This is a genomic window from Mycolicibacterium houstonense, assembly GCF_900078665.2.
Lineage (GTDB): Bacteria > Actinomycetota > Actinomycetes > Mycobacteriales > Mycobacteriaceae > Mycobacterium > Mycobacterium houstonense.
In genome coordinates, this window is sequence record NZ_LT546207.1 from 2,036,117 (window position 1) to 2,086,078 (window position 49,962).

50 protein-coding genes and 2 tRNA genes (1 of these 52 running past the window's edge) are annotated in these 49,962 nt (G+C 66.8%); 31 read left to right on the forward strand and 21 right to left on the reverse strand.

The features are described 5' to 3' along the window. Both BN4332_RS10225 and BN4332_RS10230 read left to right on the forward strand, forming a co-directional pair. A protein-coding gene (locus BN4332_RS10225) for an AraC family transcriptional regulator (RefSeq protein WP_066898327.1) crosses the window boundary here: on the forward strand, positions 1 to 482 show its 3' portion. It extends 433 nt beyond the left edge of the window; only the last 482 of its 915 coding nucleotides appear in the window; its start codon lies beyond the left edge, outside the window; its stop codon occupies positions 480 to 482. Positions 483 to 522: 40 nt separating this feature from the next. After that, complete coding sequence (locus BN4332_RS10230; protein ID WP_066898328.1) at positions 523 to 1,032, forward strand: nitroreductase family deazaflavin-dependent oxidoreductase; 510 nt, start codon at positions 523 to 525, stop codon at positions 1,030 to 1,032. Between the two features lie 8 nt (positions 1,033 to 1,040). Here BN4332_RS10230 and BN4332_RS10235 read toward each other — a convergent pair whose 3' ends face one another. From BN4332_RS10235 to BN4332_RS10250, 4 genes are all read right to left on the reverse strand, one after another. Then, entirely contained in the window at positions 1,041 to 1,856 is an 816-nt protein-coding gene (locus tag BN4332_RS10235; RefSeq protein WP_036449034.1) for an ATP-binding cassette domain-containing protein, read from the reverse strand. Positions 1,857 to 1,860: 4 nt separating this feature from the next. Further along, on the reverse strand, positions 1,861 to 2,919 hold the full coding sequence (locus BN4332_RS10240) for an ABC transporter permease (RefSeq protein ID WP_066898329.1): 1,059 nt from the start codon (positions 2,917 to 2,919) through the stop codon (positions 1,861 to 1,863). Between the two features lie 2 nt (positions 2,920 to 2,921). Further along, complete coding sequence (locus BN4332_RS10245) at positions 2,922 to 3,908, reverse strand: substrate-binding domain-containing protein (protein ID WP_066898330.1); 987 nt, start codon at positions 3,906 to 3,908, stop codon at positions 2,922 to 2,924. 216 nt (positions 3,909 to 4,124) lie between these two features. Next, positions 4,125 to 4,862: a GntR family transcriptional regulator gene (locus BN4332_RS10250; RefSeq protein WP_066898331.1), complete on the reverse strand. Its 738-nt coding sequence runs from the start codon at positions 4,860 to 4,862 to the stop codon at positions 4,125 to 4,127. A 205-nt stretch (positions 4,863 to 5,067) separates the two neighbouring features. Between BN4332_RS10250 and iolC the strand changes: the two genes are divergently transcribed. From iolC to BN4332_RS10285, 7 genes are read left to right on the forward strand one after another with little or no spacing between them, the layout of a single operon-like run. Then, entirely contained in the window at positions 5,068 to 6,045 is a 978-nt protein-coding gene (iolC, locus tag BN4332_RS10255) for a 5-dehydro-2-deoxygluconokinase (RefSeq protein ID WP_066898332.1), read from the forward strand. Beyond that, positions 6,038 to 6,922: a Cgl0159 family (beta/alpha)8-fold protein gene (locus BN4332_RS10260; protein ID WP_066898333.1), complete on the forward strand. Its 885-nt coding sequence runs from the start codon at positions 6,038 to 6,040 to the stop codon at positions 6,920 to 6,922. The genes iolC and BN4332_RS10260 overlap by 8 nt, the downstream gene beginning before the upstream one ends. 2 nt (positions 6,923 to 6,924) lie before the next feature. Beyond that, positions 6,925 to 7,800, forward strand: coding sequence for a 5-deoxy-glucuronate isomerase (gene iolB / locus BN4332_RS10265; RefSeq protein ID WP_066898334.1), 876 nt, complete (start codon positions 6,925 to 6,927; stop codon positions 7,798 to 7,800). Between the two features lie 3 nt (positions 7,801 to 7,803). Further along, positions 7,804 to 9,765, forward strand: a complete 1,962-nt coding sequence (gene iolD / locus BN4332_RS10270) for a 3D-(3,5/4)-trihydroxycyclohexane-1,2-dione acylhydrolase (decyclizing) (protein ID WP_066898335.1) — start codon at positions 7,804 to 7,806, stop codon at positions 9,763 to 9,765. 12 nt (positions 9,766 to 9,777) lie between these two features. Next, positions 9,778 to 10,683, forward strand: coding sequence for a sugar phosphate isomerase/epimerase family protein (locus tag BN4332_RS10275; protein WP_066898336.1), 906 nt, complete (start codon positions 9,778 to 9,780; stop codon positions 10,681 to 10,683). An 8-nt stretch (positions 10,684 to 10,691) separates the two neighbouring features. Continuing rightward, a complete protein-coding gene (locus tag BN4332_RS10280) occupies positions 10,692 to 11,741 on the forward strand; it encodes a Gfo/Idh/MocA family protein (protein WP_066898337.1) in 1,050 nt (349 codons plus the stop codon). Positions 11,742 to 11,743: 2 nt separating this feature from the next. Further along, on the forward strand, positions 11,744 to 12,619 hold the full coding sequence (locus BN4332_RS10285; RefSeq protein ID WP_066898338.1) for a sugar phosphate isomerase/epimerase family protein: 876 nt from the start codon (positions 11,744 to 11,746) through the stop codon (positions 12,617 to 12,619). Between the two features lie 48 nt (positions 12,620 to 12,667). On the opposite strand, the gene BN4332_RS10290 is transcribed toward BN4332_RS10285, so the two are convergent. After that, positions 12,668 to 13,609, reverse strand: a complete 942-nt coding sequence (locus BN4332_RS10290) for a LysR family transcriptional regulator (RefSeq protein WP_066898339.1) — start codon at positions 13,607 to 13,609, stop codon at positions 12,668 to 12,670. Between the two features lie 119 nt (positions 13,610 to 13,728). On the opposite strand from BN4332_RS10290, the gene BN4332_RS10295 reads away from it, so the two are divergent. Together BN4332_RS10295 and fdhD are read left to right on the forward strand one after the other, a co-directional pair. Further along, positions 13,729 to 16,035, forward strand: coding sequence for an FdhF/YdeP family oxidoreductase (locus BN4332_RS10295; protein WP_066898340.1), 2,307 nt, complete (start codon positions 13,729 to 13,731; stop codon positions 16,033 to 16,035). Beyond that, positions 16,035 to 16,859 (forward strand): formate dehydrogenase accessory sulfurtransferase FdhD, encoded by an 825-nt coding sequence (gene fdhD, locus BN4332_RS10300; RefSeq protein WP_066898341.1) that lies wholly within the window; start codon positions 16,035 to 16,037, stop codon positions 16,857 to 16,859. Before BN4332_RS10295 ends, fdhD begins: the two co-directional genes overlap by 1 nt. A gap of 85 nt (positions 16,860 to 16,944) precedes the next feature. Here fdhD and clpX read toward each other — a convergent pair whose 3' ends face one another. Beyond that, entirely contained in the window at positions 16,945 to 18,225 is a 1,281-nt protein-coding gene (gene clpX / locus BN4332_RS10305) for an ATP-dependent Clp protease ATP-binding subunit ClpX (protein ID WP_066898342.1), read from the reverse strand. 505 nt (positions 18,226 to 18,730) lie between these two features. On the opposite strand from clpX, the gene BN4332_RS10310 reads away from it, so the two are divergent. Then, entirely contained in the window at positions 18,731 to 19,396 is a 666-nt protein-coding gene (locus BN4332_RS10310; RefSeq protein WP_066898378.1) for a nitroreductase, read from the forward strand. Between the two features lie 80 nt (positions 19,397 to 19,476). Beyond that, positions 19,477 to 22,260, forward strand: coding sequence for a helix-turn-helix transcriptional regulator (locus tag BN4332_RS10315; protein WP_066898343.1), 2,784 nt, complete (start codon positions 19,477 to 19,479; stop codon positions 22,258 to 22,260). A 70-nt stretch (positions 22,261 to 22,330) separates the two neighbouring features. On the opposite strand, the gene clpP2 is transcribed toward BN4332_RS10315, so the two are convergent. The 4 genes from clpP2 to BN4332_RS10335 form a co-directional block, all read right to left on the reverse strand. Beyond that, complete coding sequence (gene clpP2, locus BN4332_RS10320; protein ID WP_066898344.1) at positions 22,331 to 22,978, reverse strand: ATP-dependent CLP protease proteolytic subunit ClpP2; 648 nt, start codon at positions 22,976 to 22,978, stop codon at positions 22,331 to 22,333. Further along, positions 22,975 to 23,577 (reverse strand): ATP-dependent Clp protease proteolytic subunit, encoded by a 603-nt coding sequence (locus tag BN4332_RS10325; protein WP_066898345.1) that lies wholly within the window; start codon positions 23,575 to 23,577, stop codon positions 22,975 to 22,977. The genes clpP2 and BN4332_RS10325 overlap by 4 nt, the downstream gene beginning before the upstream one ends. Before the next feature lie 113 nt (positions 23,578 to 23,690). Next, entirely contained in the window at positions 23,691 to 25,097 is a 1,407-nt protein-coding gene (gene tig, locus BN4332_RS10330) for a trigger factor (RefSeq protein WP_066898346.1), read from the reverse strand. A gap of 42 nt (positions 25,098 to 25,139) precedes the next feature. Further along, positions 25,140 to 25,213 (reverse strand) — tRNA-Pro (locus BN4332_RS10335). A gap of 126 nt (positions 25,214 to 25,339) precedes the next feature. Between BN4332_RS10335 and BN4332_RS10340 the strand changes: the two genes are divergently transcribed. The 6 genes from BN4332_RS10340 to BN4332_RS10365 all read left to right on the forward strand — a co-directional run bounded on the left by BN4332_RS10340 (position 25,340) and on the right by BN4332_RS10365 (position 29,457). Beyond that, positions 25,340 to 25,413, forward strand: a tRNA-Gly gene (locus BN4332_RS10340). A 106-nt stretch (positions 25,414 to 25,519) separates the two neighbouring features. Then, positions 25,520 to 26,038, forward strand: coding sequence for an MmpS family transport accessory protein (locus BN4332_RS10345; protein WP_066898347.1), 519 nt, complete (start codon positions 25,520 to 25,522; stop codon positions 26,036 to 26,038). A 4-nt stretch (positions 26,039 to 26,042) separates the two neighbouring features. Next, entirely contained in the window at positions 26,043 to 26,663 is a 621-nt protein-coding gene (locus BN4332_RS10350) for a maleylpyruvate isomerase family mycothiol-dependent enzyme (RefSeq protein WP_066898348.1), read from the forward strand. Positions 26,664 to 26,720: 57 nt separating this feature from the next. Continuing rightward, positions 26,721 to 27,224 (forward strand): hypothetical protein, encoded by a 504-nt coding sequence (locus BN4332_RS10355; protein ID WP_066898349.1) that lies wholly within the window; start codon positions 26,721 to 26,723, stop codon positions 27,222 to 27,224. A 178-nt stretch (positions 27,225 to 27,402) separates the two neighbouring features. Beyond that, positions 27,403 to 28,590: a serine hydrolase domain-containing protein gene (locus BN4332_RS10360; protein ID WP_066898379.1), complete on the forward strand. Its 1,188-nt coding sequence runs from the start codon at positions 27,403 to 27,405 to the stop codon at positions 28,588 to 28,590. A gap of 51 nt (positions 28,591 to 28,641) precedes the next feature. After that, entirely contained in the window at positions 28,642 to 29,457 is an 816-nt protein-coding gene (locus BN4332_RS10365) for a DUF1542 domain-containing protein (protein WP_066898350.1), read from the forward strand. Between the two features lie 6 nt (positions 29,458 to 29,463). On the opposite strand, the gene BN4332_RS10370 is transcribed toward BN4332_RS10365, so the two are convergent. Genes BN4332_RS10370 through BN4332_RS10380 form a run of 3 tightly spaced genes read right to left on the reverse strand, consistent with a single transcriptional unit; the run spans position 29,464 to position 31,325 of the window. Then, entirely contained in the window at positions 29,464 to 30,258 is a 795-nt protein-coding gene (locus BN4332_RS10370; RefSeq protein WP_066898351.1) for an Fpg/Nei family DNA glycosylase, read from the reverse strand. Positions 30,259 to 30,261: 3 nt separating this feature from the next. Continuing rightward, positions 30,262 to 30,741 (reverse strand): ribose-5-phosphate isomerase, encoded by a 480-nt coding sequence (locus tag BN4332_RS10375; protein WP_003879932.1) that lies wholly within the window; start codon positions 30,739 to 30,741, stop codon positions 30,262 to 30,264. A gap of 29 nt (positions 30,742 to 30,770) precedes the next feature. Next, positions 30,771 to 31,325: a TetR/AcrR family transcriptional regulator gene (locus BN4332_RS10380; protein WP_066898352.1), complete on the reverse strand. Its 555-nt coding sequence runs from the start codon at positions 31,323 to 31,325 to the stop codon at positions 30,771 to 30,773. An 81-nt stretch (positions 31,326 to 31,406) separates the two neighbouring features. Here BN4332_RS10380 and BN4332_RS10385 point away from each other — a divergent pair, with 81 nt between their 5' ends. After that, complete coding sequence (locus BN4332_RS10385; RefSeq protein WP_066898380.1) at positions 31,407 to 32,333, forward strand: aldo/keto reductase; 927 nt, start codon at positions 31,407 to 31,409, stop codon at positions 32,331 to 32,333. Here the strand turns inward: BN4332_RS10385 and BN4332_RS10390 are convergent. Genes BN4332_RS10390 through BN4332_RS10405 form a run of 4 tightly spaced genes read right to left on the reverse strand, consistent with a single transcriptional unit; the run spans position 32,286 to position 35,811 of the window. After that, on the reverse strand, positions 32,286 to 33,245 hold the full coding sequence (locus BN4332_RS10390) for an isopenicillin N synthase family dioxygenase (protein WP_066898353.1): 960 nt from the start codon (positions 33,243 to 33,245) through the stop codon (positions 32,286 to 32,288). The genes BN4332_RS10385 and BN4332_RS10390 overlap by 48 nt on opposite strands. Beyond that, positions 33,242 to 33,682, reverse strand: coding sequence for a nucleoside deaminase (locus BN4332_RS10395; RefSeq protein ID WP_066898354.1), 441 nt, complete (start codon positions 33,680 to 33,682; stop codon positions 33,242 to 33,244). The genes BN4332_RS10390 and BN4332_RS10395 overlap by 4 nt, the downstream gene beginning before the upstream one ends. Then, complete coding sequence (locus BN4332_RS10400; protein WP_066898355.1) at positions 33,679 to 35,073, reverse strand: purine-cytosine permease family protein; 1,395 nt, start codon at positions 35,071 to 35,073, stop codon at positions 33,679 to 33,681. Before BN4332_RS10400 ends, BN4332_RS10395 begins: the two co-directional genes overlap by 4 nt. A 60-nt stretch (positions 35,074 to 35,133) precedes the next feature. After that, positions 35,134 to 35,811, reverse strand: a complete 678-nt coding sequence (locus BN4332_RS10405) for a GntR family transcriptional regulator (RefSeq protein ID WP_066898356.1) — start codon at positions 35,809 to 35,811, stop codon at positions 35,134 to 35,136. Positions 35,812 to 36,014: 203 nt separating this feature from the next. On the opposite strand from BN4332_RS10405, the gene BN4332_RS10410 reads away from it, so the two are divergent. Genes BN4332_RS10410 through BN4332_RS10435 form a run of 6 tightly spaced genes read left to right on the forward strand, consistent with a single transcriptional unit; the run spans position 36,015 to position 41,726 of the window. Next, positions 36,015 to 36,830 (forward strand): transporter substrate-binding domain-containing protein, encoded by an 816-nt coding sequence (locus tag BN4332_RS10410; RefSeq protein ID WP_066898357.1) that lies wholly within the window; start codon positions 36,015 to 36,017, stop codon positions 36,828 to 36,830. A gap of 33 nt (positions 36,831 to 36,863) precedes the next feature. After that, positions 36,864 to 37,526 carry an amino acid ABC transporter permease gene (locus BN4332_RS10415; RefSeq protein WP_066898358.1) on the forward strand — a complete coding sequence of 221 codons (663 nt, stop codon included), beginning with the start codon at positions 36,864 to 36,866 and terminating at the stop codon, positions 37,524 to 37,526. After that, positions 37,526 to 38,233, forward strand: a complete 708-nt coding sequence (locus tag BN4332_RS10420) for an amino acid ABC transporter permease (RefSeq protein WP_066898381.1) — start codon at positions 37,526 to 37,528, stop codon at positions 38,231 to 38,233. Before BN4332_RS10415 ends, BN4332_RS10420 begins: the two co-directional genes overlap by 1 nt. Continuing rightward, a complete protein-coding gene (locus tag BN4332_RS10425; RefSeq protein WP_066898359.1) occupies positions 38,230 to 38,958 on the forward strand; it encodes an amino acid ABC transporter ATP-binding protein in 729 nt (242 codons plus the stop codon). Before BN4332_RS10420 ends, BN4332_RS10425 begins: the two co-directional genes overlap by 4 nt. Position 38,959: 1 nt before the next feature. Continuing rightward, complete coding sequence (locus BN4332_RS10430; protein ID WP_066898360.1) at positions 38,960 to 40,549, forward strand: N-acyl-D-amino-acid deacylase family protein; 1,590 nt, start codon at positions 38,960 to 38,962, stop codon at positions 40,547 to 40,549. Positions 40,550 to 40,589: 40 nt separating this feature from the next. Beyond that, entirely contained in the window at positions 40,590 to 41,726 is a 1,137-nt protein-coding gene (locus tag BN4332_RS10435; protein WP_066898361.1) for a mandelate racemase/muconate lactonizing enzyme family protein, read from the forward strand. A gap of 96 nt (positions 41,727 to 41,822) precedes the next feature. On the opposite strand, the gene BN4332_RS10440 is transcribed toward BN4332_RS10435, so the two are convergent. Further along, entirely contained in the window at positions 41,823 to 42,431 is a 609-nt protein-coding gene (locus BN4332_RS10440) for a mycothiol-dependent nitroreductase Rv2466c family protein (protein WP_066898362.1), read from the reverse strand. A 283-nt stretch (positions 42,432 to 42,714) separates the two neighbouring features. Between BN4332_RS10440 and BN4332_RS10445 the strand changes: the two genes are divergently transcribed. From BN4332_RS10445 to BN4332_RS10455, 3 genes are all read left to right on the forward strand, one after another. Further along, on the forward strand, positions 42,715 to 43,119 hold the full coding sequence (locus BN4332_RS10445) for a DUF732 domain-containing protein (RefSeq protein ID WP_066898363.1): 405 nt from the start codon (positions 42,715 to 42,717) through the stop codon (positions 43,117 to 43,119). A 38-nt stretch (positions 43,120 to 43,157) separates the two neighbouring features. Beyond that, the gene (pepN, locus tag BN4332_RS10450; protein ID WP_066898364.1) at positions 43,158 to 45,752 is read left to right on the forward strand and encodes an aminopeptidase N; all 2,595 of its coding nucleotides are present in this window, start codon (positions 43,158 to 43,160) and stop codon (positions 45,750 to 45,752) included. A 114-nt stretch (positions 45,753 to 45,866) separates the two neighbouring features. After that, entirely contained in the window at positions 45,867 to 46,208 is a 342-nt protein-coding gene (locus BN4332_RS10455; protein ID WP_066898365.1) for an HNH endonuclease, read from the forward strand. Between the two features lie 99 nt (positions 46,209 to 46,307). On the opposite strand, the gene BN4332_RS10460 is transcribed toward BN4332_RS10455, so the two are convergent. Genes BN4332_RS10460 through BN4332_RS10470 form a run of 3 tightly spaced genes read right to left on the reverse strand, consistent with a single transcriptional unit; the run spans position 46,308 to position 47,714 of the window. Next, on the reverse strand, positions 46,308 to 46,790 hold the full coding sequence (locus tag BN4332_RS10460; protein WP_066898366.1) for a DUF5130 domain-containing protein: 483 nt from the start codon (positions 46,788 to 46,790) through the stop codon (positions 46,308 to 46,310). Next, positions 46,777 to 47,010 (reverse strand): aa3-type cytochrome oxidase subunit CtaJ, encoded by a 234-nt coding sequence (gene ctaJ, locus BN4332_RS10465; RefSeq protein WP_074133030.1) that lies wholly within the window; start codon positions 47,008 to 47,010, stop codon positions 46,777 to 46,779. The genes BN4332_RS10460 and ctaJ overlap by 14 nt, the downstream gene beginning before the upstream one ends. A 59-nt stretch (positions 47,011 to 47,069) precedes the next feature. Next, positions 47,070 to 47,714 carry an HNH endonuclease gene (locus BN4332_RS10470; protein WP_066898368.1) on the reverse strand — a complete coding sequence of 215 codons (645 nt, stop codon included), beginning with the start codon at positions 47,712 to 47,714 and terminating at the stop codon, positions 47,070 to 47,072. A 144-nt stretch (positions 47,715 to 47,858) separates the two neighbouring features. On the opposite strand from BN4332_RS10470, the gene BN4332_RS10475 reads away from it, so the two are divergent. Both BN4332_RS10475 and BN4332_RS10480 read left to right on the forward strand, forming a co-directional pair. Further along, positions 47,859 to 48,263 carry a globin gene (locus tag BN4332_RS10475; RefSeq protein ID WP_066898369.1) on the forward strand — a complete coding sequence of 135 codons (405 nt, stop codon included), beginning with the start codon at positions 47,859 to 47,861 and terminating at the stop codon, positions 48,261 to 48,263. Position 48,264: 1 nt separating this feature from the next. Next, a complete protein-coding gene (locus BN4332_RS10480; protein WP_066898370.1) occupies positions 48,265 to 49,815 on the forward strand; it encodes a glycoside hydrolase family 13 protein in 1,551 nt (516 codons plus the stop codon). Positions 49,816 to 49,962 lie beyond the last annotated feature (147 nt).

Consider the following 49,962-nt stretch of genomic DNA (forward strand, 5'->3'; position numbering starts at 1 on the left):
TGCGCCTGCTCGAGTGTCCCGCGGATGCCCCGGTACTCGCACCGCTGATCGAACAGGAGATCCTGTGGCGAGTGCTGACCGGCAGGCATGGCGCCACAGTGCGTCAGATCGCTTTGGCCGACAGCCATCTGTCCCACATCAACCGGGCGATCGCCTGGATGCGGGACAACTTCGCCGAGCCTGTCCGGGTGGAGGAACTCGCCAAGATGTCCGGCATGAGCGTGTCTGCTTTTCACCGGCAGTTCCGTGCGGTGACTGCCATGAGTCCCTTGCAGTTCCAGAAGCGAATCCAGTTGCAGCAAGCCCGATCCCTGCTTCTGGCCGATTTCGGTGACGTGGCCGGGATCGGCCACCGGGTGGGCTATGACAGCCCCTCTCAGTTCAACCGCGAATACCGCCGGATGTTCGGTGCACCTCCGGGCCAGGACGCAGCGCGGATGCGCACTGCCGGGCCATCGGAAGAACAGAAGCGCTTGCTGTGATTCCGTCGCGCCACCCGGCCGGCCCGCGCACAATGGCGGGATGTCCGCGGCATCCTTCCCACACGCCAAATGGGGGCGTGACGACATCTCGCCGTTGTTCAAGCCGGTGTTCGCGTTCGCCGCATCCCCGTTCGGTTCGAAGGTGATCCGCGCGATCGTTCCGTTCGACGAACGCGTGGTCAGCCGCACCAAGGGCCGTTTCTCGTTGTTCGGCCCGTTGTCGATGCCCGAACTGCTCTTGACTACCACCGGTCGGAAATCCGGCCTGCCGCGCACCTCCGTGCTCAGCTACGTCCACGAAGGCGACCGCCTCCTGGTGATGGGTAGCAACTTCGGCCAGCAGCATCATCCGTCGTGGTCGACCAATCTGGTGACCGAACCGCAGGCCTCGATATCGATGGCCGGGCAAGACATCCCGGTTACAGCAACGTTGCTCACGGACGGCGAGCGGGACGCGGCTCTACAGCGGTTTCTCGCCTACCCGATGTACCGGGCCTACCAGACCCGCACCGACCGCGACCTGCGGGTGTTCGCACTGACGCGCAGATAGTGCAGTGGTCAGCGGCGGAGTTCGTGGCTCAAGGCCTCGAGTTCGTTACCACCGGCCATCTCCTGGGTCAGGGTTTCCAGCGAGATCTCGTCGTAGGTGCAGTCCAGCTTCTGCCGTCCACGGTTCAGCAGCACGAAGTGGTCACCCACCATGTGCGCGTGGTGCGGGTTGTGAGTGATGAAGATGACGCCGAACCCCTGTTCCTTGGCAGCGGTGATGTAACGCAGCACCATTCCGGACTGCTTGACGCCGAGAGCCGCAGTCGGCTCGTCGAGGATCAGCACCCGGGCCCCGAAGAAGATCGCCCGCGCGATCGCCACACACTGACGCTGGCCACCTGACAGCGAGCCGATCGGCGCGTCGACATCGGGCAGGTCGATACCCATCTTGTGCAGCTCGGAGATGGTGGTCGCGCGCATCGCGGAAATATCCAGCGACGGCAGGATACCCTTCTTGCGCAACTCGTTTCCGAGAAAGAAGTTGCGCCACACGGGCATCAGCGAGACCACCGCGAGGTCCTGGTACACCGTCGCGATTCCGGCCTTGAGCGAGTCCTTGGGCGAGTCGAACACGGTGGGCGTGCCGTCGATCAGCAACTCCCCTTCCGTGGGTTTGTGCAGACCCGCGATGATCTTGATCAACGTGGACTTGCCCGCACCGTTGTCGCCGAGCACGCCCGTCACCTCACCGGCACCCACTCGCAGGTTGATGTCCTTGAGCGCGATGATGTTTCCGTAGCTCTTGCCGACGTGTTTGAGTTCGACGAGCGGCACCGCGCCGCCCGACGGGGTCTCCGCGATCGGGGCTTCAGCAGTTGTGCTCATCTACTTACCTTTTCGCTGCGTAGTTACGGACGACGTTGTTGGCGATCACCGCGAACAGCAGCATCCCGCCGAGGAAGAACTTGAACCAGTCCGGGTTCCACCCGGCGTAGACGATGCCCTGGTTGGTCATGCCGAAGATGAAGGCACCGATCAGGGTTCCGATCGCGGTGCCGTAGCCACCGGTGAGCAGGCATCCGCCGACCACCGCGGCGATGATGTAGAAGAACTCGTTGCCGATTCCCTGGCCGGACTGCACGGTGTTGAACGCGAACAGCAGGTGCATGCCGACGAACCAGGCGCAGAAGCTGACCACCATGAACAGGCCGATCTTCACCTTCATCACCGGAACACCGACGGCGCGGGCGCTGTCCTGGTTACCTCCTACGGCGAAGATCCAGTTGCCGATCTTGGTCTTGAACAGCACGTAGGTGGCGATGACGACGAACAGGATCCACCACAACACGGTGACGCGCACCGACACCCCGAGGATGTTGAACGACGAGGCGAATACTGCTCGGCCGGAATCGAATCCCTCCATGTCCGACACGCTCGGGGTGGCGACCTGGCCGGACAGCAGCTTGGTGACCGCGAGATTGATGCCGGCCAGCATAAAGAAGGTGCTCAGTGTGATGAGGAACGACGGGATCTTGGTCTTCATCACCATGTAGCCGTTGAAGAAGCCGACGGCCAGCGCCATCACCAGCGCGAGGGCGGCGCCCGTCCACAGATTCAGGTGCAGGTTGTACGACAACATCGAGGCGGACAGCGATGCGGTGGTGACGGCAACGCCTGAGGACAGGTCGAACTCACCGCCGATCATCAGCACGCCCACCCCGACGGCCATGATGCCGATTGTCGAACTGGCATAGAGCACGGTGGCCAGGGCTTCCGGGGTCCGGAAGGGCGGGGCGACGATCAGGAACAGTACGAAGATGCCGATCGCACCGATCGCCGCACCCATCTCTGGGCGAATCAGCAAGCGCTGCAGCTTGTTCTGTTCCTTGACCCGCTCGTCGCGGATGACCTTGTGTGTTTCGAGATTGAGGTCTGCCTGGGTACTCATGTCTAGCGCGTCCCGTTCTTCGCGTACTCGGCGACCGAGTCGATGTTCGTCTTGTCGATGAACGACGGACCGGTCAGTGTCGGCTGATTGCCGCCAATGACGTTGCCGTTGTTGAGGTAGAGCCACAGTGAGTCGACGGCGAGGTAGCCCTGCAGGAACGGTTGCTGGTCGACGGCCCATTGGACGTCACCGTTCTTGATCGCGTCGACCAGCGCGGCATTGGTGTCGAACGTGCCGACCTTGGCCGAGCTGCCGGAGTTGCGGACCGACTGCACCGCGGTCGGCGCGAACGGCGCACCGAGCGTCACCACATAGTCGATTGACCGGTCCTGCTGCAGCTTGGCGGTGATGGTCGACTCGACCGACGGCATGTCCTTGCCGTTGACGTTGAGCGTCTCGGTCGCCGGGAAGGTGTTCTTGACGCCGGCACAGCGGGCCTCCAGGTCGACGTGGCCTTGTTCCTGGATCACGCACAGGACCTTCTTGGCGCCTTCTTCGGTGAGCCGCCGGCCGGCTTCCTGTCCGGCGATGTAGCCGTCCTGACCGAAGTATTCCTTGACGCCGATTTTTTGCCAGGCATCGAGACCGGCGTTGAACGCGACCGTGGGAATGCCTTTGCCCGTGGCGTTTTCGATGGCGGCCTTCATGGCGTCCGGTTTGGCCAGCGTCACCGCGATTCCCTGCACGCCGCTGTCCACGGCTGTCTGGACCAGGTTGGCCTGATTGGGCGCCTCGGGGTCGGAGGAGTAGCGCAGCTCGATGTTGTCCTTCTTCGCCGCCGTCTCGGCGCCCTTGCGGACCAGGTCCCAGAAGGAGTCACCCGGCACCTCGTGGGTGATCATCGCGATGGTGGCCCGGGGGGTGTCGACGGTTCCGCCGCCCGTTCCGCCACCGTTGCCGCGCGGCTTTCCACCGGTGCTGGAGCACGCCGCGGCGCCCATCACCAGCACACCCGCCGCAGCTATCACCGCGAGCCGACTGAACCTCATTGTTTCTCCTTGCCATCGACGTCGCCGCGGTGCTTATGCGTCTGACTGACAAGCGACACGGCCTCGCAGTCGATGTAATACCGCTCACATTCGAAAGTCAAGACTTTGTTCGGACATTAGGACCGCATATCAAACGCAAGCACGGCACCGGAGGACCGGTGCCGCGGGGCGAAGAGGTGACGAAAGACTCAGGGAGAGAACCAGTTCAGCGATTCCCTAGCGATCCACGAGGGTGGTGTCGAAGTAGTAGCGCGAGGCGCGGTACACGTGACTTCCGTACTCCACGATGCGTCCCGAATCGTCGAATGCCGTCCGTTCCATCACCAGCAGCGGAGCCTTGGGCTTCTCGTCGAGCAGCCGCGCCTCGTCCCGACTGGCCGCCCTGGCCCCGATCCGCTGCCGGGCCAGCCTGATGTGGACACCCCGTGAACGAAGGGACCGGTACAGACCCGACTGTGCCAACTGCTCCTCGTCGGGCGCGAGTGCGGCGGGCAGGTAGTTGGTCATCACGGCCAACGGCTGGCCGTTCGACGTACGCAGCCGGCGCATGGTCGCAACCTCGCTGCCGGTCGGGAGGTTCAGCCATCCGGCGATCTCGTCGGACGCCGGCCCGATCGAGTACTCGAGCACCTTCGTGGCCGGTTCCTGACCCGCGCGGGCCAGATCGTCATACAAACTGGTCAGCTCGACGGGGCGGTGCACTGGGGTCTGGACCACCTGCGTGCCGACGCCGCGCTTGCGAACCAGCAGACCCTTGTCGACGAGTTCCTGGATGGCGCGCCGGGTGGTCGGCCGAGACAGGTTGAGCCGGCTGGCCAGAGCGAGCTCGTTCTCGAACCGGTCCCCCGGCTTGAGCTGTCCGTCCAGGATCGCCTTCTCGAAAACCTGGGCGACCTGGAAGTACAGCGGCACCGGGCTCGAACGGTCGAGCTCGACGGACAGCGTCGGGGTCACTCTCGCTCCGATCCTCGTGTGGTCCACGCCCGGTTTGCGCGGGGCGGATTCTCAGCGTACCTGCCTAATGACTGAAAGTAAGAATGTCCGAACAAAGTCTTGACACGAGACCGTGACGGAGAGCACTCTCGACAGCGAGAGCGCAGCACTCGCCACCGCTCGAATTCATGCCTACTCGCATACGCACCGCATACGGGAGTCAACCGTGACAGATACCGCCAACAAGGAATTCGATGTCCTTGCCATCGGGCGCAGCGGAGTCGACGTCTATCCCCTGCAGATCGGAGTTGGCCTGGAGGAGGTCACGTCGTTCGGCAAGTTCCTGGGCGGCAGCGCCGCGAATGTCGCGGTCGCAGCAGCGCGTCTGGGCAATCGCAGCGCACTGATCTCAGGGGTCGGGGAAGACCCGTTCGGCCGGTATGTGCGCAACGAACTCGCCGCCCTCGGCGTCGACAACCGCTTCGTCACCACCCACGGCGAGTTCCCCACACCGGTGACGTTCTGCGAGATCTTCCCGCCCGACGATTTCCCGCTGTACTTCTACCGCAAGCCGTCGGCGCCCGATCTGCAGATCCGCGCCGACGAGATCGACGCCGAAGCCGTCCGCAGCGCCCGGTTGTATTGGTCGACGGTCACCGGATTGTCCGAGGAGCCCAGCCGCGCAGCGCATTTTGCCGCCTGGCAGGTCCGGGGGCGAGCACCGCTGACCGTCCTCGATCTCGACTACCGGCCGATGTTCTGGGAGACCCCGGCCGCGGCCACCGAACAGGTTCAGCGCGCACTTCAGCACGTCACCGTGGCAGTGGGCAACCGCGAGGAATGTGAGATCGCGGTCGGTGAGACCAACCCGCACAAGGCTGCCGACGCCCTGCTCGACCTCGGCGTGGAGCTGGCGATCGTCAAACAAGGACCGCGCGGCGTGCTGGGCAAGACCAAGCAGAGTGCAGTCACCGTACCGCCCAACGAAGTCGATGTGGTGAACGGCCTCGGTGCTGGAGATGCCTTCGGCGGCAGCCTCATTCACGGTCTTTTGCACAACTGGCCGCTGGAGAAGACCTTGCGCTACGCCAATGCCGCCGGGGCCATCGTCGCCTCCAGGCTCGAATGCTCGACCGCGATGCCGACCGCCGCGGAGGTGGCCGCCCTCGCCGACCAAACCGCCGTGGAGGCCGTCAATGTCTAGACCCACCGTGTGCACGGACTACGCCGCCATCACCGAACTCCGGGCGTCCGAGCCCGGCACGATCGCCGCGGCCTGGCAGCACCGCACCACCCGGCCCACCGTGCGGGGTGACGGCAAGCTCATGATCGTCGCGGCCGATCATCCGGCCCGCGGCGCGCTCGCCGTCGGATCCCGGCCCACCGCCATGAACAGCCGCACCGACCTGCTCGACCGACTGTGCACGGCCCTCGCCGACCCCGGGGTCGACGGCGTGCTGGCCACCGCCGACATTCTCGACGACCTGCTGCTGCTCGGCGCGCTGGAGGACAAGGTGGTGTTCTCCTCCTTCAACCGAGGCGGGCTGGCCGGGTCGTCCTTCGAACTCGACGACCGGATGACGGGCGCCACCGCGGCATCGACGGCCGCGGCCCGCATGAATGGCGGAAAGATGTTGTGCCGCATCGACCTCGACGATCCCGGGACGGTGTCCACGCTGGCGTCGTGTGCCCAGGCGGTCGACGCGCTCGCCGCACACGGCCTGATCGCCATGCTGGAGCCCTTCATGTCCAGCCGGGTCGACGGCAAGGTCCGCAACGACCTGTCCCCCGACGCGGTGATCAAGTCGGTACACATCAGCCAGGGTCTGGGGTCGACCTCGGCATACACCTGGATGAAGCTTCCGGTTGTCGACGAGATGGATCGGGTGATGGAGTCGACCACCATGCCCACGCTGCTGCTGGGCGGTGACCCGACCGATCCCGACGCCGCGTTCGCATCCTGGGAGAAAGCGTTGGCCCTGCCCTCGGTACGGGGCCTGATCGTGGGACGCACTCTGTTGTACCCGCCCGACGACGACGTCCGCTCAGCGGTGGCGACCGCGGTGAAGTTGGTGAGGTGACGATGCACTCCAAGTGGTATATCCCGGCCCGCAGCGCCGAACTGCCGTTCACCGTCGAGGTCACCCCGGAATCCGCCGGATGGGCTGAATCCTCGTTGCGGGTACTGGAATTGGATGACAGCCAGTCAGCGGAACTGCACACCGGCCACACCGAGGTCATGATCATTCCGCTGACCGGTGGCGGCACCGTCGAGTGCGGCGCGGAAACCTTTGAACTGTCCCCGCGGTCCTCGGTGTTCGACGGCCCCGCGGACATGGTCTATCTCGGCATCGGACAGGAATACCGGCTCTCCGGTGCGGGCCGCTTCGCGATCTGCGGGGCCCGCGCATCGCGGTCATTTCCGAACCGACGGCGCGCCGCCGCCGACGTCCCCGTCGAACTTCGCGGTGCCGGCAATTGCAGCCGCCAGGTCCACAACTTCGGTACCGCCACCACGTTCGAGGCCGACTCGCTGATCGCGTGCGAGGTCATCACCCCGGGCGGCAACTGGTCGAGCTATCCGGCGCACAAACATGACGAGAACACCGAGGTGGAGACTCAGCTGGAAGAGATCTACTACTTCGAGATCGCCGACAGCCCCGCCGGCACAACGGGATTCGGGTATCACCGGGTCTATGGCACTCCGGAGCGCCCGATCGAGGTGCTGGAGGAAGTCCGCACCGGCGACGTCGTGCTGGTGCCACACGGCTATCACGGTCCGTCGATCGCGGCACCGGGCCACCACATGTATTACCTCAACGTCATGGCCGGGTCCGGCCCCGACCGGGCCTGGCTGATCTGTGACGACCCGAACCACACCTGGCTGCGGAACAGCTGGGAGCACCAGGAAATCGATTCCCGGCTGCCGTTCGGCACCGGCCCACGCGAAGGAGCCTGATCCGTGGTATCCACCGCACCCAAGTCGACCGGGAAACTGGCCGACGCCGAAAGCACCGTGCGACTCACCGTGGCCCAGGCCACCATTCGCTTCCTGGCCAATCAGTACGTGGAGCGCGACGGGATTCGGTCCAAGTTCTTCGCCGGCTGCTTCGGCATCTTCGGCCACGGCAACGTGGCCGGGCTGGGCCAGGCGCTGCTGCAAGATGAGCTCGAAGCGGCGGAGTCAGGCCGGGAGCCGGGACTCAAGTACGTACTGGGTCGCAACGAGCAGGCCATGGTGCACAGCGCGGCCGCCTATGCCCGGCAGAAGGACCGGCTGCAGACGTGGGCGGTGACCGCCAGCGTCGGCCCCGGCTCCACGAACATGCTCACCGGGGCCGCACTGGCCACCATCAACCGGTTACCCGTGCTGCTGCTCCCCGCCGATACGTTTGCCACCCGGGTCAGTTCGCCGGTGTTGCAGGAACTCGAGCTGCCGTCTTCGGGTGATGTGACGGTCAACGACGCGTTCAAACCGCTGTCCCGCTACTTCGACCGGGTCTGGCGCCCCGAGCAACTCCCCGCCGCCTTGCTGGGAGCCATGCGCGTGCTCACCGATCCCGTCGAAACCGGGGCCGCGACCGTGTCGATCCCGCAGGACGTGCAGGCCGAGGCCCACGACTGGCCGGAATCGCTGTTCGCCGAACGCACCTGGCACGTGGCCCGCCCGTTGCCCGAGCGCTCGGTGACCGCGCGTGCCGCCGAGATCATCGCCTCGGCCCGCAAGCCGCTGATCATCGCCGGCGGCGGGGTGCACTACTCCGGTGCCGAAGAAGCTCTGGCCGCGCTGGCGTCCGGTACTGGGATTCCGGTCGCGGAGAGCCAGGCCGGCAAGGGCTCGCTGCGCTACGACCACCCCCAGTCGGTCGGAGCGATCGGTTCCACCGGCACCACGGCGGCCAACGCGCTGGCGTCGGAAGCCGACGTCGTCATCGGAATCGGCACCCGTTACAGCGATTTCACCTCCGCATCGCGGACCGCGTTCAACAACCCCGAGGTCCGGTTCGTCAACATCAACGTGGCCTCGCTGGACGCAGTGAAGCAGGGCGGGGTCAGCCTAGTCGCCGATGCCCGTGAGGCCCTCCAGGCGCTGAGCACCGCGCTGAACGGCTACCGGGTCAGCGACGAATACCGTTCGCGGGTCACCGAACTGGCCGCAGAGTGGGAGGACACCGTCACAGAGGCCTACAAGATCTACGCCACCTCCGACGACGGTGCGGCGTTGAACCAGAACCAGGTGATCGGCCTGGTCAACACCTTGTCGGAACCCCGAGACGTGGTGGTGTGCGCGGCAGGCTCCATGCCCGGCGATCTGCACAAGATGTGGCGCACCCGCGACCGCAAGGGCTACCACGTCGAGTACGGCTACTCCTGCATGGGATACGAGATCGCCGGCGGGATCGGCGTGAAGATGGCCGATCCGGACCGCGACGTGTTCGTCATGGTCGGCGACGGCTCCTACTTGATGATGGCGACCGAGCTGGTGACCGCCGTGCAGGAGGGCGTCAAGGTCATCCCGGTGCTGGTGCAGAACCACGGATTCGCCTCCATCGGCGGGCTTTCCGAGTCGCTGGGCTCGCAGCGGTTCGGCACAGCCTACCGCTATCGCACCGCCGACGGGCGGCTCGACGGCGACACGCTGCCCGTGGACCTGGCCGCCAATGCCGCCAGCCTGGGCGCCGACGTCATCAAGGTCACCACGGCCGCGGAGTTCACCGACGCGGTCAAGGCGGCCAAGGTCGCTGACCGCACCACTGTGATCCACGTCGAAACCGATCCACTGATCTACGCCCCCGACAGCCAGTCCTGGTGGGACGTCCCGGTGTCGGAGGTCTCCACGTTGGAGTCCACCCAGAGCGCGTACGAACGCTATGCGGACTGGAAGAAAGTTCAACGCCCCCTTGTCAACCCGTCAGATCGTTGAAGGAAGCCCGCAGTGAGCAAGATTCTCGTCGGTTCCGCTCCCGACTCCTGGGGCGTGTGGTTTCCCGACGATCCGAACCAGACGCCCTATACCCGTTTCCTCGACGAGGTGGCCGAATCCGGTTACGAATGGATCGAATTGGGTCCGTTCGGTTACCTGCCCACCGATCCGCAGCGGCTCTCCGACGAACTGGTCCAACGCAACCTGAAGCTGTCCGCCGGAACCGTCTTCGAACACCTGCATCAGGACGACTCGTGGGATGCAGTGTGGACGCAGATAGAGGATGTCGCCAAGCTGACCGCCGCCGTCGGCGGTAAGCACGTCGTGGTGATTCCGGAGATGTGGCGCGATCCGGCCACCGGCGCGGTACTGGAAGACCGCAACCTCACGACTGAACAGTGGCGCAAGAAGACGCAGGGCATGAACGAGCTCGGTAAGGCCATGTTCGAAAAGTACGGTGTACGTGCGCAATACCACCCGCACGCCGACAGCCACGTCGACACCGAGGAGAACGTGTATCGCTTCCTCGACGGTACCGACGGCGAATACGTCAACCTGTGCCTGGACACTGGGCACATCAGCTACTGCGGCGGCGACAACATCGCCATCATCCGCCGGGCCCCCGAGCGCATCGGCTACCTGCACCTCAAGCAGGTCGACCCCGAGGTACGGGCCAAGGTAGAGGCCGAGGACCTCCCCTTCGGCGAGGCGGTCAAGCTGGGCGCGATGACCGAACCGCCGCTGGGCATTCCGGAGATGCCGCCGTTGCTCGCCGAGATCGACAAGCTCGGCATCGACGTGTTCGCGATCGTCGAACAGGACATGTACCCCTGCGAGGTCGACGCTCCCCTGCCCATCGCCAAGCGCACCCGGCACTACCTGGGGTCGTGCGGCATCCCTTCCGTCCGTTTCAACTAGGAGCACCCATGCCCAATTCAACAGCGACGGACGACCTTCGCATCGCCGTCCTCGGCGTCGGCATCATGGGCGCCGACCACGTCGCGCGCCTGACCAGCCGGATCTCCGGCGCGCGAGTCGTCGTGGTGAACGACTTTCTCGCCGAGAAAGCCGAGAAGATCGCTGCGAACATCCCGGGCTGCCGGTCCGTCACCGATCCGCTCGACGCCATCGCCGATCCTGAAGTCGATGCCGTCGTGCTCGCGACACCAGGGCCGACGCACGACAAGCAACTGCTGGCCTGTCTGGAGCACGGCAAACCAGTGCTCTGCGAAAAGCCGTTGACCACCGACGTCGAGTCGTCCCTCGAGGTGGTCAAGCGTGAGGCGGAGCTCGGAAAGCGGCTCATCCAGGTCGGTTTCATGCGCCGGTTCGACGAGGAGTACATGCAGCTGAAGGCCCTGCTCGACGCCGGCGAGTTCGGCCGCGCCCTGGTGCTGCACTGCGTACACCGCAACCCGGCCGTGCCCCCGAGCTTCGACAGCTCCATGATCGTCAAGGATTCCCTGGTCCACGAGGTGGACGTGACCCGGTTCCTGTTCGACGAGGAGATCGCCTCGATCCAGATTCTGAAGCCGGCGGTCAATCCCGGTGCCCCCGACGGCATTCAGGACCCACAGATCGCCGTCATGCGCACCGTCTCCGGCAAGCACGTGGACGTCGAACTGTTCGTCACCACCGGAGTGGCCTATGAGGTGCGCACCGAACTGGTGGGTGAAAAGGGTTCGGCATTCATCGGACTCGATGTCGGGCTGATCCGCAAAGGCGCCTCGGGAACTTGGGGTGGCACCATTACGCCCGGGTTCCGGGAGCGGTTCGGACGGGCCTATGACATCGAGTTCCAGCGCTGGGTCGACGCGGTTCAGCGCGGCAGCTCGACCGGAGATTACACAGATGGCCCCACGGCATGGGACGGCTACGCCGCGGCGGCGGTGTGCGCGGCCGGTGTCGAGGCATTGGAGACCGGCCTTCCGGTCGCGGTGGACATGGTGGCGCGCGAGTCGATCCCGGGGGCGTAGCGATGAAGATCGCCCTGGATCCCACCCCGTTCCACCATGACTACGAGTTGCTCGAATTCCCGCGCCTGGTGGCCGATCTCGGCTACGAGCACCTGCAGCTCACCCCGCACCGTGACTTCATCCCGTTCTTCAACCATCCGCGCGCCGACGACGCACTGGTGACCGCGTTTCGCAAGGCGTGTGCCGATGCCGGGGTGGGGATCGCCTCGGTCCTGCCGGTGCTGCGCTGGTCCAGCCCGGACCCCGACGCCCGCGAGGCCGCGGTGCGTAACTGGAAGCGCGTCATCCAGATCACCGTCGACCTCGGCGTCAACGTGATCAACACCGAGTTCTCCGGCCGTCCTGAGAAGGCCGAGGAGTCCGAGCGGGCGTTCTTCCGGTCGATGGAGGAACTGCTGCCGATCATCGAGCGGGAAGGCATCGACGTCCGGATCGATCCGCACCCAGACGATTTCGTCGAGGACGGACTGGAGGCACTGCGCATCATCCGCGGGGTGAACTCGCCCAACATCGGCATGGTTTTCGTCGCATGCCACGCCTTCCATATGGGCGGCAACGTGGCCGAGATCATGCGCGCCGCCGGTGACAAGCTGCGCCTGGTTCACGTTGCCGACACCATGGACCACCACGGCAGCCATGGACTGCGCTACATCACCAACCCGCCGGGCAACCCGGTGCGGGTGCACCAGCACCTGAAAATCGGTGACGGCGATATCGATTGGGACGTATTCTTCGGCGGCCTGGCCGAAATCGGCTTCTACGACCGCGCCGACACGGTCATGGTGTCCTCGGTGTTCGCCGAGGACGAGAATGCCCACGAGGTGTCGCGGTATCAGCTGAAGACGATGACCGACTACGTCACGAAGTACCGCCGATGATCTCCTCTCGCCTTCTCGGTACTGCGGGCCGGTCAGGTTCCGGGCCGGTCAGGTTCCCTGCCCCGCTGAGGCCCACCAGCCATCGATGCGGCTACCGAGATCGAGATCGGCGGCCACCTCGGCGAGCGCGGCCGCCACGATGGACGCGGGCGACCGGTCGAGCATCACAAGACCGATCGCGGGCCGGGGACCGTGCTGGACCATCGGCCGTGCCACGAATCCCGCCGGCAGACCAAGTTGCGGCAGCCAGGCTGTCGACGCGATGGTCGCGCGGCCGGAGTGGGTGAGGTGGGCGTAGAGCGCGTCGACCGAATCCGCCTCCACCACGGGCCGATACTGCACCCCCTCGACCGCCATGTTGGCGTCGAGGATGCGCCGGTTGCGCATCGTGGTCGTCAGCACGCACAGCTCCAGCGCCGCCGCGTCCGACCAGCTCACCTCGGCGGCAGTCGCCCAACGGTCATCGGCCGGCGCCACCAGCACATAGCGCTCCCGGTACAACTCGACCGACCGCGTCCCGGGCGGAGCCTCGTCATCGAGGTACGTCAGTCCGGCGTCGATCTCGAAATCGGCCAGTTTCCTGGCGATCTCGCGCGACGACAGCGCCTCGATCCGCACCGACGCCGCCGGGTTGCGGCGAAGGAACTCGGTCGTGAGGAACGGACTGGCGGGCACCGCCGTGGGTATCGCGCCGAGACGCGCGGTGACGGTCAGCCGGCCCCGCATGCGTTCGAGGTCTGCGAGCATCTCATCGCGTTCGGCGGTGATCCGCTGCGCCCAGGTCACGACCCGGCGCCCTTCCTCGGTGAAGCCCTCGAAGCGCTGGCCCCGCTGCACGATCACGATGCCCAGATCGCGCTCCAGCCGACGGATGGCCACCGACAGGGTCGGCTGACTCACATGACACCGCGCGGCCGCCCGCGCGAAATGCCGCTCGGCGGCGAGCGCCAGCAGGTAGTCCAGGTGTTGTAGCTGCACATCGCTTGCCATTGGTCCTCGGACGGTCGTCGACAGTTGATAGAAATTCTCTATCACTGCATGTGAAATGGCGAATATCGAGCTCATCGGCTGTACCGGGACGAACGCGCCGAAGGGCTAGATTGGGGAACATGAGCAGCGCCGAGGATGTCCTTGCCGATTACGACGACCACGATGTAGTCACCTCGGGCGCCAAGCAGGAAGCCGCCGGGGTCAAGGCCGTCGTGGTGTCGATGCAGCGCGCGTTCGAGCAGATGGGGCCGTTACGCACGGCAGCCGCACTCACCCGGCTCAACCAACGGCACGGCTTCGACTGCCCCGGGTGCGCCTGGCCAGAGGAGCACGGCGGCCGCAAACTCGCCGAGTTCTGCGAGAACGGCGCCAAGGCGGTCGCCGAAGAAGCCACCAAACGCGTGGTGACACCGGACTTCTTCGCCCGCCACAGCATCGCCGAACTCGACACCAAACCGGAGTACTGGTTGTCCCAGCAGGGCCGGCTGACCCACCCGATGGTTCTCGCACCCGGCGACACCCACTACCGGCCCATCGAATGGGATGACGCCTACCGCTTGATCGCCGACCACCTCAACGCACTGGCCTCCCCCGACGAAGCGTTGTTCTACACCTCGGGGCGCACCAGCAACGAGGCGGCGTTCCTCTATCAGCTGATGGTCCGCAGCTTCGGCACCAACAACCTGCCGGACTGCTCGAACATGTGCCACGAATCCTCTGGCACCGCGCTCACCGAGTCGATCGGCATCGGCAAGGGTTCGGTCACCGTCGAGGACGTCACCGAGGCCGACCTCATCCTCATCGCCGGACAGAATCCGGGCACCAACCACCCACGCATGCTGTCGGTGCTGGAGAAGGCGAAGGCCAACGGCGCCAAGATCGTCGCGATCAATCCGCTGCCCGAAGCCGGGCTGATCCGGTTCAAGGATCCGCAGAAGGTGCGCGGTGTGATCGGGGACGGCATCTCGATCGCCGACGAGTTCGTGCAGATCCGCATCGGCGGGGACATGGCGTTGTTCGCCGGGCTCGGCCGGCTGCTCCTGGAGGCCGAAAGCCGTTCCCCGGGCACTGTCGTCGACCACGACTTCATCGCCGCCCACTGCGCGGGCTACGACGAGTACGTCGCCCAGACCCGCGATGTCGACCTCGATGTCGTGACCGAGGCCAGCGGGGTCGACCGGGGTCAGCTGCAGCGGGTCGCCGACATGCTCGCGGCCTCCCAGCGCACGGTGATCTGCTGGGCGATGGGGCTGACCCAACAGCGGCACGCGGTGGCCACCATCGGCGAGGCGACGAATCTGCTGTTGCTTCGCGGCATGATCGGCAAGCCGGGCGCCGGAGTCTGCCCGGTGCGCGGCCATTCCAATGTCCAGGGCGACCGGACCATGGGCATCTGGGAGAAGATGCCCGAGAAGTTCCTCGATGCACTGGACGCCCGGTTCGGCATCGTCAGCCCACGCAAGCACGGCTTCGACACCGTCGACGCCATCCGTGCCATGCGCGATGGCCGGGCCAGTGTGTTCATCGGAATGGGCGGCAACTTCGTCTCGGCCACGCCCGACACCGAGGTCACTGAGGCAGCGTTGCGCAGTTGCGCTCTGACCGTTCAGATTTCGACAAAGCTCAACCGCAGTCACCTGGTGCACGGGAAGACCGCGCTGATCCTGCCCACCCTCGGCCGCACCGACCGCGACATCGTGAACGGCCACAAACAGCAGGTGTCGGTGGAGGATTCGATGTCGATGGTGCACCTGTCGCGAGGCAGCCTGCACCCGCCCAGCGATCAGCTGCGCAGCGAGGTGGGCATCGTCTGCGAGCTCGCCCGCACCCTGCTGGGCCCGGATCATCCGGTGCCGTGGGAGGAATTCGCCGCCGATTACGACACCGTGCGGGACGCGATCGCCGCGGTGGTGCCCGGCTGCACCGACTACAACACCAAGGTGCGTCAGCCCGACGGGTTCCAGCTGCCCCACCCGCCGCGAGATTCCCGCGAATTCCCCACCCACACCGGCAAAGCCAACTTCGCGGTGAACCCACTGGAGTGGGTGCCGGTGCCCGAGGGACGGCTGGTGCTGCAGACCTTGCGCAGCCACGACCAGTACAACACCACGATCTACGGCCTGGACGACCGCTATCGCGGCGTCAAGGGCGGGCGCCGCGTGGTATTCGTCAACCCCGCCGACATCGAGCGGTTGGGATTCCGGCCCGATGACCGCGTCGACCTGATCTCGGAGTTCGACGGCCAGGAGCGCCGCGCCGACGACTTCCTGCTGGTGCCGTACTCGACACCGGTCGGCAACGCCGCCGCCTACTACCCGGAAACCAATCCGCTGGTGCCGTTGGACCACACCGCGGCGAAGTCCAACACCCCGGTGTCCAAGGCCGTCGTGATCCGGTTGCAGCGCCGCGAGCCGGGGGTGACGTAGTGGGCCGGGTCACCGCCCGCCGCCGCGCCCATCACCTCACCGGCGCGACGGCCGAGGCCCGCCCGGAAACCCTGGTGGTCGAGGAGCCACTGGAGATCCGGGTCGACGGCACCCCCATCACGGTCACGATGCGCACCCCGGGCGCCGATGTCGAACTGGCCCAAGGATTTCTGCTCACCGAAGGTCTGATCGCGCAGCGTGACGACGTGGTGACGGTGCGGTACTGTCGCGGCGCCGACGAGGACGGGGTCAACACCTACAACGTGCTCGACGTGACCTTGGCGCCTCACGTGCCGAAGCCCGAGGTGGACGTGACGCGCAACTTCTACACCACCTCGTCGTGCGGAGTGTGTGGCAAGGCATCGCTGGAGGCGGTGCGGCTCAGCAGCAGACATTGTCCCGGCGATGACCCGGCGACGGTGTCCGCATCGGTGCTCTCGGCGATGCCGACGCAACTGCGCGACGCCCAGAAGGTCTTCGCCAGCACCGGCGGGCTGCACGCGGCGGCGCTGTTCACCGTCGACGGGACCATGCTCGTCGTTCGCGAGGACATCGGCAGGCACAACGCGGTGGACAAGGTGATCGGCTGGGCTCTGGAAAGCAACCGGGTTCCGCTGGCCGCCACGGTGCTGCTGGTCAGCGGCCGTGCCTCGTTCGAGCTCACCCAGAAGGCCGTGATGGCAGGTATCCCGATCCTGGCCGCGGTCTCGGCTCCCTCGTCCCTGGCCGTCGATCTGGCCAGCCAGTCCGGGCTGACGCTGGTCGCCTTCCTGCGTGGCGAGTCGATGAACGTCTACACCCGGCCGGACCGCGTGACGCGCTGAGAACTCGTCGAAAATGCGCTGAGGGTCGTGATCCGGTGGGGATCACGACCCTCAGTGCAATCTCGGTGTCGAGCCGGCGTAGGACCTACGCGCTCTTGTCGCGGCGCTCAGACCGCGACGGCTTGCGCGGCACGATGGTCGGCAGCACGTTGTCCTGCACGGTCTCCTTGGTGACGACCACCTTGGCGACGTCGTCGCGGCTCGGGATGTCGTACATCACCGGCAGCAGGACTTCCTCCATGATGGCGCGCAGACCGCGGGCACCGGTGCCACGATGGATGGCCTGATCGGCGATCGCCTCCAGCGCCTCATCGGTGAACTCCAGCTCGACGCCGTCCATCTCGAACAGCCGGACGTACTGCTTCACCAGGGCGTTCTTCGGCTCCGACAGGATCTTGACCAGGGATTCCTTGTCCAGGTTGGTCACCGAGGCCACCACCGGCAGACGGCCGATGAACTCGGGGATCAGGCCGAACTTGATCAGGTCCTCGGGCATCACCTCGGCGAAGTGGTCCTGAGTGTCGATCTCGGCCTTGGACCGCACCTCGGCACCGAAGCCCAGACCGCGCTTGCCGACCCGGTCGGAGACGATCTTCTCCAGACCGGCGAATGCGCCCGCCACGATGAACAGCACGTTGGTGGTGTCGATCTGGATGAACTCCTGGTGCGGGTGCTTACGGCCGCCCTGCGGCGGAACCGACGCCTGGGTGCCTTCCAGGATCTTCAGCAGGGCCTGCTGCACGCCCTCACCGGACACGTCGCGGGTGATCGACGGGTTCTCGCTCTTGCGGGCGATCTTGTCGACCTCGTCGATGTAGATGATGCCGGTCTCGGCGCGCTTGACGTCGTAGTCGGCCGCCTGAATCAGCTTGAGCAGAATGTTCTCGACGTCCTCGCCCACATAACCGGCCTCGGTGAGTGCTGTGGCATCGGCGATGGCGAACGGGACGTTGAGCATCTTGGCCAGGGTCTGGGCCAGGTAGGTCTTACCGCAGCCGGTCGGGCCCAGCATCAGGATGTTCGACTTGGTCAGCTCGACCGGCTCTGAGCGCGAATCGCGGGACTTCTCCCCCGCCTGGATCCGCTTGTAGTGGTTGTAGACCGCCACGGCCAGTGTCCGCTTCGCGGTGTCCTGGCCGATGACGTAGCCCTCGAGGAACTCGCGGATCTCCGCGGGTTTGGGCAGCTCGTCGAGCTTGACGTCGTCAGCGTCGGCGAGTTCCTCCTCGATGATCTCGTTGCACAGGTCGATGCACTCGTCGCAGATGTACACGCCGGGACCGGCGATGAGCTTTTTGACCTGCTTCTGACTCTTGCCGCAGAACGAGCACTTCAGCAGGTCACCGCCGTCTCCGATGCGCGCCATGTGGGGGGGTCCTACTTCCTTCGCGGTCGGTCGCTTACGCCTCTTGCTAGGTCACCTCGGGCGTTAACCCGACGCTACCCGTTCGTTCCGTCGCGGTGCGACCGATAGGGCCGAATCGCTCCGGTGGTATTTGTTCCGTGTGCAGGAGAACATATCGCTCCTGGTGGCTTGCCACCCGTCGGCACGCTGACTGTGTCCTTGGCGTGTCGTCGGTGTCGTCGGACGAAAATCCCGGAACGGTCCAGCGACAGCCTGGCACTCGCTCCGATCCACGATAGCGCGCCGTGCCGCGACGACGCCCTCAGCGCTGAGCGAAACTACTCCTACGCTGGGCGAACATCCCACGGCACCGGGCTGCCGCGACAAGGTCGACCAACCGCTCATCGACCGCACGACCAGCAACAACCCGCCGGCACCGGCCAAACCACGTACTTCCAAGGGTGTGTTCGTCCTCGCGGGCCGCAAGGCTGAGGTGGACGTGCTTCGGCCGGACAAGGAGATGAATGTGGACGTGTATGAGGCTGTCACCAGCAGGCGGGCGGTTCGCGGATTCACCGATCAGCCCGTTCCCAGAGAGACCCTGGAGCGGGTGTTGTCCGCTGCGCGGTGGGCCCCGTCCGGGTCCAACATCCAGCCGTGGAACATCGTCGTGATGACGGGCGCACCGCTGGCGCAGCTCAAGAAACTCGCCGTCGAGCGCGTCGCGGCCGGCGATCCGTGGGACGAACCGGAGTACGTGATGTATCCGCCCGACCTGAAATCGCCCTACGGCGACCGACGATCGGCGTTCGGAACAGAGCGATACAGCGCGCTCGGCATCGCCCGCGAGGACTGGGAGGCCCGGCAGCGGGCTGCCATCGCCAATTGGGATTGCTTCGGCGCGCGGACGGCGCTGTTCTGCTACATCGACCGCGACCTGGGCCTGCCCCAGTGGTCAGATCTCGGGATGTACCTGCAGACCGTCATGCTGCTGCTCCGGGCCGAGGGTCTGCACAGCTGCCCGCAGATGTCGTGGGCGAAGGTGCACAAGACGGTGGCGGGGTTTGTCGCGCCCCCGAAGCACCTCGTGCTGTTCTGCGGAATGTCCATCGGCTACGAGGACGTGTCCGTGGACTACATCCGTACCGGTCGGGCGCCGCTCGCCGAGACCGTCACGTTCATCGACGGCTGATACCCGATCCGGAATCACCGGCCTCCGCGGGTCGCGGAGCGGCGGTAGGGTTCCCTGCAGAACAGACGCGGCGGAGCCCTATGAGTCAAGGTCGGGAACAACGTCTACACGGTCGGGCCGGCGAATGCGAGGCGCTTCGAAGCCTGGTCTCGACCGTCCGATCGGGTCACTGCCGAATCTTGACGCTCCGCGGCGAGGCGGGGGTCGGCAAGACCGCGCTGCTGGAATGCCTGTCCGAGCTGGCTTCCGGGTTTCGCCGTGTCGAGGTGGCCGGCGTCCAGTCCGAGATGGAGCTGGCCTACGCGGGCCTGCAGCAGTTGTGCGCGCCGCTGATGAGCCATGTCGACGAGTTGCCGGAACCGCAGCGTCAGGCGCTGACCGTGGCCTTCGGGCTTGGTGTCGGGCCCGCGCCCGACCGCTTCCTGGTCGGGTTGGCCGTGCTCAGCCTGATCGGCGCCGCCGTTCATGACCGACCCCTGCTCTGCGTGATCGACGATGCACAATGGCTGGACCAGGTGTCGATCCAGACCCTGGGGTTCGTCGCTCGCCGGCTGCTGGCCGAGCCGGTCGCCATGGTGTTCGCGGTGCGAGAACCGCCGCAAGTCCTCAACGGTCTGCCCGAACTGCACCTCACGGGTCTGTCCGACTACGACGCGCGGGAACTGCTCGAATCGGTGATGACGGGCGGAATCGATCCGCTGGTACGCGACCGCATCGTGGCCGAGACGCGCGGAATTCCGCTCGCCATCCTGCAAGTGCCTCAAAACGTCTCCGCCGCGGAGCTGGCCGGCGGCATCTGGATCTCGGGCAAACGCTCATCGACCGCGGCGATCGAGGACGACTTCATCCGGCGCATCCACGCCCTCCCCGAACCAACCCAGCGGTTGTTGCTGCTCGCGGCGGCCGAACCGCTGGGTGACGTCGCGCTGTTCCTGCGTGCGGCGGCGAGGCTGGACCTGCCCGTCGACGCCCTGGCCCCGGCCGAGTCCGCGGGTGTGATCGAGATCGGTGCCCGCATGCGGTTTCACCATCCGCTGATGCGCTCGGCGGCCTATCGCGCAGCCGATCTGAACGACCGCAGGGCGAGTCACCGGGCGCTGGCAGGCGCCACTGATCCGGAGTCCGATCCCGATCGCCGCGCGTGGCATGCCGCCAACGCCGCGACGGGCCCCGACGACACCGTCGCCGCGCAGCTCGAAGCATCGGCGAGCCGGGCCCAGCGCCGGGGCGGAATAGCCGCTGCAGCCGCATTTCTCGGGCGCGCAACGGTTTTGACGTCGGACCCTGCCGTCCGCGGAGCTCGCGCGCTGGCCGCCGCGCAGGCCAAACGGGACGCGGCGGCGTCGACTGAGGCCGACGACTTGCTGGCCATCGCCGAGCTGGCACCGCTGTCCCCGTTGCAACGGGCAGAGGCAACGCGTCTTCGAGCCCAGATGGACTTCGTCCGCAGTCGCAGCGGCGCTGGTTCAGCCGCGCCGCTGGCCGACGCCGCGGCGAAGTTGCTCAGCGCCGCAAGGGAACTGGATAACCTCGACGACACGCAGACCGGGGAGGCATACATGGAGGCCCTGGCCGCCGCCATGTACGCCGGTCGTCTCGGCCATCCGGGTGCCATGGTCGAGGCCGGCGCCGCGGCACTGGCCGATGTCGGGCGCTTGCCTGAGCTCCACCGTCCGATCGACCTGCTGCTGAGCGGCATGGGGCATCAGATCTCCGGTGACCGTGACGCCGCGGCCGGCCCGCTACGCACCGCACTGGAGCTCATGTGCAACGACACAGCGGGTGAAGGGCATGCGCTGCGCTGGACGACGTTGGGCCTGACCATCATTCCCGACGTGGCCGCCGTCGAACTGTGGGATGACGCGTTGTGGCACCAACTGGCCACGGTGGTGGTGCGACAGGCACGTGACGCGGGCGCACTCGCCGTGCTTCCTTCGGCTCTCGCCTTCCGGGCCGGCGTCGACGTGTTCTCCGGCGAATTCAGCTCGGCGACACGGCTTTTGGATGAGGCAAGCTCGATCAGCGCGGCCGCCGGGTCCGCACCCCTGCGATATCACGCACTGTCACTGGCGGCCTGGCGTGGCGTTCCGGACGACGCGGGCGGGTTGTTCGACGAGGCGGCCGCCGTCGCGGCCGCCAGAGGGGAAGGCCGCGCGCTGGACGGCATCGACGGTCTCCGCGCCATTCTTTACAACGGCCTCGGGCGATACGAGGAGGCTTTTGTCGCCGCGCGTCAGGCCTGCGTTTTCGAAAACCTCGGCTTCCACGGGTGGTGCCTGCTGGAGCTGACCGAAGCTGCGGCGCGCACCGGAAATCTCGACGTCGCACGGTCGGCGGCGGAGCGGGTGAGCGATCGAGGCCGCGGCAGCCGAGCCGACTTCGCGCGCGGATTCGTCGCGTATGCCCGTGCACTGACGGCCGATGACCAGCACGCGGAGCCGCACTACCGTGAGGCCATCGAATGCCTGGACCGAACCCGCATCAAGGTCTACCGCGCGCGGGCCGGCCTGCTCTACGGCGAGTGGCTCCGCCGCATGAACCGGCGCCTGGACGGCCGCGAGCACCTCAACGACGCACACGAGCGATTCATCCGGATGGGGGCACACGGCTTCGCCGAACGCGCGCGCCGTGAGCTCGTCGCCGCCGGGGACAAGGTTCGCAAACAACCGGTCACCACGGGCGACGAACTCACCCCCCAGGAGGCCCAGATCGCGCGGATGGCCGCCGACGGCCTCACCAACCACGAGATCGGCGCGCACCTGTTCATCAGCACGCACACCGTCGAATGGCACCTGCGCAAGGTCTTCGTCAAGCTCGGCATCACCTCGCGCCGCCAGCTCCGCTCAATGACGTGGGCGAGCTAGTCACACCGACAAATCACGCCCGCCCCTGGTGCCGTTGGGCTCCAGGGGCGGGCGTGACGTGAAGTCGGGTCTAGCTGCTCTGCGCGGACAGCTTGCGGTACTCCAGGACCGTGTCGATGATCCCGTAGTCCTTGGCCTCCTCGGCGGTGAGGATCTTGTCGCGGTCGGTGTCCTTGCGGATGACCTCCGGATCCTTACCGGTGTGGCGGGCCAGCGTCGTCTCCATCAGGGTGCGCATCCGCTCGATCTCGGCGGCCTGGATCTCCAGGTCGGAGAACTGCCCCTGGATCACACCGGACAGCGACGGCTGGTGGATCAGCACCCGGGCGTTCGGCAGGGCCAGACGCTTACCGGGGGTACCCGCGGCCAGCAGGACGGCGGCGGCCGAGGCGGCCTGCCCCAGGCACACGGTCTGGATGTCGGCCCGCACATACTGCATGGTGTCGTAGATCGCCATCAGCGAGGTGAACGAACCACCCGGCGAGTTGATGTACATGGTGATGTCGCGGTCGGGATCCAGCGACTCCAGCACCAGCAGCTGGGCCATGATGTCGTTGGCCGACGCGTCGTCAACCTGCACGCCGAGGAAGATGATGCGCTCCTCGAACAGCTTGTTGTACGGGTTGGATTCCTTGACGCCGAAGCTGCTGTGCTCGATGAACGACGGCAGGATGTAGCGCGCCTGCGGCGCCAAGCGGGGATCAGTGTGGTCGGTCATTTGTCTAGTCCTGCTCCCGGTCCGGTGCCGTTGACGTTGGCGCTGGTGATGATGTGGTCGACGAAGCCGTACTCCAGTGCTTCCTGCGCGGTGAACCAGCGGTCGCGGTCGGAGTCGGCCTCGATGCGCTCGATCGTCTGGCCGGTGAACTCGGCGTTGAGCCGGAACATTTCCTTCTTGATGACCGCGAACTGCTCGGCCTGGATCGCGATGTCGGCGGCACTGCCCGTGACGCCACCCAACGGCTGGTGCATCAGGATCCGGGCGTGCGGCAGGGCGTAACGCTTACCTTTGGTGCCCGCCGCCAACAGGAACTCACCCATCGAGGCCGCCATGCCCATCGCGTAGGTGGCGATGTCGCAGGGCGCCAGCACCATCGTGTCGTAGATGGCCATGCCGGCGCTGATCGATCCGCCCGGCGAGTTGATGTAGAGGTGGATGTCCTTGGTCGGATCCTCCGCCGACAGCAACAGGATCTGCGCGCACAGCCGGTTGGCGATGTCGTCGTCTACTTGAGAGCCCAGGAAGATGATCCGCTCGGAGAGCAGACGCTCGTACACCGAGTCGACAAGGTTGAGTCCCTGCCCGGCGCCACGCATGTCAGTCACGACTGGATACCTGCTTTCTACTACGTCTTTGAACGCGGTACTGACGACACTAACGAAACTGCGGCCTCACGCACTCCCGTACGGGGGCGCGTTCGCTCACAGCGTCACTCGGCGGCGTCGGCGTCCTTTTCGGCGGACTTGTCAGCAGCCTCGTCGTCGCCGGCTTCCTCACCCTCGGCCTGCGGCGTTTCGGACGGGCCGAAGAACTCCGTGGTGTCGATCACGGTGCCGTCGGTGTCGGTGACGGTCGCCGCGTGCACCACGGCGGCGATGGTCAGCCCGCGACGCACGTCGGCGAACATGGCCGGCAGCTGGTTGTTCTGCTGCAGGATCTGGATCAGCTGCTGCGGCTCGATGCCGTACTGACGCGACATCAGCACCAGGCGCTCGGTGAGGTCGTTCTGACCGACCTGGATGTCCAGCTTGTCGGCGACAGCGTCCATCAGCAGCTGGGTCTTGACGGCCTTCTCAGCGTTCGACTTGTTGTCGGCGTCGAATTCCTCACGGCTGCTGCCCTGTTCGGTCAGCTGTTCGGCGAACTTGTCCTCGTCGTGGTCGAGGCCGTGGATCGCGTTGTGCAGGGTGTCGTCGATCTGGGCCTGAACGATCTTCTCCGGCAACGGAACCTCGGTCTGCTCCAGCAGCGCCTCGATCGCCTTGTCGCGGATCTGCTCGGCCTGCTGCACGCTCTTGACCCGGCGAACCTGGTCGGTGAGGCTCTCCTTGAGCTCGTCGATGGTGTCGAATTCGCTTGCCAGCTGGGCGAACTCGTCATCGGGCTCGGGCAGCTCGCGCTCCTTGACCGACTTCACGGTCACCGTCACTTCGGCGTCCTTGCCGGCGAACTCACCGGCAGCCAACTTGGTGGTGAAGACCTTGGACTCGCCGGCCTTCAGACCGGTGATGGCCTCGTCGAGACCCTCGATCAGCTGGCCGGAGCCGACCTCGTGCGACAGGCCTTCGGTGGCGGCCTCGGGCACCTCGGTGCCGTCGACGGTGGCCGACAGGTCGATCGAGACGAAGTCGCCTTCCTGGGCGCCGCGCTCGACGCCGGTCAGGGTGCCGAAACGGGCCCGCAGCGACTGCAGCTCGGCGTCGACCTCCTCGTCCTTCACCTCGATCGGGTCGACGGTGATCTTGAGCGCGTCGAACTCGGGCAGGGTGATCTCGGGGCGCACGTCGACCTCGGCGGTGAACGCCAGCTCCTGGCCGTCCTCCAGCTTGGTCACCTCGATCTCGGGCTGACCCAGCGGCTTGACGTCAGAGGCGGTGACCGCCTCGCTGTAGCGGCTCGGCAGCGCGTCGTTGACGACCTGCTCCAGCACCGCACCGCGGCCGACACGGGCTTCCAGCAGCTTGCGCGGGGCCTTGCCCGGACGGAAGCCGGGCAGGCGAACCTGCTGGGCCAGCGCCTTGAACGCGCGATCGAAGTCGGGCTCAAGCTCGGTGAAGGGCACCTCCACATTGATGCGCACCCGGGTGGGGCTCAACTGCTCGACTGTGCTCTTCACTCTTCCTGCTCCTAGATAGTCCTGGTCGTACTGGCGGGTGAGTCGGGGTGACAGGATTTGAACCTGCGGCCTTCCGCTCCCAAAGCGGATGCGCTACCAAGCTGCGCTACACCCCGTGGTGGTGGTCGACCCGCTGCGGCAAAACCCGCGAATGAACCACGCGAGATACTACGTGCTCAGGGCACGGAGCATTCAATTGGCATTGATCGGGGGCACACCGGTACAGTGCTGGTGCTGCACATGCGGGCGTAGCTCAATGGTAGAGCCCTAGTCTTCCAAACTAGCTACGCGGGTTCGATTCCCGTCGCCCGCTCCACAAAACCGCCCTCACCGGGCGGTTTTTTGTTTCCGGAAGCAAGCTCGTGCGCCCGGGCCTGCTTAGATCGTCGTGGCCGATCAGGTTTCGAGCGACGGGGACGCCGATGAACTATCCGCAGGGCGGCAACGGCTGGCAGCACATGCCACCACACAACATGGCGCCCCAGGTCTATCCGGGCCAGCCCTATCCGCAGGCCTACGCCCCTGGCTACTACGCGCCACCACCACCCAAGAAGTCAAAGGCTTGGCTCTGGGTTCTGCTCGCGATCCTGACCGTCATCGTCTTGGGCGTCGGCGGCTATGTCGCCTTCGTCGCCGTGGAATCAAAGCGCACCTGGACGGTGACGTATCAGGTCCGCGGTACGGGGAACTCCGCCGCCGTCCGGTATTCGGTACGCGACGGCGACACCACTCGCGAGGACGTGCCTTTGCCTTGGACCAAGGAAGTCACGTTCACCCCATCCAAGGCGTACGTGTTGGAGGTGTCTCCCGCTGCGAACGGCGAAATGGTCACGTGTGAGGTGCATGTTGACGGCGAACTTGTCGACAGCGACACCGTTACCGGCAGCGGAGCGAAGGCAGTCTGCAGCGGATTTACCCCTAACGCGAGCCGATTCCTGTAACCCGATGATCAGCGTCCGCGCTCTGGCCCGCCGGGAACGTGAGGAATTCGCCGACCTGCTCGACGGGCTGAGCCCGCAGCAGTGGCACGCACCCACGTTGTGCGTCGGCTGGACCGTCCGTGACGTCGCCGCCCACACCCTTTCCTACCTCGGGCAGAGCCGTCTGGGCCTCACCGCGGCGATGCTGGCCGCACGCGGGCGGGTGGACCGGCTCAACGACCGTGCGCTACGAGGCGGCGCCGGATCCGGACCTGACGAACTTCGCGCCCTGATGCGGGCGGGCGTCGACCCGTCGGGCGCCGGGGCGCTGTACGGCTGCCGGGTCGCGCTCATCGAATGCCTGATCCATCAGCAAGACATCCGGCGTCCGCTCGGCCTACCCCGGACCGTCCCGCCCGACGCGCTTCGGGCCTCCCTGACGTACGCCCGGGTCAGCCCGGTGATCGGCGGGGCCTGGCACACCCGCGGGCTGCGACTGGTCGCCACCGACCTCGACTGGTCGGCCGGCCGCGGACCCGAGATTCACGGCCCGGGTGAGGCACTGTTGCTGGCGATGACCGGACGCGTCGGCGCGGTCGCCGCCGAACTGCATGGTCCCGGCTTGGCCGAGTTGGGCCGGCGATGACGCACACTCAGACGGGCCGTTTCGGCTCGATCCGGTCCGACGAGAAGAGGGGCGTGAATGAACTACCCGCACGGCGACGCCGGTTGGCACCAGATGCCGCCCCCGAACATGCCGCCCCAGGGCTATCCCGGCCAGCCCTATCCGAGTCAGCCCTATGGGCCCGGTTACTACGGGCCATTCCCACCGCCCAAGAAGAAAAAGGCGTGGCCTTGGGTCCTGCTCGCGATCGTCGCCGTGATCGTGGTGGCCGTCGGCGGCGTCTTCGGCTTCAAGTATTACGACCTGCACCGGACCGTCACCTACACCTACGAGGTGACCGGAACCGGCACTACCGCATTGATCAGCCACTCGTACAACGGCGGTGCCTCAAGCGGAGACACCGAAGTTCCGCTGCCGTGGACCAAGACATTCGAAGGCGAGCGAGACGCATCTTTCCATTTGTTGGCAAATGCGTTCTGGGGCGAGACCGTGACGTGCAAGGTCAGCATCGACGGGACGGTCATCATCACCAAGACCGAATCCAGCGGCAAATGGGCGGCATGTAGCGGGCCCGAGCTGTGACGACGGGGTCACCGGTCTCGATCCGGCGTCGAATCGGGGCAGACCTGACGCCAACCGCGTAACGATCCGACGGCGACCGTCGATTCTGTTAACGGGCCGCCCCTAGCATCGGGCAGTGACGTATCTCCGCATTCTGCCGAGCTGTCGCACACGTCCGTTGCTCACCGCTGGAGGGTCGTTGAGAAGTCAGCCGATCGATGCGATCGACGGCTTCTGCACGCCCGAGTTCGCCCGGGTGCGCGATGCCTTCGAGAACAACTTCGCCGAGCACAACGAAATCGGCGCGGCGGTGGCGGTCTGGGTCGAGGGTGATTTGGTGGTCAACCTGTGGGGCGGATCTGCGGACGCGGCAGGCACCCGACCCTGGGAGCAGGACACCCTGGCCAGCGTGTATTCCGGGTCGAAAGGCCTGTTGAGCACCTGCATCCACCTGTTGGCCGACCGCGGCGAGATCGACCTCGATGCGCCGGTGGCCCGGTACTGGCCCGAGTTCGGCCAGTGCGGCAAGCAGGACATCACCATCGCAATGGTGCTGGGCCACCGCTCCGGTGTGATCGGCCCGCGCGAACCGATGGACTGGCGCCAGGTCACCGACTGGGACGCGGTGTGCAATCGCATCGCGGCCGCGACACCGTGGTGGCCGCCGGGCACCGCGCAGGGCTACCAGGTGGTGACGTTCGGGTTCATCCTCGGTGAGGTGGTGCGCCGGGTCACGGGCCGCACCCTGGGCCAGTATCTGCGCACCGAGATCGCCGAACCGTTAGGCGCCGACATCCACATCGGCCTACCCGATTGGCAGCATCACCGGTGCGCGGAGATGGTGAACAAGCCGTCGGTGCGCAGCCTGTTGGCCGACAACGGGGTCAACGAACCGCCCGCGTCGCTCGGTGACCATCCGATGGCCGGCTGGGCAGTGTCGATGGACTTCGTGCCGGACGACGAGCTCGGCGTGCAGGCCCTCGGCACCTGGCGCTCGGCGGAATTCCCGAGCACCAACGCTCACGTCTCGGCGCTCGGCATGGCGACCTTCTACAACGCGCTGGCCCAGGAGAAGCTGCTGACCCGCGAGCACATGGAGCGCTGCCGGGTCTCGCAGGGCGGATTCGACGCCGACGTGGTGCTGGGTGCGCGGGTCGCCGACCACGGTTGGGGCCTGGGCTACATGCTCAACCAGCGCGGGCTGGCCGGCCCGAACACCGGCATCTTCGGGCACGGCGGGTCGGGTGGCTCATTCGCCTTCGTCGATCTGGAGCACCGGATCGGCTACGCCTACGTGATGAACTATTTCGACGCCACCAAGTGCAATGCCGACCCTCGGACGGTCGCGCTGTCCAACGAGGTGTACTCCGCTCTCGGCGTAATTTGAGTTCTCTTCGAGGACCCGGAAACACCGTTTTCCGTCGGTACGCTGGACGCCATGAACAGCGTTCTGCTGGTACTCATCATCCTGGTCATCGCCGCGATCGCGTTCGTGGTCTACACCTCGTCGAAGGCCAACGGCCGGCGCTCAGCGGAGTCACTGGCTGACGCCAAGGCCGACGCCCGCCGGCTGATCGAGCGCCTCGGCGGCCAGGTGCTCAACCTCACGGGCTCCGACGATGCGTCCAAGCAGGCGCTGGCCGATGCCTCCGAGCGCTACACCGCGGCGTCCTCCCAGATCGATCAGGCCACCACCCCCAAGCAGGCCGAGCTGGCCAAGGAGAGCGCCATCGAAGGCCTCTACTACGTGCGGGCCGCCCGCACCGCGATGGGGATGGATCCCGGTCCCGAGTTGGAGCAGTTGAGCGGGCAGCGCTCGGCCGGCTCGGTCACCGAGGACCGGCGGATCAACTTCGAGGGCCGCGAGATCGAGGCGTCGCCCTCCCCCTCGGAACGCACCCCGAACTACTACCCCGGTGGCCGGGTGGCCGGACGTCCGGTACCCGCCGGCTGGTACTCCGAACCGTGGTGGAAGCCGGCGTTGGTGGCCGGTGCCTGGGGCCTGGGCTCGGTCCTGTTGTTCGACGCATTGTTCTCGGGCATGCACGGAGTCGATTACGGCGCACAGGGTTTCGAGAGCGGCTACGGTGACGGCTACTCCGACGGTTTTGCCGCGGGCCAGGACGGTGGCGCCGACGGCGGAGGCTTCGACGGCGGTGGTGACGCCGGAGGCGACTGGGGCGGCATGGATGCCGGCGGCTGGGACGGCGGCGGCGATTTCGGTGGCGACTTCGGAGACTTCGGCGGCTTCTAGCCTCGCCTACACCTGACAGTCAGGGCACCAGAACAGGTTGCGGGCCTCCAGCTCCGCGGTGCGGACGGTGGCCCCGCACACCCGGCACGCCTCCCCTGCCCGGCGGTATACATAGGTGCGCGGCCGGCCGGGGCCGTAGGACGGCGCGCCGTGATCGTGTTCGGGTCGGACCACCACGATCTTGCCGCGGCGCACCCCGACCTTCATCAGCTCGACGAGATCGGTCCACATCGCGGCGAACTCGTCCTGCCCGACGTGCGTCCCCGGTCGGTACGGGTCGATGTGATGACGGAACAGCAGTTCGCTGCGGTACACGTTGCCAACCCCGGCGATCACCGATTGGTCCATCAGTAACGCACCGATTGTCCTGCGCGACTTGTTGATTCGTGACCAGGCCAGTCCGGGATCGGCATCCTTGCGCAGCGGGTCGGGGCCGAGGCGGGCCACCACGTCGGCGATCTCGGGTTCGGCGAGCAGTTCGCACACCGTCGGGCCGCGCAGGTCGGTGCCGTACTCGGCGCCCACCAGCCGCATCCGCACCTGGCCGACCGGAAGCCCCAACGGGGTCACCGCCTCGGTGAAGGTTCCGTAGAGACCTAGGTGGATGTGCACCACCCGGCCGCCGTCGTAGTGATGGAACAGGTGCTTGCCCCAGGCCGAGGCTCGCTTGAACACCTGCCCGTTGACCGCGGCCGCACCGTCGGCGAAGCGGCCTTGCGGGCTGGACACCACCACTGGTGCCCGCCCGAAGCGCTTCTGGTGCAGCCGGGCCAACCGGTGCAGAGTGTGCCCTTCGGGCATGGTTCAGGCAGGCGCGCCGGGAACCGGCGGGGCCACGTGGTCCTTCTCGTATTCGGCCAGGATGTCGATGCGGCGCTGGTGACGCTCGGCCTCCGACCACGGCGTGGACAGGAACGCGTCGACGATGGCCAACGCCTCTTCCTCGGTGTGCATGCGCCCGCCCAGCCCCATCAGCTGCGCGTTGTTGTGCTCGCGGGCCAGCTTGGCGGTCTCGACACTCCAGGCCAGGGCACAGCGGGCGCCGGGCACCTTGTTCGCGGCGATCTGCTCACCGTTGCCCGAGCCGCCGAGCACGATGCCCAGGCTGCCCGGATCGGCGACGGTCTTGACCGCGGCGTCGATGCAGAATGCCGGATAGTCGTCATCCGCGTCGTAGGTGTAGGCACCACAGTCGATCGGCTCATGGCCGGTCTTCTTCAGATGCTCGATGATGGTCTGCTTGAACTCGAATCCGGCGTGGTCGGCACCGATGTAGACGCGCATGCCGGTAACCCTAACTGGTCAGTAGCACGTCAAGCCTTCGCCTCACCAGCTCGCACACCTGCCAGGAGCAGATCGAGCATTCGCTGCACCTGCTCGGGCGAGCCGCTGGCCAGAAAGATCCCGAGCAGGCTCGACACCACGTCCTCGGCGCGCACATCGCTGCGCAGGCTGCCATCGGAGGCGCCGGCGTCGAGCAGGGTCTGGACCGCACCGGTCACGCTCGCCTTGGTGTCGCGATGGTCGACCGCGCCGGATTCGAAGATGGTGCGCAGTGATTCGGCCATGCCCTTCTTGGCGGCGACGAACGTCGCATAGCGGTCCATCCACCGGCGAAGCGCCACCGGCGGCGGGTACCGGCCGGACAGGTCGGCGGCGGACGCGGATACTTCGGCCAACTCGGCACGGTAGACGGCCTCGATGAGGGCCTCGCGGCTGGGGAAGTGACGGTAGAGCGTCCCGATGCCGACACCGGCCTCACGGGCGATGGCCTCCAGCGAGACGGGCCCGCCTGATGAGGCGAACGCTGCCGCGGCGGCCGCGAGCAGGCGCTCCCTGTTGCGCCGCGCATCAGCCCGTTCAGCCATAGCGGAGGCTCCTCCGTTTTGCTAGCGTACAAGCGGAGGATCCTCCGCATCGTTGTCAGTATGGCATTCCAGGAGCGCACCATGACCACATCGCACCCAGGCGGCACCGGCACCATCGGCGGACACACCGTGGCACGGATCGGCTACGGCGCCATGGGCCTGGGACACGGACTTCCCCTCGACGACGCCACCGCCGTGTTGCGCCGCGCGGTAGAACTGGGTGTCAACCACATCGACACCGCGTCCTTCTACGACGACGGCGTGGTGAACGGGCGCATCCGCGATGCACTCGCCCCGTACCGCGAGGATCTGGTGATCGTCAGCAAGGTGGGCGCCCGGTCCGCCACCGGGCCCATTCCCCTGGCACTCGCCCAGCATCCGGCCGACCTGCGCGCCGCCGTCGAACTGGATCTGGCGGGTCTCGGGCTGGAGCAGGTTCCGGTCGCGAACCTGCGCCGCGCCGACATCGGCCCCGGTCTCTCCGCCGAAGGCGATCAGCTCGTCGACCTCGACGATCAGTTGGCCGAGATGGTGGCACTGCGCGACGAAGGCAAGATCGGTGCGATCGGAATCAGCAACGTCGACCTGGACACCCTGCGCCGTGCGCTGCCCGCCGGCATCGTGTGCGTGCAGAACTCCTACAGCCTGCTCGACCGCAGCCATGAGGACGAACTGGCGCTGTGCCGCGAACAGGACATCGCCTGGGTGCCGTTCTTCCCCCTCGGTTCGGCGTTCCCGGGTTTTCCGAAGGTGGCCGAAAATGCTGTGGTGCAACGGATCGCCGGGGAAAAAGGCGTCAGCGGCGCACAAGTAGGGCTGGCATGGTTGCTCGCCCACGCGCCCAACACCCTGCTCATCGCCGGGACGACGTCGATTGCCCACCTGGAGGAGAACCTGGCGGCCGGCGACCTGGTGCTGAGCGAGCAGCAACTGGCCGATCTCGATGCCGTCGACGTGAAGCTAGGCCAGGGTGATGGCGTCCAGGCGTTCCTTGATGAAGGCCGATGACGTCACCGGTTCCAGACCGACGACCTTGCCGATCGGCGGCTCCAGCGGGGTGACCAGTGCGTCGTGGTTGGCCTCGTAGAAGTAGATCAGCGAGACCAGGTCCTCCTCGGGGGCGTGCGGCTGCGGCGGCAGCACGCGGTGCCGGCCCGACGGCCACCGCCGGCCACTCCAATACTCCAGCAGGTCACCGATGTTGACCGTGAGCGATCCCGGCTCCCACGGCGCGTCCTCCCAGCCCTCCTGCTCGGAGTACACCTGCAGGCCGCCCGCACCGGGCTCGCGGTCCAGGATGGTCACCGTGCCGAAGTCGGTGTGCGGGCCGATGCGGAACTGGCCCAGCTCGGGCTCCCCCACCACGCTCACCGGCGGGTAGTGGTTGATGTTCATGGTCCAGGTCGGTCGGTTCGCCAGCGCGGCAAAGGGATTGGCCGGCAGTCCGAGAGCGTGGGCGAACAGGGCCAGCAGCTCGTCGGAGACCTTCCGCATGGCGGCGGTGTACTCGTCGACCAACGGTTGCAGCGCGGGCACCTCGGCCGGCCACACGTTGGGCGCGAACCAGATCCGGTCCACCTCGGGGTCGCCCGTCGCGGTCTCGGCGCCCAGGCTGTAGCTCTCCTTCAGGTCGGGCGGGGTCTCGGTGCCCTCGGCGTAGCCGTTGGCCTCCGCGCCGGGCCCGATCCAGCCGTGCCCGCCGACCGGGACCGAATAGCGCTGTTTGACCTCGTCGGGTAGGCCGAAGAATTCCCGGCTGGCCGTCCGCACCTTGGCCGCGAGTCCGGTGTCCACGCCGTGTCCGGTCACCACGATGAACCCGGCCCGCTGCAGGCCGGCGTCCACCTCGGCGGCGACCGCGTCGGCCTCGGCCCCACCGGCGTACCAGCGGGACAGGTCAACTGTTGCAATGGCGCTCATTCGCCGATGTCCTCCGCCCACAGGTCTGGTCGCTCGGCGATGAATTCCTCCATCATCGCCACGCAGCGTTCGTCGTCGAGCAGGGTAACCGCCACCCCGTGCTCGGCCAGCCAGTCGTGCCCGCCGGTGAAGGTCCGGCTCTCCCCGATCACCACGGCGCCGATGTTGAACTGACGGACCAGGCCGCTGCAGTACCAACACGGCGAGAGCGTCGTCACCATGATCGTGGACCGGTAGCCGCGCTGGCGCCCGGCGGCCCGGAAGGCGTCGGTCTCGGCGTGGATCGACGGGTCGTCGTTCTGCACGCGGCGGTTGTGGCCGGATCCCAGCAGTGTCCCGTCGGAGCTGAACAGTGCGGCACCGATGGGGATCCCGCCCTCGGCCAACCCTTTTCGGGCTTCGGACACCGCGACGTCGAGCATCTGTTGTGGGGTCATGCCGACACCTGTTCCGTGATCGGGCGCGAGCGGCGCAACAACAGGTAGCAGCCGCCCGCGATCAGGAACCCGACGAAGAACGTGATGTCACCCAACTGCGGCACCTCTCGCGCGACGAACCCGACGAACTTCGCCTGGTTACAGAACAGTGTCACCGATACCACGAGGCCGACCAAGAATGACACCAGTCCGGGCCAGTTGGTGTAGGACCGGTCATAGAGGAACTGCGCGACAGGCGCGCCCCTGCGCCGGTATTCGTCGGCGAACATCACCCCGAGCCAGGGGCCGATCCAGTACGCGATGATCAGTAGGAAGGCCTCGTAGCTGGCGGCGGCGTCGGCCAGCGCCCACCAGGCGATGAGGAAGCCGACGACGCCGAAGAACCCGGTGGCCAGGGCCCGGGCGATGTGATGCGGCAGCTTGATCCCGATGGTCACGAAAGCCATTGCGCCCGAATAGATGTTGATCGCATTCGCGGCGATCGCCCCGATGGCGATGGCCAGCAGGGTCAGACTCGCCAGCCATGGGGCCAGTTCGGAGGTGAACGCGGTGGTCGGATTGTCGGAGACCGCGGGGCCGATGGTCACCGAGGCCGCACCGACGGTTTGCAGCAGCATGCACGATACGAACAGCCCTGCGGCGGCGAAGAACCCGGTGCGCGGCCCGGCCGCCGACCGAGGCAGGTACCGGGTGTAGTCGGCGGCGTACGGCGCCCAGCCAGCGACGTAGCCAAAGGCGGTGCCCACGGTCAGCAGGAAGCCACCCGTGCCGCCCACCCCGCCGGTCACCGCCGGGGCCCCGAGGTCGGCCTTGCTCAGGATCACCACCGAGGTGATCGCGAAGATGACCGCGAGCACCGGGAAGGCCCAACGCTCGAACGCCTGAACCAGGTTGTGCCCGAACACCGCCAACGCGGTCTGCACCACCACGACGAGCACCAGGGCCAGTACCGGCGCGATGCCGAGCAGGGTCGACAACGCGAACGCCCCGCTGACGCTGTTCGTGGCGAACCAGCCGATGCCTGCGGTCACCGTCATCAGCAGCGACGGCACGGCATTGCCCCGGAAGCCGAATGCCAGCCGGCCCAGCACCATCTGCGGAACGCCGTGCAACGGCCCGCGCTTGGACAGGAAGTAATGCGCGAGCGCCCCGAGGCCGGTGCCGATTCCGAGCCCGGCCACGGCCTGCCAGAACGTCATGCCGTACACGGAAACCGCCAGCACCCCGAGGAAGATCGTGGCGAATTCGAGGTTCGGCGAGGTCCAGGTCCAGAACAACTGACTGGGTTTCCCGTGCCGGTCGGCCTCGGCGATGAACTCGTTGCCGCCGGGTTCGACCGCTGCGATCCGGTCCCGGTAGGAACCGTCGGTACTGGGCTCAGCCGCTGTCATCCGTACACCGTGGCGTGAACCGTGGCCCAACGCAAGCTGAACGCGGAGATTGGTTGGCGGTCAGTCGGGCTCGGCGACGGAAAGCAACTCGCGGGCGCTGGCGACGATGTGGTCGTCGAGCGCTGAACGGCGGACGTCCGGCCCACCCGTCTCGATGGCGTGCAGCAGTGCGCGATGCTCTTCGGGGATCGCCGACAAGCTGTCGTGGCGCCTGGCGAGCCGATGGATCTGCATCCGGATGCGCGGTTGCACGCTGGCCCACAGCTGCATGGCGTGTTCGGAGTGGGCGCTCTTGACGATCGTTTCGTGGAACAGCACGTCGAGTTCGTTGAGCAGATCCAGGTCGTCGGCCGCCGCGGCATCGTCCATGCGCGCCACGAGCCGCCGCAGCTCGACCAGCACGGCTGGATCGACGCTCGCCTTCTCCACTGCGAACTGCTCGATCGACAACCGCACCGGAAGCAACACCCCCAGCAGTTCGTCGGCGCTCACCGTCGCCACGAATGCCCCGCGATTGGGAATGTGATGCACCAAGCCCTCACTTTCCAGCTGCCGCAGGGCTTCGCGCACGGGACCGGGACTGGTGCTCAGGTGCGAGGCCAGCACATCCTGCTTGAGCTGCGCGCCGGGTGCCAGGCCGCCTTTCACGATCTGCTCGCGCAGCCAGTCCGCGATCTGATGCCGTCGCGACGCGGGTAACGGGGCGACTGCGGCCAGCGGTTCCAGCGCCTCCGTCAACGGTCGTTCTCCTTCACACAGGGTCGCCAGGGATGCCCCAGTGGCATCAATCCTATGCAGCCGTTCGCGCCGGTTCCGGCGCAGACGCTGCCACATTCCACTGTTGCGCAGATTACAGATTATAGATAATCTCCGATTTATCCAAACCGGTCGGAGCGGTGATCCGCCCTCGACCTGAAAAATCTTCCGAACAAAGGACTTTCATGCGTAGAGCCCTCCGCGCCGTGTTCGTCGCCCTTGCCGCCATCACCGCGCTGGTGCTCGCCGGCTGTACCTCTTCGGGGCAGACGGGCGCCTCCCAAAACAGCGTCCTCACCAACGTGCTGACCTCCAAGAAGCTCACCGTGGGCGTATTCGCCGACGCTCCGCCGTATGGCGTGATGAACAGCTCCGGCGAGTACGAGGGTTTCGACATCGACAAGGCCAGAGCACTCGCCGACTCACTCGGCGCCACGGTGGAATTCGTCAGCGCCACCAACGCCAGCCGAATTCCCATGCTGGAGACCGGAAAAGCCGACGTCGTCATCGCCGCGCTGACCAACCTCGACGAACGCGCCCAGGTGGTGGCCCTGACGAGGCCATACGCATCCGAGGGACAACTCGTCGTGGTGCCGGCCGACAGCCCGATCCGAAGCTACGACGACCTGGCCGGCCGCACCGTGGCCTCGACTCGCGGCAGTGTGCCCGCCACGATCCTGGAGGCCGAGTTCCCGCAGGCCAAGCCCAGCCTGTTCGAAGCCGTTGCCGACTCCATCCAGGCCCTGCGCAGCGGAAAGGTCGACGCCCTGATGGAGAGCACGGCGGTGGTCGCCGGCGTGCGCGCGAGCCAGGGCGAGGCGGTACGCGTCCTCGACGCGCCTGCACTGGCCCCCTCGTTCGTGTCGTTCGGCATCAAGATGGGCGACCAGCTCTGGCTCAACTACCTGAACAACTTCATCATGAACTACAACATCAGCAAGGCCGCCGATGAGTCCTACAACAAATGGCTCGGCATGGACGTCCCCGCGCTCATCAAGTAAACCGCTGCATCCCAACATTTTTCAGGACAACACATGCAGCTCTACTACGGGGACCTGATCCCCTACCTCATTCCACTGCTCAAAGGCCTCGCGGTCAGCATCGGGGTGAGCGTGGTCGCAGTGGTCGCCGGCGGCGCATTCGGGATCCTGCTCTACACCGGGCGCACGTCCAAGGTGAGCATCCTGCGCGTCGTGTCATCGACCTATATCGAGGTCATCCGCAACACCCCACTGCTGCTGCAGCTCTACCTCGTCTACTTCGCACTCCCGCAGGCCGGGATCAACCTCGACCCGGTTGCGGCGGGCATCCTCGCGCTCAGCATCAACAACGCGGCGTACATGGCGGAGATCTATCGCGCCGGCTTTCAGTCCGTGCCGGCCGGCCTGCGTGAAGCGGGCGCGGCACTCGGCCTCAGCCCGCGTGACACGTTCTGGCGCGTTTTGTTCCCACCGGCGATGCGAAATGTCCTGCCGGCCATCACCAATCAGACGATCCTTCTGTTCCTGGCCTCGTCGATCACGTCGGTCGTATCCCTGCCCGACCTGATGCACGTGATGATGGGAATCACCTCGACCACGTTCCGCACCATCGAGGCGTTCACCGTCGGCGGCCTGCTCTACTTCGCGGTCGCGCTCCTCATCGCGAGCCTGTCGCGAATCGCCGAAACCCGGTTCATCAAGTGGAAGGTGGCGTGATGTTCGAAGGCCTCGGCACCCAACATCTCTCGCTGATCTGGAACGGCGCGCTCGTCACACTCCAGATATGCGCGCTGTCAGTACTTTTCGGCGGTCTGTTCGGAATCGTCATCGGCCTGATGTCCACCGGAACCAGCCGCGCCCTGCGGTGGGTGGCCGCGCTCTACGTCGCGTTGATCCGCGGCATCCCGGTCTTGCTGATCATCTTCTTCGTCTACTTCGGCATACCGCTGCTGGCCCCCGGCAGCAGCCTCTCGGAGTACTGGGCCGCGGTGATCGCGCTGTCGGTGTTCGCCTCGGCCTACATCGGCGAACTCGTGCGCGGCAGCATCCAAGCGGTTCCGCGTGGACAGTTCGAGGCCGCCGACGCACTCGGGCTGTCGTACACCCAACGTATGCGCTGGGTCATCCTGCCGCAGGCCGCACGAGTGATGGTGCCACCCGGTGTCGGTTTCCTCGTGGTCCTGATCAAAGACAGTTCCCTGGTGGCCGTCATCGGTCTCATCGAGCTGACCCGGGCAGGCAACGTGGTCAGCTCGCTGACCGCCGACCCGATCACCACCTACCTCATCGTCGGTGCCGGCTATTTCGTCATCTGCTACGCGCTTTCGTCGCTGGGCCGCCGATACGAACGAAAGCTCGGCGTCCACGTCAAGGCACCCGAGGTCGGCGAAACCCTCACCCTCACCACAGGAGCGAAGAAATGATCGAGGTCGACGGACTACGGCTGAGCTTCGGCGACACCGAAGTGCTGCACGGGGTTTCGTGCCGGGTGGCCGAACGCGAAGTCGTGTGCATCATCGGCGCGTCGGGCTCCGGTAAGAGCACGCTGCTGCGTTGCATGAACGGTCTGGAACGGCCGTCACAAGGCACGATCGTCATCAACGGGCACACGCTGGGACCCCAGGAGAAGACCGCCGACCTCGCCGTGGTGCGCCGTGACGTCGGCATGGTGTTCCAGCATTTCAACCTCTTTCCGCACATGACCGTCATCGAGAACATCGCGCTGGCGCCGCGGCGGGTGCTGGGTCGCACCAAGAGCGAGGCCGAGGAACGAGCCCGCATCCTGCTGGGTCGAGTGGGGCTGGCGGACAAGGCCGAGGTCTATCCCGATTCGCTGTCGGGAGGTCAGAAACAACGCGTGGCCATCGCTCGTGCCCTGGCCATGGATCCGAAGATCATGCTGTTCGACGAGCCCACCTCGGCGCTGGACCCTGAGATCGTCGGCGAGGTGCTGGCGGTGATGAAAGACCTCGCCGCCGACGGCATGACCATGGTCGTGGTGACCCACGAGATGGGCTTCGCCCGCGAGGTCTCCGATCGGGTGATCTACATGGACAAGGGCTCCATCGTCGAAACCGCCAGCCCGACATCGATGTTCACCACGCCGCAGGAGACCCGTACGCGGGAGTTCCTGAGCAAGGTGCTCTGAGATGCCTGCCCTGGACTACCTGCTGACGGGCGCCGAGATCGTGGACGGCACCGGGACTCCCCCACGCCGTGCCGATGTCGGTCTGCGCGGGAACCGCATCGCGTTCGTCGGGTTGTCACCCGAGGTCCGAGCGGTCACCACGCTGGACTGCACCGGCATGATCATCACGCCCGGGCTGATCGATCCGCACAGCCACAGTGACTGGTCAGTGCTGGGCAATCCCGACGCGTTCAGCACGATCCACCAAGGCGTCACCACCGAGGTGGTCGGCAACTGTGGTGTCACCTACGCTCCGATCGGCGACGACGATGTCGGCGCGACCACCGGTGCCCTGCGCGCCATGGGCTACGACGGTCCGGTCGACTGGCGCAGCTTCGGTGATCTCGTGCAGCGGGTGCACTCCGGTCCGACAGCCCAGAACCTCATGTGGTTCGTCGGGCACACCGCGATTCGTTCCGCCGCGCGGCCGGCCGCCGACACACTGCGCGCGCAGGTCCGCCTGCTCGAGGAGTCGATGGAGGCCGGCGCGATCGGCTTCACCAGCGGACTGGAGTACGGCTCAGGCCGTTTCGCGGCCACCGCGGAACTCACGACGCTCGCACAAGTGGCAGGCCGACGCAACGGCATGTATGCCAGCCACATCCGGAATCGCGACGCCGGTCTCGACACCGCCGTGGACGAGTTCTTCGCCGTCGTCGACGGTGGAGGGGTGCGCGCGCAACTGTCGCACCTGAACGTGCGTCACGACACCGGGGCCGAACCCGGCGCCTGGGAGCGCGCGGCCGAACGCGTGGTCACCGAACGACAGCGCGGAATCGACGTGCTGGCCGACATGACCCCCTACCCGCACGGCATCGGCATGGCCACCGGATTGCTGCCGGGATGGTTGGCCGAACGTCCCGGCGCGGAGGCCGCCGAGCTGCTCAAGGACCGGGAAGTCCGCGACCGGGTGCGCCGCGACAGCGACCGCTACTGGCGGTTCGTGCACCGCGGCCAGTGGCACCGCGTGCGGCTGGGCGTCAGCCCGACGCACCCCGACTGGGAAGGACTGTCGTTCACCGAGATCGCCGAGAAGCACGGCGCCGACGAGTGGGAGTGCCTGTTCGACATCCTCACCGCGGCGGGCGCCGACATGGGCAGCGTGCAGCTGATCGGCGACCTGTTCACCGCGGGCCATCTCGCCGAGGCGATCGCGCACGACCACTTCCTGCTCGGGGTCGACGCGTTCACCACCTGCCGGCACGGCGCGCTCGCGGGCCGGACCCGCAATCCGCTGTTCTACCACGGGCATACGCACTATCTGGCACACCACGTTCCGGCGGGCACGCTGTCGCTGGAGACGGCCATCCACAAGATGACCGGCATGGTCGCCGAACACTTCGGCATGCGTGACCGGGGTGAACTGCGCGAGGGCGCGTTCGCCGATGTCGTGGTGTTCGACCCGGCGGTCATCGACCGCACCGACACCTGGACGCTGCCACGCCGATACGCCGACGCCGCCCGCCATGTGTGGGTGAACGGCGTGGCTGTCGTCGCCGACGCCACCCACACGGGCCGCAGGCCCGGGCTCATGCTCACCCACCGGCCGTGACAACACCACGACCACATCATCCCGAGGAGTACCCAACCACATGAAAATCACCGGCATTCAGACGTGCGGGCTGCGCGGCGCCACCCCGGAGGGCGGCTGGTCCAACGAACTGCGCCCCGACGACGTCGTGCACACCCTGGTCGCCGTCCACACCGACAGCGGTCAGGTCGGCATCGGCAGCGCCTTCACCACCGAAGGTCTGGTCGCCGCGGCCGTGGATGTGCTTGCGCCACAACTGATCGGGCAAAGTGCACTGGAAGCCGAGCGGCTGACCGAGACGCTGCACCAGAGCGCGTTCTGGATGGGGCGCGGCGGCTCCCTCACCCATGCCACGAGCGCCATCGACATCGCGCTGTGGGATCTGGCCGGCCAAGCACTCGGTCAACCGGTAGGGCGGCTGCTCGGTGGCCGTTACCGGGAGCGGGTGCGGCCCTACGCCTCGGTGCTGATGGACGAGGCGCCGGTGATGACCGAAAACCTTTCGCAGCTGGCGGATCAGGGCTTCACGGCATTCAAGATCGGCTGGTGGAAGTTCGGCCGCGTGGACAGTCAGACCGACGAGCGCACCGTCGCCGCGGCCCGCGAAGCCGTCGGCGACCACATGCTGGCGGTCGACGCCGGTGGTTCCGAGGCCTTCTTCCCCGGCGGATTGTCGTGGGCCAAGCGCACGGCCGACATGCTGGCCGATTACGGCGTCGCATGGTTCGAGGAGGCGCTGGCACCCGACGACATCGACGGATTCGTCGAGTTGCGGCGGCATTCCAAGGTGCCCATCAGCGGCGGTGAGGTCCTGACCCGTCGGCAGACTTTCTTGCCGTTCCTTGACGCTGGGGCCTTCGACATCGTGCAACCCGATACCACCAAGGGCGGCGGCCTGAGCGAGTCGCGCCGCATCGGCTGGGCCGCGCAGGACCGTGGCGTGCAGCTGATCCCGCACGGCTGGAACACCGCGATCGGACTGGCCGCCGATCTGCATCTGGCGTCGGCGCTGGCCTCGACCGACTTCGTCGAATACAAGACCGGATCCGCCTACATCGACGAACTCGTCAGCGGCGGTTGGAGTCTCGACAACGACGGCATGCTCGCCGTGCCGGACGGGCCCGGGCTCGGCGTCACCCTGGACCGGCCCGCGCTGGAGCGCTACGGCACTCGCCCGACGTTCGCCGATGCCCGATGAGTGAGGAATTCGATCACCACGGCGCCAACGCCGCGACAGCCGGAGGCCGGTGGGGCATTGCTCCGGCTGTCGCGGCCCCGTCGATCCAGTTACGCGTCAGTCGAACTGGGGTGCCTCGGTGCGGGAGCGCTTGAGCTCCCAGAAATGCGGGTACGACGCGAACGTCACCGACGCATCCCAGAGCTTGCCGGCCTCTTCGCCGCGCGGGATCTTCGAGAGCACGGGGCCGAAGAACGCGACGCCGTTGACGTGGATGGTCGGGGTGCCGACGTCGTCGCCGACGGCGTCCATGCCGGCATGGTGGCTCTTGCGCAGCGCCTCGTCGTACTTGTCGGTGGTGGCCGCCTCGGCCAGTTCGGCGGGCAGGCCGACCTCGGCGAGTGACTGCTCGATGACCTGGTCGAGATCCTTGTTGTCCTGGTTGTGGATCCGGAAACCCATCGCGGTGTAGAGGGGGCCGAGGATCTCCTGGCCCTTGAGCTGTTCGGCGGCGATGGCCACCCGCACCGGGCCCCACGCCTTCTTCATCAGTTCCTGGTAGTTCTCCGGCAGGTCACGGCCCTCGTTGAGCACGGCGAGGCTCATCACGTGGAATTGCACGTCGATGTCACGCACCTGCTGCACTTCGAGGATCCAGCGCGACGTGATCCAGCACCACGGGCACAGTGGGTCGAACCAGAAGCCGGCTACGTCTTTTTGAGCCATCTACGCGTTCCTCTCGGTGTGGTTCAGGGCACAACTGCGTTCAGCACAACTCCGCACCCATATCGAGATGTTCCCGATTCCGGTAACTATTGCGGCTGCCGGTGCGACAAGCATGATGGCTGGTGTGTCGGGGCATGCATGCCGACGTCACGGCAATGGCACAGGAAACGCATAGTGCGCGAATTTTACCGAACCGTGTTGTTCCTGTGACCCTGGTCAACCACTGTTGCCCAAGTGAGCAGAGCGCTGTAAGGGTTCTGCGTGATAGCTGAGGAGCTTGAACATGGCCGCACGCGCCCTTCTGACCACCGCCGGCGCCGTCGCCGTCGCCCTTGCGCTGGCCGTACCGGCGCAGGCCGATCCGGTACCGGCCCCGGTCGATCCGACCGACACCTCGTTCCTGAACGCCCTGAACGACGCGGGCGTGGGTTACGGCGATCCCAACACCGCCGTCCAGATGGGCCAGGATGTGTGTCCGATGCTGGTCGAGCCCGGTAAGGACTTCGCTTCGGTGGCCTCCCAGATGCGCGGCAACGGCGGCATGTCCCCCGAGATGGCCTCGTTCTTCACGGGCATCGCGATTCAGATGTACTGCCCGCAGATGATGTCGTCGATCGGCGACGGTTCGATCCTGAACAGCCTGGGCGCCCTGAACGGTCTGGCCGGGATCGCCGGCTTCCCCCAGTAGCCCGGGTCTCCCGGACGTCCAGCCACTAGGTTGGACGGGTGGCACTTCCCAATCTCACCCGCGATCAGGCCGTCGAGCGCGCAGCTCTGGTCACCGTCGACAACTACCACGTCGTCCTCGACCTCACCGACGGCAACGGCAAACCCGGCGAACGCACCTTCCGGTCCACCACGACCGTGAAGTTCGATGCCCTTCCCGGCGCCGACACCTTCATCGATCTGGCGGCCGACACCGTCCGCAGCGCGACGCTCAACGGCACCGCGCTGGACGTGTCCGGCTACGACGAGTCCACCGGCATCGCATTGTCCGGCCTGGACACCCACAACGTCCTGGTGGTCGACGCCGACTGCCTCTACTCCAACACCGGTGAGGGTCTGCACCGCTTCGTCGATCCCGTCGACGACGAGGTCTACCTGTACTCGCAGTTCGAGACCGCCGATGCCAAGCGGATGTTCGCCTGCTTCGACCAGCCCGACCTGAAGGCCACGTTCGACGTTCAGGTCACCGCGCCCTCGCACTGGCAGGTGATCTCCAACGGGGCCACCACCGCCGCCGACAGCAACGGCGCGGCCACCGTGCACACCTTCGCGACCACTCCGAAGATGAGCACCTACCTGGCCGCGCTGATCGCCGGACCCTATGCGGTGTGGCGGGATACTTACGCCGACGAACACGGCGAGATCCCGCTCGGCATCTTCTGCCGCGCCTCGCTGTCGGAGTTCATGGATGCCGAGCGGCTGTTCACCGAGACCAAGCAGGGATTCGGCTTCTACCACAAGAACTTCGGCGTGCCGTATGCCTTCGGCAAGTACGACCAGCTGTTCGTGCCCGAGTTCAATGCCGGCGCCATGGAGAACGCCGGCGCGGTGACGTTCCTGGAGGACTACGTCTTCCGGTCCAAGGTGACCCGCGCCTCCTACGAGCGTCGCGCCGAGACCGTGCTGCACGAGATGGCGCACATGTGGTTCGGCGATCTCGTCACCATGCAGTGGTGGGACGATCTGTGGCTCAACGAATCCTTCGCGACCTTCGCGTCGGTGCTGTGCCAGGCCGAGGCCACCGAATACGACACCGCGTGGACCACCTTCGCCAACGTGGAGAAGTCGTGGGCCTACCGGCAGGACCAGCTGCCCTCCACCCACCCGGTCGCCGCGGACATCCCGGACCTGGCCGCGGTCGAGGTCAACTTCGACGGCATCACCTACGCCAAGGGCGCCTCGGTGCTCAAGCAGCTGGTGGCCTACGTCGGCCTTGAGGAGTTCTTGGCCGGCCTGCGGGACTACTTCCGCGACCACGCCTTCGCCAACGCCACGTTCGGCGATCTGCTGGGCGCGCTCGAGAAGGCCTCGGGCCGCGACCTGTCCGGCTGGGGCCAACAGTGGCTCAAGACAACGGGTTTGAACACCCTGCGGGCCGACTTCGCGGTCGACGATTCGGGCGCGTTCACCCGGTTCGCCATCGCCCAGTCCGGAGCCGCGCCGGGCGCCGGGGAGACCCGGGTGCACCGGCTGGCGGTCGGCATCTATGACGACGACCCGGCCGGCTCGGGCAAGCTGGTGCGGGTACACCGCGAGGAGCTCGACGTCGAGGGCCCGACAACGGATGTGCCTGCGCTGGTGGGAGTTTCACGCGGCAAGCTGATCCTGGTCAACGACGACGACCTGACCTACTGCTCGCTGCGGCTGGACCCGGCCTCGCTGTCGACCGTGCTGTCCCGCATCGCGGACATCGCCGACCCGCTCCCCCGCACGCTGGCCTGGTCGGCGGCCTGGGAGATGACTCGCGAGGCCGAGATGAAGGCCCGCGACTTCGTCGCCCTGGTGATGAGCGGCGTGCACGCCGAGACCGAGGTCGGTGTCGCGCAGCGTCTGCTGATGCAGGCGCAGACCGCGCTGAGTTCCTACGCCGACCCCTCGTGGGCCTATGAGATCGGCTGGCCGGCGTTCGGCGACGCGCTGCTCGACCTGGCACGCGAGTCGGCCCCGGGCTCCGATCATCAGCTCGCATTCGTGAACGCGCTGTGCACCTCGGTGCTGTCGCCGAACCACATCGCCGTGCTGACGACCCTGCTCGACAACGAACCCGCCGCGGTGAACATGGCCGGCCTGGTCATCGACACCGATCTGCGCTGGCGGATCGTCACCGCGCTGGCCCGGGCCGGAGTCGTCGACGCCGACGGACCCGAGACGCCGTTCATCGACGCCGAGGCCGAGAACGACCCCACCGCGGCAGGTAAGCGTCAGGCCGCGGCGGCGTCGGCGGCCCGCCCGCAGGACGAGGTCAAGGCCGCGGCCTGGCAACAGGTCATCGAGGACGACACGATCGCCAACATCACCACCCGCGCGATCGTCGGCGGGTTCGTCCAGCCCGGCCAGGCCGAGCTGCTGACCCCGTTCACCACCCAGTACTTCGCGGCCATCTCCGGGGTGTGGGCACGGCGTTCGAGCGAGGTCGCCCAGACCGTGGTGATCGGGCTGTACCCGTCGTGGGACATCAGTGAGAACGGGCTCGACGCGGCCGACGCGTTCCTGTCCGACCCGGAGGTGCCGCCCGCGCTGCGCCGCCTGGTCATCGAGGGCCGGGCCGGCGTGGAGCGCTCCCTGCGCGCCCGCGCCTTCGACGTGAGCGAGTGAGTTAGGACCCGCTCCCCCCTTCCGGGCCTTGCACCGCGAGCGTGCGGGTCTGTCGCCCGACACGCCGTGTCTGGGCGACAGTCTGCGCACGCTCGCGGCTCATAGGCTTGGCCGATGGCGGTCAGCAGAACCCGCGCGGCACGGGCTGCCCGCAAACGCAAACGTCGAATGGACCTCGTGGTCCACGATCTCACCGACGAGCAGTGGGAAGCGATCAAGTCCGCGTGGAATGGCTGCGCCTACTGCGGCACCACGAAGGGACCGTTCCAGAAGGATTGCGTGATGGCGATCTCGCGCGGCGGGCGCTACACCCTGGACAATGTGGTGCCGGCCTGCGCCTCGTGCAATGCGAGCAAGTGCAATTTCGAGGTCAGCACCTGGATGCGGCGCAAGAAGCTCGACGAGCGCGAGTTCCTCGGCCGGTACGTGCAGATTCGCCGGCAGCTGACGGGATAGCCGTGGCGACGCGCGAGCGTGCGCAAAACGCCGACCGCGAGCGGCGTGTCCGGCAACAGATACGCACGCTCGCGGTGCGGGGGAACTGACTACGAAATATCAGGCGGGAGAAACGCCGGCCGACAGCACGCGCACGGCGCTGATCAGACCGTCGATCAGATTGCCTTCCTTGAAGGAGGCGGCGGCCGCCGAGACGCCCAGCGGGGCTGCCTCTTCGATGCCACGGCCCTTGACGTCGGCGCCGTAGACCACCTCGATCGCGCGCTGGTCGGGTGAGACCGCGAGCAGCACCGCGTTATTCGGCGTGGGCACCTTGGCCAGGATCTCGCGCGCCGTCGCCGCGGTGTCGGCACCGAGCGGGCCGATGTAGACCGCGAAGCGCGCCTTGGCCGCCCGCGAGCCGTACTTCATCGCATCGTCGAGGACCACGAGATCCATCGTCGGGAACGGGTAGTGCACCGACAGCTCACCGGGCTCGGTGACCCCGGAGATCCGGCCGCTGTAGGTCAGGGCGTACCCGTAGGGCAGCTCGACGTCCTTGGTCGCGGTCGCGATATCCGTTGTTTGGCTACCACTTGCCACTTGCGCCGCCTCCGATCGTCACGCCATGTGAATCATGCCCGCCGTGCCCGTGATCCTGCGGCTCCTCGGCGGCCCACAGGATGGGCTCGTGGGTCCACGGATCGGACATCTTGTAGGTGGCCGGGTGCGGTCCCTTGCGAGTCATGTAGAACAACGCCAGGACCACGAACAACAACAGCGGAACCCCTCCGAGGAGGGAATGGGTAAGTGCTGTGCTCACGCGCAAACCGTATCAGTCGCGCTACCCTGACGCGCCGAGAGTGCCCAGCAAGTCGGGCCTCACGCCGCGCCCTCTCCGAGGTAGCGCACCCACGCCGGGTCGAGCTCCTTGATCGTCGACAACAACCGCCAGTGCTGACCTTTCGGCGGCATCGGCACACATCGCAGGGTCCAGCCCAGCTCGGCCAGCAGCCGGTCGGCTTTGCGGTGGTTGCAGGGCCCGCAGGCCGCCACACAGTTCTCCCAGGAATGCTCGCCGCCGCGGCTGCGCGGGATCACGTGGTCGACGGTGTCGGCCCGCCCGCCGCAGTAGGCGCAACGGAACCGGTCGCGGTGCATGAGCGCGGCGCGCGTCATCGGGATCCGGGCCCGGTAGGGCACCCGGACGAAGGTGCGCAGCCGGATCACCGAGGGCACCACGATGGTGCGGGTGGCCGAGTGGATGACCGGCCCCGCCGGATCGTCGTGGACGACGTCGGCTTTGCCACACATCACCATGATCACCGCGCGCCGCAACGGCAGCGCGGTCAGCGGTTCATACGTGGAGTTGAGCAACAGGACCCGGCGGCGTCCCCACAGGGACGCGTCGGGCGCGGTGGTGGGCAGTACCTCGACGCTGTGTAGCGGGCGATTGGGCACATGGGGTCCCGATGGGCCGGGAATGTGGCCGGTCCGTCGTATATGGCTTTTTTTGCTGTGCGCCATGGAGCCTCCGAGGAGACAGTCCACCACGGATCCCGGCAATACGCACGAAAATTCTTCGGGTGTTCGCAGGTCAGTCGAATGAACATGAGGTGACCAGACCGCCGTGACCGGCCTCGACGCCCCCTCGGGCCACAATGGACCACAATGAACGACGTGACGCAGGTGCAGCGCTCTTTCTACGACGAAGTCGGCGGCCACGACACCTTCACGGCGATCGTGTCGCGGTTCTACCAGTTGGTGCGCGAGGACGAGATCCTGCTGCCGCTGTATCCCGAGGACGACATCGACGGCGCCGAGGAGCGGCTCCGGATGTTCCTGGAGCAGTACTGGGGCGGGCCCAGGACGTACTCCGACCAGCGCGGTCACCCGCGGCTGCGGATGCGTCACGCACCGTTCCGGATCGGCTATCTCGAGCGCGATGCCTGGCTGCGCTGCATGCACACCGCAGTCGCCTCGATCGATTCACAGACTCTGGACGACGCCCACCGCAAGGCGTTGCTGGACTATCTGGAGATGGCCGCGGACTCGATGGTGAACTCGGCGTTCTGACATGCGCCGGTGGTGGGCGGACGCGGTGTTCTACCAGGTCTACCCCCGCTCGTTCGCCGACAGCGACGGCGACGGAGTCGGCGACCTCGACGGGGTGAGCGGCCGGCTGGATTACCTCGCCTCGCTCGGGGTCGACGCGCTGTGGCTCAACCCGGTGATGGTGTCGCCGATGGCCGACCACGGGTACGACGTCGCCGATCCGCGCGATGTCGACCCGCTGTTCGGCGGCCTCGACGCCCTGACCCGACTGCTCGACGCGGCGCACGCCCGCGGCATCCGGGTGACGATGGACCTGGTGCCCAACCACACCAGCTCGGCGCATCCGTGGTTCGTCGAGGCGCTGGCCGACCCGCGCCGCCGCGACCGCTACATCTTCCGCGACGGCCGTGGCCCCGGCGGCACCCAGCCGCCGAACAACTGGGTGTCGGTGTTCGGCGGCCCGGCGTGGACCCGCATCACCGAACCCGACGGCACGCCGGGCCAGTGGTATCTGCACCTGTTCGACCCGGCCCAGCCGGACCTGAACTGGACCAAGCCCGAGGTGTTCGAGGACCTGGCGAAGACGCTGCGGTTCTGGCTCGACCGCGGGGTCGACGGGTTCCGCATCGACGTGGCGCACGGCATGGCCAAGCCACCGGAGCTGCCGGACATGACGGTCACCGACACCGCGCTGCTGCGCAACAGCGACGACGACCCGCGCTTCGACAACGACAGCGTGCACGACATCCATCGCTTCATCCGCACCGTGCTCGACGACTACCCCGACGCGGTGGCCGTCGGCGAGGTGTGGGTGCACGGCAACGAGCGTTTCGCCAGGTACCTGCGTCCCGACGAGCTGCATCTCGGCTTCAATTTCCGCCTGGTGCAAGCAGATTACGACGCCGGCGAGATTCGCGATGCGATCGACAACGCGATGGCCGCCGCCGCGCTGGCCGGGGCGACCCCGACCTGGACGCTGTCCAATCACGACGTGGAACGCGAGGTCACCCGGTACGGCGGCGGCGCCCGCGGGCTGGCGAGGGCCCGGGCGATGGCGCTGGTGATGCTGGCGCTGCCGGGGGCGGTGTTCGTCTACAACGGCGAGGAACTCGGGCTGCCGAATGTCGAGCTGCCCGATGCCGTGCTCCAGGATCCGGTGTGGGAACGCTCCGGTCACGCCGAACGTGGCCGAGACGGCTGCCGGGTGCCCATGCCGTGGTCGGGCGACGCCCCGCCTTTTGGTTTTTCCTCCAACGCCGACACGTGGCTGCCGATGCCCGCGGAGTGGGCCGTCTTGACCGTGCAGCGCCAGCAGACGGACCCGCGGTCGACGCTGGAGTTCTACCGCCGGGCCCTCCAATTGCGCGCCGGCCGTGCGGAATTCGCCGGCGGCGGGGTCGAATGGCTTGACGCCCCGCCCGGCTGCCTGGCGCTGCGGCGTCCCGGCGGACTGGTGTGTGCGATCAACACCGGTCGCGACCCCGCCCCGTTGCCGCCCGGCGAGGTTGTGCTCAGCAGCGGCGATCCGGCGGAGAACGCGCTGCCGCCGGACACGGCCGTCTGGCTGGTCTAGCGGGGCAAGGCCCGCAACGCATCGTCCAGCGTTGCCATCAGCTGGGCCACCCGGCTGCCACCGGTCGGCGCAGGCGGATACCGGCGCAGGACATCGAGCAGCACCGGGGTTGCGCGTTCCCGAGCCAGCCGTAGTGAGTCGTCCCGG

Bases quoted from the DNA above. Each gene is read 5' to 3' on its own strand.
- BN4332_RS10350 (WP_066898348.1), top strand. From the start codon at position 26,043: ATGATCAGCGTCCGCGCTCTGGCCCGCCGGGAACGTGAGGAATTCGCC.
- BN4332_RS10355 (WP_066898349.1), top strand. From the start codon at position 26,721: ATGAACTACCCGCACGGCGACGCCGGTTGGCACCAGATGCCGCCCCCG.
- clpX (WP_066898342.1), bottom strand. From the start codon at position 18,225: ATGGCGCGCATCGGAGACGGCGGTGACCTGCTGAAGTGCTCGTTCTGC.
- BN4332_RS10260 (WP_066898333.1), top strand. From the start codon at position 6,038: ATGTCTAGACCCACCGTGTGCACGGACTACGCCGCCATCACCGAACTC.
- BN4332_RS10285 (WP_066898338.1), top strand. From the start codon at position 11,744: ATGAAGATCGCCCTGGATCCCACCCCGTTCCACCATGACTACGAGTTG.
- BN4332_RS10475 (WP_066898369.1), top strand. From the start codon at position 47,859: ATGAACGACGTGACGCAGGTGCAGCGCTCTTTCTACGACGAAGTCGGC.
- BN4332_RS10440 (WP_066898362.1), bottom strand. From the start codon at position 42,431: ATGGCTCAAAAAGACGTAGCCGGCTTCTGGTTCGACCCACTGTGCCCG.
- BN4332_RS10385 (WP_066898380.1), top strand. From the start codon at position 31,407: ATGACCACATCGCACCCAGGCGGCACCGGCACCATCGGCGGACACACC.
- BN4332_RS10415 (WP_066898358.1), top strand. From the start codon at position 36,864: ATGCAGCTCTACTACGGGGACCTGATCCCCTACCTCATTCCACTGCTC.
- BN4332_RS10430 (WP_066898360.1), top strand. From the start codon at position 38,960: ATGCCTGCCCTGGACTACCTGCTGACGGGCGCCGAGATCGTGGACGGC.
- BN4332_RS10345 (WP_066898347.1), top strand. From the start codon at position 25,520: ATGAACTATCCGCAGGGCGGCAACGGCTGGCAGCACATGCCACCACAC.
- BN4332_RS10375 (WP_003879932.1), bottom strand. From the start codon at position 30,741: ATGCGCGTCTACATCGGTGCCGACCACGCCGGATTCGAGTTCAAGCAG.
- BN4332_RS10420 (WP_066898381.1), top strand. From the start codon at position 37,526: ATGTTCGAAGGCCTCGGCACCCAACATCTCTCGCTGATCTGGAACGGC.
- BN4332_RS10315 (WP_066898343.1), top strand. From the start codon at position 19,477: ATGAGTCAAGGTCGGGAACAACGTCTACACGGTCGGGCCGGCGAATGC.
- BN4332_RS10410 (WP_066898357.1), top strand. From the start codon at position 36,015: ATGCGTAGAGCCCTCCGCGCCGTGTTCGTCGCCCTTGCCGCCATCACC.
- BN4332_RS10240 (WP_066898329.1), bottom strand. From the start codon at position 2,919: ATGAGTACCCAGGCAGACCTCAATCTCGAAACACACAAGGTCATCCGC.
- BN4332_RS10445 (WP_066898363.1), top strand. From the start codon at position 42,715: ATGGCCGCACGCGCCCTTCTGACCACCGCCGGCGCCGTCGCCGTCGCC.
- BN4332_RS10380 (WP_066898352.1), bottom strand. From the start codon at position 31,325: ATGGCTGAACGGGCTGATGCGCGGCGCAACAGGGAGCGCCTGCTCGCG.
- BN4332_RS10480 (WP_066898370.1), top strand. From the start codon at position 48,265: ATGCGCCGGTGGTGGGCGGACGCGGTGTTCTACCAGGTCTACCCCCGC.
- BN4332_RS10435 (WP_066898361.1), top strand. From the start codon at position 40,590: ATGAAAATCACCGGCATTCAGACGTGCGGGCTGCGCGGCGCCACCCCG.
- BN4332_RS10395 (WP_066898354.1), bottom strand. From the start codon at position 33,682: ATGACCCCACAACAGATGCTCGACGTCGCGGTGTCCGAAGCCCGAAAA.
- BN4332_RS10370 (WP_066898351.1), bottom strand. From the start codon at position 30,258: ATGCCCGAAGGGCACACTCTGCACCGGTTGGCCCGGCTGCACCAGAAG.
- BN4332_RS10325 (WP_066898345.1), bottom strand. From the start codon at position 23,577: ATGCGTGGCGCCGGGCAGGGACTCAACCTTGTCGACTCGGTGTACGAG.
- BN4332_RS10470 (WP_066898368.1), bottom strand. From the start codon at position 47,714: ATGGCGCACAGCAAAAAAAGCCATATACGACGGACCGGCCACATTCCC.
- BN4332_RS10455 (WP_066898365.1), top strand. From the start codon at position 45,867: ATGGCGGTCAGCAGAACCCGCGCGGCACGGGCTGCCCGCAAACGCAAA.
- BN4332_RS10290 (WP_066898339.1), bottom strand. From the start codon at position 13,609: ATGGCAAGCGATGTGCAGCTACAACACCTGGACTACCTGCTGGCGCTC.
- BN4332_RS10295 (WP_066898340.1), top strand. From the start codon at position 13,729: ATGAGCAGCGCCGAGGATGTCCTTGCCGATTACGACGACCACGATGTA.
- BN4332_RS10230 (WP_066898328.1), top strand. From the start codon at position 523: ATGTCCGCGGCATCCTTCCCACACGCCAAATGGGGGCGTGACGACATC.
- BN4332_RS10365 (WP_066898350.1), top strand. From the start codon at position 28,642: ATGAACAGCGTTCTGCTGGTACTCATCATCCTGGTCATCGCCGCGATC.
- clpP2 (WP_066898344.1), bottom strand. From the start codon at position 22,978: ATGACCGACCACACTGATCCCCGCTTGGCGCCGCAGGCGCGCTACATC.
- BN4332_RS10390 (WP_066898353.1), bottom strand. From the start codon at position 33,245: ATGAGCGCCATTGCAACAGTTGACCTGTCCCGCTGGTACGCCGGTGGG.
- BN4332_RS10400 (WP_066898355.1), bottom strand. From the start codon at position 35,073: ATGACAGCGGCTGAGCCCAGTACCGACGGTTCCTACCGGGACCGGATC.
- BN4332_RS10425 (WP_066898359.1), top strand. From the start codon at position 38,230: ATGATCGAGGTCGACGGACTACGGCTGAGCTTCGGCGACACCGAAGTG.
- BN4332_RS10235 (WP_036449034.1), bottom strand. From the start codon at position 1,856: ATGAGCACAACTGCTGAAGCCCCGATCGCGGAGACCCCGTCGGGCGGC.
- BN4332_RS10280 (WP_066898337.1), top strand. From the start codon at position 10,692: ATGCCCAATTCAACAGCGACGGACGACCTTCGCATCGCCGTCCTCGGC.
- iolB (WP_066898334.1), top strand. From the start codon at position 6,925: ATGCACTCCAAGTGGTATATCCCGGCCCGCAGCGCCGAACTGCCGTTC.
- BN4332_RS10245 (WP_066898330.1), bottom strand. From the start codon at position 3,908: ATGAGGTTCAGTCGGCTCGCGGTGATAGCTGCGGCGGGTGTGCTGGTG.